Source organism: Cupriavidus sp. JZ107 (assembly GCF_053903255.1).
The window spans coordinates 970,838-1,028,508 of the sequence record NZ_CP096480.1 but is presented as its reverse complement, the minus strand read 5'-3'; the positions used below and the strand labels follow the sequence as shown (position 1 = coordinate 1,028,508).

The 57,671-nt window shown below is 69.4% G+C and carries 36 protein-coding genes (1 of these 36 cut by a window edge); 14 read left to right on the top strand and 22 right to left on the bottom strand.

The genetic code is table 11. The features are described from left to right. Together M1D55_RS04350 and M1D55_RS04345 are read left to right on the top strand one after the other, a co-directional pair. Positions 1-259, top strand: the 3' portion of a protein-coding gene (locus M1D55_RS04350) for a hypothetical protein (protein ID WP_456281229.1). Its footprint begins 206 nt before the window's first position; only the last 259 of its 465 coding nucleotides appear in the window; its start codon lies beyond the left edge, outside the window; its stop codon occupies positions 257-259. Between the two features lie 361 nt (positions 260-620). Further along, positions 621-1,691, top strand: coding sequence for an alpha/beta fold hydrolase (locus M1D55_RS04345; protein WP_456281228.1), 1,071 nt, complete (start codon positions 621-623; stop codon positions 1,689-1,691). 37 nt (positions 1,692-1,728) lie between these two features. Here M1D55_RS04345 and M1D55_RS04340 read toward each other — a convergent pair whose 3' ends face one another. The 3 genes from M1D55_RS04340 to M1D55_RS04330 form a co-directional block, all read right to left on the bottom strand. Beyond that, the gene (locus tag M1D55_RS04340) at positions 1,729-2,568 is read right to left on the bottom strand and encodes an SAM-dependent methyltransferase (RefSeq protein ID WP_456281227.1); all 840 of its coding nucleotides are present in this window, start codon (positions 2,566-2,568) and stop codon (positions 1,729-1,731) included. Positions 2,569-2,590: 22 nt separating this feature from the next. Further along, positions 2,591-3,952, bottom strand: coding sequence for an APC family permease (locus M1D55_RS04335; RefSeq protein ID WP_232205261.1), 1,362 nt, complete (start codon positions 3,950-3,952; stop codon positions 2,591-2,593). A 238-nt stretch (positions 3,953-4,190) separates the two neighbouring features. Beyond that, a complete protein-coding gene (locus M1D55_RS04330) occupies positions 4,191-5,306 on the bottom strand; it encodes an NADH:flavin oxidoreductase/NADH oxidase (protein WP_456281226.1) in 1,116 nt (371 codons plus the stop codon). Between the two features lie 455 nt (positions 5,307-5,761). On the opposite strand from M1D55_RS04330, the gene M1D55_RS04325 reads away from it, so the two are divergent. The 6 genes from M1D55_RS04325 (at position 5,762) to M1D55_RS04300 (ending at position 12,611) form a co-directional block, all read left to right on the top strand. Further along, the gene (locus tag M1D55_RS04325; RefSeq protein ID WP_456281303.1) at positions 5,762-7,339 is read left to right on the top strand and encodes an ABC transporter substrate-binding protein; all 1,578 of its coding nucleotides are present in this window, start codon (positions 5,762-5,764) and stop codon (positions 7,337-7,339) included. A gap of 31 nt (positions 7,340-7,370) precedes the next feature. Further along, the gene (locus M1D55_RS04320) at positions 7,371-8,321 is read left to right on the top strand and encodes an ABC transporter permease (protein WP_456281225.1); all 951 of its coding nucleotides are present in this window, start codon (positions 7,371-7,373) and stop codon (positions 8,319-8,321) included. A gap of 15 nt (positions 8,322-8,336) precedes the next feature. After that, positions 8,337-9,224: an ABC transporter permease gene (locus M1D55_RS04315; RefSeq protein WP_456281224.1), complete on the top strand. Its 888-nt coding sequence runs from the start codon at positions 8,337-8,339 to the stop codon at positions 9,222-9,224. Positions 9,225-9,228: 4 nt separating this feature from the next. After that, positions 9,229-10,293 carry an ABC transporter ATP-binding protein gene (locus M1D55_RS04310; protein WP_456281223.1) on the top strand — a complete coding sequence of 355 codons (1,065 nt, stop codon included), beginning with the start codon at positions 9,229-9,231 and terminating at the stop codon, positions 10,291-10,293. Positions 10,294-10,390: 97 nt separating this feature from the next. Next, positions 10,391-11,371 carry an ABC transporter ATP-binding protein gene (locus M1D55_RS04305; protein WP_456281302.1) on the top strand — a complete coding sequence of 327 codons (981 nt, stop codon included), beginning with the start codon at positions 10,391-10,393 and terminating at the stop codon, positions 11,369-11,371. Between the two features lie 49 nt (positions 11,372-11,420). Next, a complete protein-coding gene (locus M1D55_RS04300; RefSeq protein ID WP_456281222.1) occupies positions 11,421-12,611 on the top strand; it encodes an amidase in 1,191 nt (396 codons plus the stop codon). A gap of 269 nt (positions 12,612-12,880) precedes the next feature. On the opposite strand, the gene M1D55_RS04295 is transcribed toward M1D55_RS04300, so the two are convergent. The 5 genes from M1D55_RS04295 to M1D55_RS04275 all read right to left on the bottom strand — a co-directional run bounded on the left by M1D55_RS04295 (position 12,881) and on the right by M1D55_RS04275 (position 35,263). Beyond that, positions 12,881-24,106: an LWXIA domain-containing protein gene (locus tag M1D55_RS04295; protein ID WP_456281221.1), complete on the bottom strand. Its 11,226-nt coding sequence runs from the start codon at positions 24,104-24,106 to the stop codon at positions 12,881-12,883. Between the two features lie 327 nt (positions 24,107-24,433). Then, positions 24,434-25,237: a putative hydro-lyase gene (locus tag M1D55_RS04290; RefSeq protein WP_232205267.1), complete on the bottom strand. Its 804-nt coding sequence runs from the start codon at positions 25,235-25,237 to the stop codon at positions 24,434-24,436. A 305-nt stretch (positions 25,238-25,542) separates the two neighbouring features. After that, a complete protein-coding gene (locus tag M1D55_RS04285; RefSeq protein ID WP_064575409.1) occupies positions 25,543-26,580 on the bottom strand; it encodes a LysR family transcriptional regulator in 1,038 nt (345 codons plus the stop codon). A gap of 171 nt (positions 26,581-26,751) precedes the next feature. Further along, positions 26,752-27,267 (bottom strand): SRPBCC family protein, encoded by a 516-nt coding sequence (locus tag M1D55_RS04280; RefSeq protein WP_456281220.1) that lies wholly within the window; start codon positions 27,265-27,267, stop codon positions 26,752-26,754. A gap of 337 nt (positions 27,268-27,604) precedes the next feature. Next, the gene (locus M1D55_RS04275; protein ID WP_456281219.1) at positions 27,605-35,263 is read right to left on the bottom strand and encodes an LWXIA domain-containing protein; all 7,659 of its coding nucleotides are present in this window, start codon (positions 35,261-35,263) and stop codon (positions 27,605-27,607) included. 680 nt (positions 35,264-35,943) lie between these two features. Here M1D55_RS04275 and M1D55_RS04270 point away from each other — a divergent pair. After that, positions 35,944-37,236 carry an MFS transporter gene (locus M1D55_RS04270; RefSeq protein ID WP_023264457.1) on the top strand — a complete coding sequence of 431 codons (1,293 nt, stop codon included), beginning with the start codon at positions 35,944-35,946 and terminating at the stop codon, positions 37,234-37,236. A gap of 511 nt (positions 37,237-37,747) precedes the next feature. Beyond that, a complete protein-coding gene (locus tag M1D55_RS04265; RefSeq protein WP_232206382.1) occupies positions 37,748-38,800 on the top strand; it encodes a helix-turn-helix transcriptional regulator in 1,053 nt (350 codons plus the stop codon). Positions 38,801-38,982: 182 nt separating this feature from the next. Here the strand turns inward: M1D55_RS04265 and M1D55_RS04260 are convergent, their stop codons facing one another. The 13 genes from M1D55_RS04260 to sctV form a co-directional block, all read right to left on the bottom strand. Next, positions 38,983-40,017, bottom strand: a complete 1,035-nt coding sequence (locus M1D55_RS04260; RefSeq protein ID WP_064575414.1) for an EscU/YscU/HrcU family type III secretion system export apparatus switch protein — start codon at positions 40,015-40,017, stop codon at positions 38,983-38,985. A gap of 9 nt (positions 40,018-40,026) precedes the next feature. Continuing rightward, positions 40,027-40,824, bottom strand: coding sequence for a type III secretion system export apparatus subunit SctT (gene sctT, locus M1D55_RS04255; RefSeq protein ID WP_043439419.1), 798 nt, complete (start codon positions 40,822-40,824; stop codon positions 40,027-40,029). Further along, on the bottom strand, positions 40,821-41,333 hold the full coding sequence (locus M1D55_RS04250; protein WP_456281218.1) for a type III secretion protein HrpD: 513 nt from the start codon (positions 41,331-41,333) through the stop codon (positions 40,821-40,823). The genes sctT and M1D55_RS04250 overlap by 4 nt, the downstream gene beginning before the upstream one ends. After that, complete coding sequence (locus M1D55_RS04245) at positions 41,330-42,757, bottom strand: FliI/YscN family ATPase (RefSeq protein WP_082928462.1); 1,428 nt, start codon at positions 42,755-42,757, stop codon at positions 41,330-41,332. The genes M1D55_RS04250 and M1D55_RS04245 overlap by 4 nt, the downstream gene beginning before the upstream one ends. 464 nt (positions 42,758-43,221) lie before the next feature. Further along, complete coding sequence (gene sctL, locus M1D55_RS04240; RefSeq protein WP_023264256.1) at positions 43,222-43,830, bottom strand: type III secretion system stator protein SctL; 609 nt, start codon at positions 43,828-43,830, stop codon at positions 43,222-43,224. Continuing rightward, complete coding sequence (locus tag M1D55_RS04235) at positions 43,812-44,633, bottom strand: type III secretion system protein SctK (RefSeq protein ID WP_456281217.1); 822 nt, start codon at positions 44,631-44,633, stop codon at positions 43,812-43,814. The genes sctL and M1D55_RS04235 overlap by 19 nt, the downstream gene beginning before the upstream one ends. After that, positions 44,633-45,451 carry a type III secretion system inner membrane ring lipoprotein SctJ gene (gene sctJ / locus M1D55_RS04230; protein ID WP_456281216.1) on the bottom strand — a complete coding sequence of 273 codons (819 nt, stop codon included), beginning with the start codon at positions 45,449-45,451 and terminating at the stop codon, positions 44,633-44,635. Before sctJ ends, M1D55_RS04235 begins: the two co-directional genes overlap by 1 nt. After that, a complete protein-coding gene (locus tag M1D55_RS04225; protein ID WP_006580118.1) occupies positions 45,448-45,876 on the bottom strand; it encodes a hypothetical protein in 429 nt (142 codons plus the stop codon). The genes sctJ and M1D55_RS04225 overlap by 4 nt, the downstream gene beginning before the upstream one ends. Before the next feature lie 101 nt (positions 45,877-45,977). Beyond that, positions 45,978-46,181, bottom strand: coding sequence for a hypothetical protein (locus M1D55_RS04220; protein ID WP_006580119.1), 204 nt, complete (start codon positions 46,179-46,181; stop codon positions 45,978-45,980). 210 nt (positions 46,182-46,391) lie between these two features. Further along, positions 46,392-47,594 carry an FHA domain-containing protein gene (locus tag M1D55_RS04215; RefSeq protein WP_456281215.1) on the bottom strand — a complete coding sequence of 401 codons (1,203 nt, stop codon included), beginning with the start codon at positions 47,592-47,594 and terminating at the stop codon, positions 46,392-46,394. Next, positions 47,594-49,282, bottom strand: a complete 1,689-nt coding sequence (gene sctC / locus M1D55_RS04210) for a type III secretion system outer membrane ring subunit SctC (RefSeq protein WP_231906386.1) — start codon at positions 49,280-49,282, stop codon at positions 47,594-47,596. The genes M1D55_RS04215 and sctC overlap by 1 nt, the downstream gene beginning before the upstream one ends. Before the next feature lie 353 nt (positions 49,283-49,635). Continuing rightward, positions 49,636-49,902 (bottom strand): flagellar biosynthetic protein FliQ, encoded by a 267-nt coding sequence (locus M1D55_RS04205; protein ID WP_006580269.1) that lies wholly within the window; start codon positions 49,900-49,902, stop codon positions 49,636-49,638. A gap of 3 nt (positions 49,903-49,905) precedes the next feature. After that, entirely contained in the window at positions 49,906-52,041 is a 2,136-nt protein-coding gene (gene sctV / locus M1D55_RS04200) for a type III secretion system export apparatus subunit SctV (RefSeq protein WP_456281214.1), read from the bottom strand. Between the two features lie 478 nt (positions 52,042-52,519). Between sctV and sctQ the strand changes: the two genes are divergently transcribed. Together sctQ and sctR are read left to right on the top strand one after the other, a co-directional pair. Beyond that, positions 52,520-53,707: a type III secretion system cytoplasmic ring protein SctQ gene (sctQ, locus tag M1D55_RS04195; RefSeq protein ID WP_456281213.1), complete on the top strand. Its 1,188-nt coding sequence runs from the start codon at positions 52,520-52,522 to the stop codon at positions 53,705-53,707. Beyond that, positions 53,704-54,363 (top strand): type III secretion system export apparatus subunit SctR, encoded by a 660-nt coding sequence (gene sctR / locus M1D55_RS04190; RefSeq protein WP_006576043.1) that lies wholly within the window; start codon positions 53,704-53,706, stop codon positions 54,361-54,363. The genes sctQ and sctR overlap by 4 nt, the downstream gene beginning before the upstream one ends. A gap of 75 nt (positions 54,364-54,438) precedes the next feature. Here sctR and M1D55_RS04185 read toward each other — a convergent pair whose 3' ends face one another. Next, positions 54,439-54,597, bottom strand: a complete 159-nt coding sequence (locus M1D55_RS04185) for a DUF6726 family protein (RefSeq protein ID WP_006576044.1) — start codon at positions 54,595-54,597, stop codon at positions 54,439-54,441. Positions 54,598-54,817: 220 nt separating this feature from the next. Between M1D55_RS04185 and M1D55_RS04180 the strand changes: the two genes are divergently transcribed. Both M1D55_RS04180 and M1D55_RS04175 read left to right on the top strand, forming a co-directional pair. Continuing rightward, positions 54,818-56,395 carry a L,D-transpeptidase family protein gene (locus M1D55_RS04180; RefSeq protein ID WP_456281301.1) on the top strand — a complete coding sequence of 526 codons (1,578 nt, stop codon included), beginning with the start codon at positions 54,818-54,820 and terminating at the stop codon, positions 56,393-56,395. A gap of 51 nt (positions 56,396-56,446) precedes the next feature. Further along, positions 56,447-57,010, top strand: a complete 564-nt coding sequence (locus M1D55_RS04175; protein ID WP_006576046.1) for a YcbK family protein — start codon at positions 56,447-56,449, stop codon at positions 57,008-57,010. Positions 57,011-57,671: the final 661 nt, after the last annotated feature.

Genomic DNA, 57,671 nt, shown 5'->3' with positions numbered 1-57,671 from the left:
GCCGCTGTCGCTGATGGGCTTCGCGCTGGCGGCGCTGTCGGGGGTGCTGCTGTTTGCGCCGGCGGCGCGGGAGTATCTGTCGAACCCGTGGTTCGGCGCCAAGCTGGCGTTGATCGCTACGGCGGCGCTGAATGCGCTGGCGTTGCATCTGGCGTCGCGCCGGCGGCGGAATCGCAGCCATGGCCGGCTGGCGGGATTGCTGTCGTTGGGGCTTTGGGCGGCGGTGATGCTGGCGGGGAGGATGCTGGCGTTTGGGTGAGGGATGGCAATCGTTGCCGCTGTGCGACCGCCGCCGCCCTCTCCCCCAGCCCCTCTCCCGCAAGCGGGAGAGGGGAGCGCATCATCGCGGCGGTGATGTCCATGGGAAACGGGAGCGGGTCGTCGCGGCGGCGGTGCCGGAACAGGCAGCGGTCATCGCGGTCGTGCTGCCTGCGGGATAGCGAAGCGGGTCGCGCTGCCGACGCGCGGGCTCCCTCTCCCGCTTGCGGGAGAGGGTTGGGGAGAGGGCGACCGCCGCACGCAATCTCCGCAAGCGCCTCGCATCCCCTGAACTTTATTGTTACCCACGGTCACATCGAGTCCGTTTCCTCACTGCAATTCGTCCCACCTGGGAGCCCCGCATGAAAACGACTCCGACCCGCCTGTTGCCCCTGTCCACGCTTGCCGTGTCGCTCGCCCTGACCGCCGCCGCGACGACGGCCGCTGCGGCCGAACCCGCGGCAAGCGCCCCGGCACCATCAGTGACCCCCTACGGCCCGCAACTCGAAGGCTTCCCCTACCCCCACCCGATCCAGCGCTTCACCTTCCAGTCGCAGCAGCAGGACCTGTCGATGGCCTTCATGGATGTTGCACCGAAGGGCAAGCCGAACGGCCGCACCGCGGTGCTGCTGCACGGCAAGAATTTCTGCGGCGCGACGTGGGAAGCCACCATCGACACGCTGGCCAATGCCGGCTACCGGGTGATCGCGCCGGACCAGATCGGCTTTTGCGCGTCCACCAAACCCCGCGGCTACCAGTTCAGCTTCGCGCAGCTCGCGGCCAATACGCAGGCGCTGCTGCAATCGCGCGGCGTGACCCGTGCCACCGTGATCGGCCATTCGATGGGCGGCATGCTGGCCGCGCGCTTCGCGCTGCAGTATCCGAAGTCGGTGGAGCAGCTGGTGCTGGTCAATCCGATCGGGCTCGAAGACTGGCAGGCCGAGGGCGTTCCCTATGCCAGCGTCGATCAGCTGTATCAGGGCGAGCTCAAGACCAGCTTCGACTCGCTCAAGGCCTATCAGCTGCGCTTCTACTACAACGGCAAGTGGCGCCCCGAATACGATCGCTGGGTCGCGATGCAGGCCGGCATGTACGCCGGTCCGGGCAAGCAGCAGGTGGCCTGGAACCAGGCGCAGACCTCGGAGATGCTGTTCACGCAGCCCGTGGTCCACGAGTTTTCGCGGATCGCCGTGCCGACGCTGCTGATGATCGGCGAGAAGGACCGCACCGCGCCGGGCGCGAACCGGGCCGCGCCCGAGATCGCCAGCAAGCTGGGCAACTATCCCGTGCTGGGACAAAGCGCCGCGCGCACGATTCCGAACGCGACGCTGGTGGCGTTCCCCGAGCTGGGCCATTCGCCGCAGGTCGAATCGCCGGCGCAGTTCCACAAGGCGCTGCTGCAAGGGCTGGACGGCAAACCGGCAAATCGCTGAATCACAACGGGGCGCGGGATGGGCGCCCACATCGAGATCAACGCGTCATCGTCGCGCTCCAGCGCCCTCCCCCCTCGACCGTGCCCTGCATGGTCTTGCCGCTGATCTCGCCGGTATAGCGCTGCTGACCGGCGACGAACGAGATCTTCGTACCGTCGATGCGGCCTTCGCTGATCGGCGTCGTCGCGCCTTCCTCGCGCAGCGTCCCTTCGATCATCTGGTACTTCTGCGTCAGCACCAGCTGCTTGTCGCCCATGCGCCAGCTGCCTTGCACCTTGGCCGGAATCACCCACTTGTAGGCGGTGCAGTGGCCCGCGCAGCCCTGCGTGACCTGCGCGGTCTCGTCCGGCTCCCAATCGTCCATCGTGAAGGTATTGGAGACCACGCGCGTGCCCGGCCTCATGTTGAGCAAGGTCGGACGCAGCCGCAGGTTCAGGTCCGGCAGCAGGAACAGCGTGACCACGGTCGCGTTCGAGAAATCCGACTTGAAGATGTCGCCCTGGTCGAAGCGGGCGCGATTGCCGACGCCCTCGGCCTGCGCGGTCCGGCGCGACAGCGCCACCAGATCCGGATTGAACTCGATGCCGCGCGCCGTGGCGCCACGCTTGGCCGCGGTGATCACCAGCCGGCCATCGCCCGACCCGAGGTCGACCAGATGGTCCCTGGGCGTCAGCTCGGCCATGTCGAGCATGCGGTCGACCAGTGCCTGCGAGGTCGGCACCCACACCACGTCCTTGCCCGACTGGCCGACGGATGGCTTGTAGACCGAGGTCACCTCGGACGCCGTCTCCGTCTGCGCCAAACCGGGGCCGCTCAATGCCAGGGCCCCCGCGGCAAACAGCGCGGCAGCGACGAAGGACTTGTGCAAGATCGTCATCGACGTTCTCCTGTTCGAATGGTCACATGGGGTCCGGTGAAGCATCCTGCTGTTCCGCCGGCTCGGCCTCCTTGCGCTTGAACAGCAGGATCGGCGCGCCGGCGGCGAGCATCGCGAGCCCGATCAGCGCCGCGGCGCCGGTATAGGTCACGCTGGCATAGAGCATGTACAGGCAGGTCAGGCAGAAGATGATCGGCGTGACCGGATACAGCGGCACGCGGTATGGCAACGCGCGCTCGGGCTGGCGCCAGCGCAGCACGAACAGCGAGAAGCCGACCAGCAGCAGGAAGCCCCAGAACACCGGCGCGGTGTAGTCGACCATCGCCTTGAAGCCGTCGCGCGTGATGGCCCCCACCGCGATCAGCGCCAGCGCGATGATCCCCTGCGCGATCTGGCCATTGGCGGGGGTCTTGCCGCGGCCGTCCCAGATGCCGACCCACTGCATCACGGTCATGTCGCGCGCCATCGCATAGAAGACGCGCGAGCCGGTGAAGATCGTGGCGTTCAGCGTCGAGATCGCGGCGACCACGATGGCCGCGGTGACCACGCGCTCGCCGATCGGCCCGGCTACCACGCGCATCATGTCGGCGGCGACCGCATCGGATTGGCGCAATCCGTCGAGCCCGAGAACCGACAGCAAGGCCAGATTGGCCAGCGTATACAGCACCACCAGAAGGACGGTGCCGCCGGCCAGCACTTTGGCGATATTGCGTGGCGCGTCCTTCAGTTCGCCGGTCAGATAGGCGGCCTCGTTCCAGCCGCCATAGGTAAGCAGCACGAAGATCATCGCCATGCCGATCGCCGCGGTTTCAGGCGGCATCGACGGCGCGGCGCGTTCGGCGGTCTCCGGCGATCCGAACATGCCGAACAGGATGATCGCGCCGATCGCGCCGATCTCGAGAAAGGTCACCACCACCTGCAGGTTCTTGCCCTCGATGGTGCCGATCACGTTGACCGCGGTCAGCACGATCACCGCCAGCGCGGCATAGATGGCCGGACCCAACGGACCGGCCGGCACCAGCTGGGCCACGTAGTCGCCGAGCATGAAGGCGACCGCCGCGATGGCGCCGGTCTGGATCACCGTGCAGCGCGCCCATCCGAACATCATTGCGGTGGAGCGGCCATAGGCGCGCGACAGGAAGTGGTATTCGCCGCCGGCGTTGGGATGGGCCGCCGACAGCTCCGCGTAGCACAGCGCGCCGATGAAGGTGATGATGCCGCCGACGATCCAGACCAGCACGAACATCGCCTCCGACTCGACGCTGCCCGCGACGATCGACGGCGTGCGGAAGATCCCGACCCCGAGCACCAGCCCCACCATGATGGTGATCGCATCGAAGACCGACAGGATGCCTTGCGGTCTGGGTTGGTTCGGATCGGTCATCCCGGTCATCCCTTGCCTCGGACGGATGGAGCGAAATGAGCTTGCCAACTGAGCTCGCCAGATGAGCCTGCATTCCGCGCTCGCATCGCTGCCGTGGAAGGCAGCGGACTTGTCTGCCTGTCCACGATACGAAACATCCGGATGGGTGACTAGGGGTGCGGCGACCTCCTCCGAAGGTCCGTCACGCGACGTGACGGGAGGGACGCTCCAATGGCGCCGAAAATGACATCGGTGTCATTCAACGTTGGCCGAACGCCGCACCCGCGAACAGGTCCTTGAACTCGCGCGGCTGCGAACGCCAGTACTGCTTCGGCGCCCGGACCTGCGCGCCGAGCCTGGCGGCGGCGTGCCATGGCCAGCGCGGGTCGTACAGCATCGCCCGCGCCAGCGAGACGGCGTCGGCCTCGCCGTTGGCGATGATGCTCTCGGCCTGCTCCGGCTCCGTGATCAGCCCGACCGCGATGGTCGGCAGTCCGACCTCGGCCTTGACGCGCTGCGCGTACGGGACCTGGTAGCCCGGTCCCAGCTTGATCGCCTGCTGCGGCGACACGCCGCCCGTGGTCACATGGATTGCCGCGCAACCGCGCCGCGCGAGCTCCTTCGAGATCGCCACCGTGCCGTCAATGTCCCAGCCATTGGGCACCCAATCGGTCGCCGAGATGCGCGCCCATACCGGGCGGTCGGCCGGAAAGACGGCGCGCACCGCGTCGAACACCTCCAGCGGAAAGCGCATCCGGTTCTCCAGGCTGCCGCCGTACTCGTCGTCGCGATGGTTGGCGATCGGCGACAGGAACTGGTGCAGCAGATAGCCGTGCGCGGCATGGATCTCGATCGCATCGATGCCCAGGCGCGCGGCGCGCTTCGCGGTCTCGACGAAATCGCGCTTGACGCGTTCGAGGCCGGCGCGGTCGAGCGCCATCGGCGCGACTTCGCTGGGCGCATGGGGTACGGCCGACGGCGCCTCGGTCTGCCAGCCCTCCGGCTCGTCGGGCCGGATCTGCGCCCCGCCATCCCACGGCGCGCGGCTCGACGCCTTGCGGCCCGCATGGGCGATCTGCATCGCGACCTTGATCGGCGAATGGGCGCGCACCGCCTTCAGCACGCGGGCCAGCGCGGCTTCGTTGTCGTCCGAGTACAGGCCGAGGTCGTAGGGCGTGATGCGTCCCTGCGGCGAGACCGCGGTCGCTTCGAGAATCAGCATGCCGGCGCCGGACAGCGCGAGGTGGCCCAGATGGATCAGGTGCCAGTCGGTGGCATTGCCCTGCTCCGCCGAGTACTGGCACATCGGCGCGATCAGGATGCGGTTGTCGAGCTGCAGATCGCCGATCTGCAGCGGGGTAAACAGTGCGGACATCGAGAACCTCTTCTGTGTTCTGGTGGATACCGGCTCGCCGTGGCGGGCCATGCGGGCCAGACGAGCCAGGCAGGCATTGTGCGGCAACTGGGCGATCGCTGCAGGCGGCGGGGAACGGCGCGCATGGATGCATGTTGGTGCGAGACCCATCGATCGTGGTGCGGCGCCTCCCGCCGATGGTGCCCGCGCCTGGTCTCGGCGCGGTTCCGGCGAGGCGATACGCGAAATCGCCGCGGTGACCCCGAAAATCCGATGGCATATCACTTGCTTTGGCACTGCCGACGTCTCTTCCCCACTCAGGAGCCATGCCAGTGAACTGCTTCGCCTGCGCTTTCGCATCGATGTCGACCGCCGCTTCCCCCGCCTCCGCCGCATCGGTAACCGGCGCCCGTCAACGGCTTGGCAGCATCGGCGCGGCGCTCGCGCTGTCCCTGCTGGTCTTGCCAGGGTCGGCGATGGCCGAAAAGGTACTGCGCATCGGCATGACCGCGGCCGACATTCCCCGAACGCTCGGCCAGCCGGACCAGGGCTTCGAGGGCAACCGCTTCAGCGGCATTCCGATGTATGACGGCCTGACGCAATGGGATCTGAGCAAGAGCGACGGCCCGAGCCTGCTGATCCCCGGGCTTGCGACCGAATGGAAGGTGGACGCCAAGGACAAGACCAGATGGGTCTTCAAGCTGCGCCCCAACGTCAAGTTCCATGACGGCACGCCGTTCAACGCCGACGCGGTGGTGTGGAATGTCGGCAAGGTGCTGGACAAGACCGCGAAGCAGTTCGACCCCAGCCAGGTCGGCGTGACCGCATCGCGGATGCCGACGCTGCGATCCGCGCGCAAGATCGACGACCTGACCGTGGAGCTGACCACGTCCGAGCCGGACTCCTTCCTGCCGTACAACCTGACCAACCTGTTCATGGCTTCCCCCGCGCAGTGGGAGAAGAAGTTTGCCGCGGTGCCGGCCTCGGTCAGCGACCCGATCGAGCGCTCCAAGCAGGCGTGGGTTGCCTTCGCCGCCGACGCGGCAGGCACCGGCCCCTTCAAGATGAGCCGCTTCGTGCCGCGCGAGCGCCTCGAGGTCGTGAAGAACGCGCTGTACTGGGATGCGAAGCGCGTACCGAAGATCGACAAGGTCGTGATGATGCCGATGCCGGAGGCCAATGCGCGCACCGCGGCGCTGCTGTCCGGGCAGGTCGACTGGATCGAGGCGCCCGCACCGGACGCCATCGCGCAGATCAAGAGCCGCGGCTTCCAGGTCTACGCCAACACGCAGCCGCACATGTGGCCGTGGCAGCTGTCGTTCGCGCCGGGCTCGCCGTGGCTCGACAAGCGCGTGCGGCAGGCGGCCAATCTGTGCGTGAACCGCTCGGGCCTGAAGACGCTGCTGGGCGGGTATATGGCCGAGGCCAAGGGCATCGTCGAAGCGGGCAACCCGTGGTGGGGCAATCCGAAGTTCGACATCAGGTACGACCCCGCGGGCGCCCGGAAGCTGATGCAGGAGGCGGGCTACTCGGCGGCCAAGCCCGTCAAGGTCAAGGTGCAGGTCTCCGCGTCCGGCTCCGGCCAGATGCAGCCGCTGCCGATGAACGAATACGTACAGCAGAACCTGAAGGAGTGCTTCATCGACGTCGACTTCGACGTGGTCGAATGGAACACGCTGTTTACCAACTGGCGCATCGGCGCCAAGGACCCCAGCGCGCACGGCGCCAACGCGATCAACGTCAGCTTCGCGGCGATGGACCCGTTCTTCGCGATGGTGCGCTTCGTCAGCAGCAAGACCCAGCCGCCGGTCTCGAATAACTGGGGCTACTTCAGCAATCCCGAGTTCGACAAGCTGATCGAGACCGCCCGCACGTCGTTCGACGACAAGGGCCGCGACGCCGCGCTGGCGAAGCTGCACGCCCGCATCGTCGAGGAGGCGCCGTTCGTGCTGATCGCGCATGACGTCGGCCCGCGCGCGATCTCGAAGAAGGTCAAGGGCGTGGTGCAGCCGCAAAGCTGGTTCATCGACATCGCCACCATGTCGATGGACTGAGCGGAACCCGATCGACTTTCCGGCCACGACCATGTCCTACCTGCTTCGCCGCGCGCTGTATGCGCTGCCCATCCTGCTGGGCGTCGCGCTGCTGTGCTTCTCGCTGGTGCATATCGCGCCGGGCGATCCGCTGGTGTCGGTGCTGCCGCCCGACGCCTCGGAAGAGATGCGCCAGCAGCTCGCCGCGCTGTACGGCTTCGACAAGCCCTTCATCGAGCAATTCGTGCACTGGCTGACCCGCGCGCTGCACGGCGACCTGGGCACCTCGATCGCCACCAGCCGCCCGGTGATGCAGGAGGTGGCCGCCGCCGTCGTCAATTCGGTGCGGCTGGCGGCGGTGGCGACGCTGATCGGCTTCACCTTCGGCTGCCTGTTCGGCTTCGTCGCCGGCTACCTGCGCGATTCCGCGGTTGACCGCGCGGCCTCGTTCCTGTCCGTGTTCGGCGTCAGCGTGCCGCACTACTGGCTCGGCATGGTGCTGGCCATCGTGTTCTCGGTGGTGCTCGGCTGGTTGCCGGCGACCGGCGCCGGGCCAGGCGGCTCGGGCGACTGGGGCTGGGATTGGGAACATCTCCAGTACATGCTGCTGCCGGCGATCACGATGTCGGTGATTCCGATGGGCATCGTTGCACGGACCATCCGCGCGCTGGTGGCGGAGATCCTGTCGAACGAGTTCATTGTCGGCCTGAAGGCGCGCGGCCTGTCCGACCTGGCGGTGTTCCGCCACGTCGTCAAGAACGTCGCCCCGACCGCGTTGTCCGTGATGGGCCTGCAGCTGGGCTATCTGCTCGGCGGCTCGATCCTGATCGAGACGGTGTTCGCGTGGCCCGGCACCGGCTTCCTGCTGAACTCGGCGATCTTCCAGCGCGATTTCCCGCTGCTGCAGGGGACCATCCTCGTGCTGGCGGTGTTCTTCGTGCTGCTGAACCTGATGGTCGACGCGCTGCAGACGCTGTTCGATCCGCGCATCCAGCGCAACTAGTACCCGGAGACAGCCATGGAAATGACGCTGGACAATACCGCCGCGCCGGCCGTGGTGGAGCGCTCCCCCGGCTACTGGACCACGGTCGGCCGCCGCCTGCTGCGCAACAGGCTCGCGATGGCCGCGGCGCTGATCCTGCTCGCGCTGATCCTCGTCGCGCTGTTCGCGCCGCTGCTGATGCCGGCCGACCCCTATGCGTCGTCGATCCTGAAGCGCCTGAAGCCGATCGGCACCGAAGGCTATCCGCTCGGCACCGACGAGCTGGGCCGCGACATGCTGTCGCGGCTGATCCTGGGCGCGCGGCTGTCGCTGTTCATGGGCATCACGCCGGTGCTGATCGCCTTCGTGCTCGGAAGCGCGCTGGGCATCGTGGCCGGCTATGCCGGCGGCTGGGTCAATACCGCGATCATGCGGGTGGTCGACATCTTCTACGCCTTCCCGTCGGTGCTGCTGGCCATCGCGCTGTCCGGCACGCTGGGCGCCGGCGTCGGCAATGCGCTGCTGTCGCTGACCATCGTGTTCGTGCCGCAGATCGCGCGCGTGGCCGAGAGCGTCACCACGCAGGTACGCAATCGCGAGTTCGTCGACGCGGCGCGGGCCTCGGGGGCGTCCGCGCTGACGATCGTGCGCGCGCACGTGCTGAACAACGTGCTGGGACCGATCTTCGTCTATGCGACCGGCCTGATCTCGGTGTCGATGATCCTCGCGTCCGGCCTGTCGTTCCTGGGCCTGGGCGTCAAGCCGCCCGAGCCCGAATGGGGCTTGATGCTGAACACGCTGCGCACCGCGATCTATACCCAGCCGTGGGTGGCCGCGTTGCCGGGGGCGATGATCTTCGTGACCTCGATCTCGTTCAACCTGCTCGCCGACGGCATCCGCTCGGCGATGGAAATCAAGGACTGAGCCGATGCCCCTGTCCACACCGAACGCCGATCTTGGCGGCCCGGCCCAGCCGCTGGTGATTGCCCGCGATCTGGTCAAGCATTTTCCGTTGAAGGGCGGCATCCCCGGACGCCGCGCCGGCGCCGTGCGCGCGCTCGATGGCGTCAGCTTCGACGTGCTCAAGGGCGAGACGCTCGGCGTGGTCGGCGAATCGGGTTGCGGCAAGTCGACCACGGCGCGGCTGCTGATGCAGCTGACCGAGCAGGACAGCGGCGAGCTGATCTTCGACGCGGAAGGCGTCGGCTCCGCGCAGTTGCCGATGAAGCGCTATCGCAGCCAGGTACAGATGGTCTTCCAGGACAGCTATTCGTCGCTGAACCCGCGGCTGACCATCGAGGAATCGATCGCCTTCACCGCGCGCGTGCACGGCGTTCCGGCGCGCGAGGCCATCGAGCGGGCCCGCCATCTGCTCGGCCGCGTCGGGCTCGAACCGTTGCGCTTCGGCGGCCGCTATCCGCACGAGCTGTCCGGCGGCCAGCGCCAGCGCGTCAATATCGCCCGTGCGCTGGTGCTCAGGCCACGTCTGGTGATCCTCGACGAAGCGGTATCGGCGCTGGACAAATCGGTCGAAGCCCAGGTGCTGAACCTGCTGCTGGACCTGAAGGCCGAATTCGACCTGACCTACGTCTTCATCAGCCACGATCTGAACGTGATTCGCTACCTGTGCGATCGCGTGATGGTGATGTACCTGGGCAAGGTCGCCGAGATCGGCGATACCGAGGCGATCTACGCCAACCCGGCCCATCCCTACACGCGCGCGCTGCTCGCCTCGATGCCGTCGATGGACCCGGACCGGCGCACGCTGACGCCGCCGCTGGCCGGCGATCCGCCCAATCCGATCGATCCGCCACCGGGCTGCAGTTTCCATCCGCGCTGCGGCCTGGCCGAGGCCGTCTGTGCGCGGCGCGCGCCCGTGCTGTCCGCGGCGATCGCCGGCCATCCGGTGTCCTGCCTGATGGCGGAACCGGACAGCGGCCATTCACGGGCAACGGCGCGGCGAGCCGAGACCGCCGTTGCCGATGCCTGTTGAGGAGACCAGCATGAATGCCACCGTCATCGCGTCGGCACCAGGCGCCTCGGCAACGAGCGCCTGGGCACCGACCGCCACGCCTTTGTCCGACCCGCCCATGGTGGCCGTGCGCGACCTGCATGTCGCCTTCGACGCCGGCGGCAAGACCATCCGCGCGGTCAACGGCGTCTCGCTGCAGGTGGCTCCCGGCGAAGCCGTCGCGCTGATTGGCGAGTCGGGCTCGGGCAAGAGCGTCACGCTGCGCGCGCTGATGCGGCTGCATCCGCCCCGCCGCACCACGATGACCGGCGACATCGTCATCGACGGTACCGACGTGATGCGGCTGGATGCCAAGGGCTTGTCGAGGATTCGCGGCGGCACCGTCGCCATGGTGTTCCAGGAGCCGTTGCTCGCGCTCGACCCGGTCTACACCATTGGCGAGCAGATCGTCGAATGCATCCGCGCCCATAGCCGCGTCTCGCCCGGAGAAGCCCGCAAGCAGGCCCTGCAGGCGCTGGAGGCGGTTCGCATCCCGAGCCCCGAGCGCCGCCTGGCCGCCTATCCGCACGAGCTGTCGGGAGGGATGCGCCAGCGCGCGATGATCGCGTTGGCGTTGTCGGCCAGGCCGAAGGTGCTGCTGGCCGACGAGCCCACCACCGCGCTCGACGCCACCGTGCAGATCCAGGTGCTGATCCTGCTGCGCGAACTGCAACGCGCGCTGGGCCTGTCGATCGTGTTCGTGACCCACGATATCGGCGCCGCGGTGGAGATCGCCGATCGTGTCGCGGTGATGTACGGCGGCCGGATCGTCGAGGAAGGCCCGATTCGCACGCTGCTGCGCGATGCGCGTCATCCGTACACGATCGCGCTGCTGCAAAGCCGCCAGCACGGCATGGCCCGTGGCGAGCGGCTGGCCGCCATTCCGGGATCGCCGCCCGATCTGGCGGCATTGCCAGCCGGTTGCAGCTTCGCGCCGCGATGTGCCCAGGCCCGGCCCGAATGCCTGCGGCACGTGCCGCAGCCCGTCTCGGTCGGCGACGGCCATCGCGTCAGCTGCGTGCTGGCCGCTGCCGCCGAACCCGCATTGGCGGTGGCCTGACGCCATCGGACCGACCTCGACCAACCCAACCCGGAAACCCCGCAACCCCATGAGCCTGGCATCGCATCCGTCCCATTCGTTCCTGCCCTACCCCGAAGCCGACGTACCGCATGCGCCGGACGGGCGGTTGCAGGGGCTGCGCTTTGCCGCCAAGGACTTGTTCGACGTGGCGGGCTACCCCACCGGCGGCGGCAACCCCCACGTGCTGGCGATGTCGGGCGTCAAGTCGTCCACGGCACCGGCGGTGCAATGCCTGCTCGACGCCGGCGCGAAATTCGTCGGCAAGACCCATACCGACGAGCTGGCCTTCTCGATGAACGGCAACAACGCGCACTACGGCGCGCCGGTCAATGGCGCGGCTCCCGACCGCATCACCGGCGGCTCGTCCTCCGGCTCCGCGTCGGCGGTGTCGCACGGCCTGTGCGACCTTGCGCTGGGCACGGACACCGGCGGCTCGGTACGCGCGCCGGCCAGCCATTGCGGCCTGTTCGGGATTCGGCCCACGCATGGCCGCATCTCGCTGGCGGGATGCCTGCCGCTGTGCGACAGCCTCGATACCTGCGGCTTCTTCGCGCGCGATATCGGCACGTTTGCGCGGGTCGCCGATGTGCTGCTGGGCCCGGATGCCAACGCCTTGCCCGCTTCGGTCCGCCTGCTGCTGGCCGACGATCTGTTCGCGCTGGCCGAGCCGGCTGCGCGCGATGCGCTGCTCCCGGTGGCGGCTCGCATCCGGGACGCATTCGGCAACGGCGATGCGGTCGCGGCCGCGGACCGCCCGATCGGCGATCTGTACTGGGCCTTCCGCTACGTGCAAGGGTGGGAAGCCTGGCGCAGCGATGGCGACATGATCGAGCGCTACGGCCTGCGGCTGGGTCCCGACGTGGCCGCGCGGTTCGCGTTCTCGAAGGAAGTCACCGCGGGCCAGCACGACGAGGCCATGCAGGTGCGCCGCGCGTTCACCGCCCACCTTGCCGCATTGCTGGGCGACGACGGCGTGCTGCTGTTGCCGACGATGCCCGATATCGCGCCGCTGCGGGACGCCGCGCTCGACACGCTCGAGGACTACCGCAACCGCGCCGTGCAGATGCTGTGCCTGGCCGGCCTGAGCGGCTTTCCGCAGATCACCCTGCCGCTGTGCCGCCGCGATGGCGCCCCGCTGGGCCTGTCGCTGCTCGGGCCGGCCGGCAGCGACCGCACCCTGGTCGCGTTGGCCGAGCGGGTGGTCGCCGCCTTAGGGTAAAGCTGAAATACCTCCGTCGTTCCCGCGAAAGCGGGAATCCAGTGTCTTTGCAAGCCGCTGGGTCCCCGCCTGCGCGGGGACGACGCGTGATAGCGGCTGTGTGTCGTTCCCGCGAAAGCGGGAACCCAGTGTCTTTGCAAGCCGCTGGGTCCCCGCCTGCGCGGGGACGACGAGTGATAGCGGCTGTGTGTCATTCCCGCGAAAGCGGGAACCCAGTGTCTTTGCAAGCCGCTGGATCCCCGCCTGCGCGGGGACGACTGGGTAATCGCTTATCGCGTCACGTCCAGCACCCACCCCGGCTCGATGTGGTCGGGGTTCTCCGCAAGGTTGTACTGCGGATTCAGGTTGATCAGCTCGCGCAGCGCGTAGGCGGCGACCTGCTGGTCCGCGGTCATTGCCTCGGCCTCGGCGTCCTCTTTCTGGCCATCGGACAGCAGCGTATCGAGGTTCGTCGCCGCGATGCCCCACAGCGTCGACGTCTCGACGCCCGCATGGAAGGGCTGCACGGTCACGCGTCCGTTGCGCGGACGCGGCCGCGACGGCTCGGGCTGTTGCGGCGGCGGTTCCGTAGCAGGCGGCCTGGGCTCCTCGGACGGTTTTTCCGACCGCGGCGGCTGGGTCGGAGCCGGCCGTGTCGGCGACGGGTCCTGCGTCGAGGGAACCGACGGCGTCGAGGACGGCGATGGCGGCGATGGCGGCTTCACCGGCTGGTCTTCCTCGTCGCTGCCAAGGGTCTCGAGCAGGATCTTCATGCCGAAATTGACGATCACGCCGCCGCCCAGCAGCACCAGCCCATACGGCATCGCGCGGCCGAAGAACTCCCATTTGCGGGGCAGCAGCGACTGGTCCGGCTTCAGCTGAATATTGCCGCCCTTGTCCGCCGCCAGCTTGTTGTACTCCCGGTTGGCGACGCCGCGCTCGACGCGCGACTGCAGGAAGGCACCGACACCGAAGGTGGCAAGGCTCGCCGCACCGAGGCCGCCGGCCACGCCGCCGTACGTCATCACGTCCGTCACCGCCAGTGGAATCGCGCCGGCCGCATACATGCTCATCACGAACTTGCGCGTATGGGCGGCCGGCAGCGCAGGCAGCTTGACCTTGGCGTGGTAGCCGATGCGGTTGGCGATATTGAAGCTCGCCAGCACGCCGTTGGCCGCCAGGAACGCCGTGTTGCTGTACGTCGCGACATTGCCCAGGTCCACGCCGTGATGCATGAACCAGTTCACCGTGGTGGCGTTGTTGATCGCCAGCGTGCCGATCTGCAGGCCGTCATTGATGCGGCCGGCGACGGTGTCCGGCGTCAGCAGCGCCGTGCCGGCCTGCTTCAGCGCCTGCACGGCGGCTGCAACTTCCTCCGCCGACGGCTTGTTGGTGTCCGCGCCGACATGCCGCTCGAGGACCTGGATATGCGCGTCGAATGCCTTGCGGTTGTTCTCGCTGATCCCCCAGATCGCGGCGCGGTCGCTGGCCAGCGCCTTGCGCAGCCAGGCGACATCGGCAGGCGTCTGCCGCTCGGTGCGGCGGATCACCCGGTTGGCGAAGGCGGTGCGGCCGGCGGCGATGCCGCCGCGATAGATGAAGCAGGAGCCGGCCACCACCACCGATGCGGCGGTGCCAGGCATCGGGATGAACGGCATCGCCGCGGCGCCGGTGGCGAAGGCCCCGCCGACCGAAGCCGCGACGGTGGCGTGCAGCTTCCACGGGCGCGGCGTCGGCGTGGGTGACGACGATGCCGGCTGCGGGTTGGCCGGAGCCGGCTTGCCGGCCTGGTTGCCGGCCTGGTTGGCCGCCTGGTTGGCGGCCTCGGCGGCGGCAGGCTGCTCGGCATCGGGATCGGGCCGGGCAGGCTGTGCCGGCTTGGCGGCGCTCGCAGGATCGGCGGACTGGGCAGCCGCCTCGGCGGCCGCGGTCTGCTCCGGCTCGGGGACCGGCCTGGCCGGTTTGCCGCTCGGCGCCGCCTTGGCGGCGTTGCTCGTGTCCGGGGCGCCGGCCGTTTCGCTCGACTGCCCGGACTCGTTCGGCTCCGGCGATGCCGCCCCCTCCGGCTCGGACTCGCCGCCATGGCGGAACGTGGCCGAGCGCACCGTGCCCTGCGGATCGGTCGCGACGCGCGCGACATTGGCCTGCGCGGCCTCGCGCATCTTCGCCAGCACCGTCACCACCGCCTGCCCATGCGCGGCCAGGCCGCCACCGGGCTCGACCGACATCACGTCGGCGATCTTGACGCTGCCGTCGGCGAAGAATGCAAACTCCACGTCCTGCAGCAGCAGGCCGCGCCCGTCCGCGCCGTTCTCGATACCGTGTTCGATGGCGTCGAGATCGCGCAGCGTCCGCGCGTTCATCCGCGCCGCATACTGCGGCAGCAGATTGCCATTGCCGTCGAGCAGGTCTGCACTGCCCGCCAGATAGCGTTCGTAGACGATGGCCGGATGGCCGAGCACCGTGTCCCCGTCGCCGCCATGGATGCGCAGCGCCGGCATGCCCAGCGCCTCGACCTGCGCCATCGCTTCGCGTTCGGCGCCCATCGGGAAGGCGGCGATCATGCTGTCGTTGCCGAGCCCCACCGCATGGCTGTTGCCCAGCGCAAACACGGTCTTGACTGCACCCGAGCCCAGCCGCGGGCCCAGATAGGAGGCCAGGTCGACGGACGTCTGCCGGCCGTCTTCGTGGACCAGGCGCACCGCGTCGACGCCGTCGACCGCGAACCCGCGGTTGGCATGTCGATATGGTTGCGGCTGCAGCGTTTGCCAAGCCACGTCTTGCTGATCGAGCTTCAGGACCGGCCGGGGCGGGCTGCCCCCATTGACATCCGCGCGCTCCAGCGCATCGAGCTTGAAGCCCGCCGCCGGCAGCATCACGTCGACGCCCATCACGTCCGCCACCTGCTGCGCGAAGGCACGCCGCGCATGCTGGCTGCCACCGTCGAGCGCCAGCACGACGGGGCCGTCCTTCTTGCCCGCGTCGGCAAGTTCCAGCGCGAGCCGGTGCGCGCCGACCGCTTCGCCGTTCTCGTCGAGCAGGCCACGCTCGCGATCGAAACGCCCCAGCACGACGTTGTAGTCGCCTGGCACCATCACCTTCAACCGCGAGGCGCCGAACGCCGCATCGGCATGGCGCGGCGCCGCGGCGCGCCACGCGCCGGGGTCGGCGACGTGGATGGCATTGCCGTCGTGGGCGGCGTTCACCGGCCTCGGCGCATCGCCGCGCGGCATCGTGAATGCGCTGTCCGGCAGCGCCTGTCCGCCTTCGCTGACGCCGACGATCGGCAGCGCCGGCATGGCGCCGTAGAAGCGTCCGCCCTGGCTGTGCACGGGCGCATCGGACTGCGCCATCGCCTCGGGGCTCGCATCGACCCGCATCGCGCCGCCGAAGACGGTATCGCCGCCGTCATGCCAGCCGCGGATCTCCCACCTGCCGTCCGGCGCGTAGACACGGGCGTCCAGCGCGGTGGCCAGTTGCTGCGCCAGCGGCAGCGGACCGTCCATGCCGAAGCAGTCGTAGATCAGCACCGGCATGCCTTCGCGATAGTCCGGGTGCGAGCGGATCCGGTCGGCCAGCGCGGCCGCGTCGTAGCCGGGACGGCCGCTGCCGTCCATGTCCATGCGCACGCCCTGGTAGGCGCCCTCGGCGCGCACGGTGAAATAGCCGGGCACCTGCGGCACAGAGATCGGCATCGCGCGGTTGTCGAACGTGACGTAGCCCGCCTCGGCGGCCAGATCCAGATGCGCCCTGGCCCGCGGGAAATGCCCCAGTTGCTGCAGCACGTCGACCCGCTCGCCCGCTTCGTTGCGTACCAGCGGCATGCCCTCGGCAAAGCCCTCCGGCAGCGCCACGCGGATATCGCCTTCGTAGCCGCGGTTCAGCGCGATCTCGCCCGGCACCGTGCTGCCGTCTCGCCGCGACAGCGGCACGGTGCCGATCGCATCGTCGGCGGCCGGCACGCGGCCGGCGCGGTACTGGGCCGCAGGCACGACCTGCAGCCGCACCTTGACGCCGACCGCCGCCTGCCGGTCGAGCTGCGCGGCGGCCTGCAGCGGCGAATCGAAGGCGCCGATCACCTTGGGCCTGGCATTGGCCGTATCGGCGTCGCGCACCGCCACATACTTGACGTCGGCCAGCCGGCCGCCGGTTGCATGCACGCTGTCGATCACCGCGGCGATGGCCGCGTCGCCCGGTACGCCGTCGCGCAGCGACCAGCTGCGATCGACGATCGCAGGCACATGGCGGGCCTGGATGTTGCCGCGCCCGCCCTCGTCCGCACCATGGAAGGGACGCCGCAATCCATGCGCGAACAGGTCCTCCAGCACCGAGCGCGGCTGCCGGCGCGGCATCGCGGTGCCCATCAGCGCGGGCACCGGCGCGCCGGGACCGGTGGTGGCCTCGGCGCCGGCCCATTGCCGCAGCAGCCGGTACACCGCCAGGTGGACCTCCGGGGAGAAGCCATCGACCGTGGCCACCCGCTGCCGCGACACGCCGTCGACCGCACCGGCGTGGACCGACGCCTCGATGGCCGACAGGATCTGGTTCTCGGTCGGCATCAGATGCGCCTTGCCCAGCTGACGCAGCAACGCGGCGCCAATCGCATAGGCGCCCCAGTTCGACACGCTGGCGGTCACCAGGATGTCGGTCCGGACCACCGAGGCGATCGGCGTGCCGTCCGGCGCCAGCGGGACGAACGCCGCCACATTGCCCATGCCGGCCTCATTGCCGCCATCGCCGACCGAGGAGGTGCCGATGCCCATCTCCTGCGCCGCCTTCAGGAACGCATCGATACCCGGCGTGAAATCGTCGAGGTTGACCCCGCGCATGTTGTGCTTGGTGCCGGCAGCCGTGCGGCCGGGCAGTTCGATCGACGACACGTGATCGGGCCGCAGTTCCTCCAGCATCGCGCGGACCACCGGCGAGCTGCTGTCCGCATGCTCGTCGAACACGTGGACCGAATCGAGCGGCTGGCCCATGTCTGCCAGCGCCGCTTCGAGGATCGGCTGGTTGGCCGAATCGACGATATAGCTGACGCGCTTGCCGGCGGCGCGCAGCATCGCGCCCAGCGCCACGGTTCCGGGCGGGCCGTCGGTTTCGGGCAAGCCCTCGGCCACCGAGAAGCCGGTCAGCAGCAGCACGTGTTCGGCATCGGCCATCGCCGCGGCGGCGTGCACCGCCCCCTTTGGAATCGCCAGCCGGTCGATATTGCGGCCGGTATAGCCGGTCACCATCGCGTCGATCGCGGCCGGCATCCGGTTGGCATCGAGAATGCCGCGAATCTGGCCCGGATCGGTGCTCGCGCTGAACTCCGGCACGCCGAACGCACGCGCGCGAGGATCCTCGGTCATGCCTTGAGCGAGCCGCACGACCTCGCTGGCGCGGCCCGTGGTCACCGCCAGCAGCGGCAGCATGTCCTGGGCGCTGACCTCCTCGAACGGAATCGGCTCGGGCAGCAAATCGTCCTGCTTCAGCACGCCGCGCTCGATCAGCCGGTCGACCAGCGCCTTGGCCTGGTACTGCATCGGGTCGATCAGCTTGACGTGGCCGAGGCCGCTGGCATCGAGCTGCTGGCGGATCAGCTTGGCCAGCGCCGGATAGTGCGTGCAGCACAGCCACAGCGACTCGGTCTCGGGCGGAATCCGCTCGGCGTTGATGTACTTGGCGACCAGCTTCTGGATCGCCACCAGTTCCGGCCCTTCCTTGGCCTGGTGCTGCAGCGCGTTGACCGCGGCGGCCCACTCGTTGGCGCCGATCTCCAGCACGTTCTGCCCGGTGCGCAGCGCGTCCACCGCATCGCGATAGGCATGGCTGTTGACGGTGCCCGGCGTGGCGACCAGCGCAAAATTGCGGCCACCGTCCTCGGCCATCGCGCGGGCGGTGGTGTGGATCAGGTTGATGAAATCGCGCTCGCTCAGCCCGGCCCAGCCTTCCGGATAGGTGATGCACGCCGTGTTGCAGCCGAGCGCGTTGGCATCGGCCTGTTGCTGGTGCATCGCGTGCAAACCGTCGTTGACGCGGCGGATCAGGTCGTCGCGCTCGCGCCCGCCGTAGGTGCCCGCGGCGTGGTCGCCGTACGCGACCAGCTGCACGCGCTTGCCGGTCATCGAGAAGATATGCCGGGCGATGTTCATCGCGGCCAGGATGCCGCCGTTGCTGGAGTCGAATACGGTGACCTCGATGATGTCGTCGATCACCTTGATGCCGAACTGCTCCGGGTCCACGCCCTTCGGCACGAAGCGGCGCTGCATGCCGTCCAGCATCTGCGCCAGGTCCAGTCCGTCCGGCAACTGCTTGGCCTGCGCCTGCAGCAGCTCGTACAGCCCCAGGAAGCTGCGCTTGTCGAGGCCGCGCATGCTGGTCGCGCCGCGTTCCAGCGTGACGCTGTCATACGCGTGCAGCGCGGCCATGCGGTCGATCATCGCGGCGACGCGATCGGTCGTCGGCATCGCGTGGTCGCTGCCGGACGCGCGCTGCAGCGCGAAGCCGACCGCCTGCGCCGCCAGGTTGGTGTTCATGCCGACCACCGGATGGCTCGCGCCGACCGCCGACCACTGGTCGATATCGGCGGGCTCGACATGCAGCGACGTCATCGCGCGCTCGAGCGCCGAACGCATGCCCGCGGTATGGCTGTCGGCGCCGATCGCCACGGTGACCAGGTCCTTGGCATTGGCCTCGACCAGCAGCTGGTCGACCCGCGGCGCACCGTCGAGGCGCTCGCCGTTGGCCAGCCGGTATTCGCCGACGCGGTTGCGGCCGGCCACCTCGACCGCGACCACGGCCTGGGTCCGATACTTTGCCAGCAGCGCCTGCGCCTGCTGGGCGGCCCCGGTCGAATCGGTGGCGGTGAAGGTCTCGATGCGGGCATCGGCCAGACCCAGTTCGCCCTGCAGCAGATCGGCCAGCAGCGCCTCGTGCGCAGGGTCGGTGACGAAGATCACCTCCTTGCCCAGCGCGCTCAGATAGGCGCCGAGCGACGCCGCGCCCAGCGGTCCATGCGTGTCCGCGCCGCCGTGCAGCGTGGCGGGCGACGTTGCGATCAGCACCGTATCGACATCTTGCAGCGCCCGCGCCGCCAGCTCGGCGCCATAGGGCACCGACAGCGACATCGGGCGCCCGTCCATGCCGGCCACGCGGTCCAGCGGCGAAATCGCGTTCTGCAGCACGATCGACGGCTCGGCGCGCGCGGCCTCGAGCACGGCGGCACGGCCGCCGCCGCCATGTGCGAACACCGCGCTGCGGACATTGGGCCGGACATCGCCGCGTGCGTCCGCGCGTGCCTCGGCGCGGCGGCGGCTGCGGCTGCCGGTGCGGCTGGCCGCCGGCGGCGCCTCGCCGTGCCGGCTGCGTTCGCCGGCCTCGCGCGTGTACCTGGTGACGGCCTGCTGCATCGCCCGGTCCATCATCCGATTGACCACGCCGTCCTGCAGCCGGACGCCCTGCGCCACCGCTGCGTCGAAGGTCAGACGGCTGGCCAGCTTGACCGATTGCCAGGCCCCCAATTTCTGCGGGGTGAAGGAGCGCCCGCCACCATCGCCGGCACGGGTGGTGACGGCGGATTGGCTGGGGGGGTCCGCCGACGGCACCGTCGCCGGCCGGGCCGGCGTACCGTGCGCGTCCCCCTCCTGCCCGCGCCCCACGGTAGGCCGACCCGCCGTCGCCGATGGATGGCCCGCCTCCTCACCGCCGGCGCGCGGTGCCCCGGCCGTATCCGCCGGCTGGCGTCCGCCCGCGGTGCCCTCGTCGGCTGGCCGCACTCGTACCCTCACCTCGGCGCCATCGCGGCCGTTGGCGATGCCCTCGCCGGCCTGCACTGCCGTCTGCAGCGCCAATGCCTGCGCGGCGGCCTCCGCGCGCGGGGTTCGCCCAAGCATACGCACGGTGGCGTCGTGCACCGCTCGCGCGCTGCGCATCTGGATGCCCGCCGGCATCATCTGCGTCATCCCCATCAGCAGCATCGCGCCGTTCTGCAGCTTTTCAGTCAGCGACATCTGGTCGCCGTGCTGGACAAAGGTGGCCGCCTGCTGCGTCGTCAGGATGCCCCCTGTGCCGAACGCGCCGAGGTTGAGCACGTTGCCGCCGACCGCCATGCGGCTGGCGGTGCCGGCAAGGGTGCGCGAAGCCGACTGCGCCATCGTGGCGGCCCGTTGTGTCTTCGCGGCAAGCGCGGCGACGTTGGCTGCGAGCGGGTTCGAGTTCGCGGCGAGATTGGCCGCCCTGTCCGACAGCGCCGCCGCGCGAGCGGTCAGCGCTGTGGATCGGTTGGCCAGCGCGCCGGACGCCCGTATGGCGAGCGAGGCGCCCTTGCCGAGGCCGAGGCCGCCGATCCCGGCCACCGAGCCGAACGCGTTGGCCCACAGCGAGAACGCGCGCGAGTTGTCCAACGGATTGAGCGAGCGGCCGTGGTCCGCCATGTTTTGCGCATCGATCGCCGTCACCGCCAGGCCGTATCCCATCGAACCGAGCATGCCGCTCCAGGCCGCCGCTACCAGCGGCGTCGCCGCGCCCCCGGTGGCGAGCATCACGCCGACGCCGCCGATGGCGCCCAACGCCGTCACTCCGATATCGAGCCAGGCGCGCGCCTGTTCGCGCCCGGTGACGATGTGCGCGTCGATGTCGTCGAACTCGGCATGGCCGTCCGCGCCAAGGTTCAGGTCCCTCGCCAGGTAGACGGTGCCCTTGTCGTGCAGCTCGTTGTTTTCCTGGAAGTCGCGTTCGGCGGACTGATCGCCCTTGCCGTAGACCGCGCCCTGGTCGTCGACCCACAGCGTCCTGCCATCCTTGACGAACTCGAACACCGCGCTCTGGTAAGGCGACATGCCGGGCCCGGTCACATACATCGGAATGACCTTGATGGTGGCGCCTTCCGGTGCGTCCTCGGCCAGCTGTTCCTTGATCAGCTTCGGATCCGCGTTGGGCGCGGCCAGCGCGATCGCATTGTCGAGCGCCTTGTCGTCGCCTGCCTTGACGGTCAACTCGTCCTTGCGCAGCGCCAGCGAATCGAAGGTGCCCTGCAGGATCTCATCCTTGTCCAGCTCGAAGCGCTCCTGGTCTTCCCTCGCCTTGTCGCTGCCGCTGTACTTCTCGTAACCCCGGTCCATCGCGCGGGTCAGGTCGTAGTCCGCCATGGAAGGCGCGCGGTCGTGGTCCTTCAGCTCCTTGGCGAAGGCCAGCGACAACGATCGGTGTCCCTGCGCCGCGGCATCCTGTGCGCCGCCATAGATACGCCCCTGCGTACCGCCGACCTGGTTCTGCATCACCATCGTGAAGACCTCGTTGTCCTCGTTGGCGAGCCAGCTGGCGGTGGAGGCCGCGGCGGGGCCGCTGCCGGGTTCCGCGTTGGGATTGCGCGCGTAGTAGCCTCCGTCGGCAGCGTCGACCACGGCGGCCAGGCCATGGTAGAAGTCGTCCCAGTCGTTGTAGCTGCCGCCGGTCGGCGCGACATTGCGGCCGGTCCAGTCGTTGCTGTATTCGCCCTTGACCGTGTCGAGCAGCGTGTTGGCATCCTCCTCGGTCAGGTAAGGCGCGACCTGCTGCATGTACTGGCCGACCCGGTCGGCGTACATCGTCTCCTGGCCGATGATCGGCTTGTAGTCGTCGTCGTGCGTCTTGCCTTCGAGGTCCTTGCGCATCGACGCCTCGATCTGCGCGCGGAAGGCCTCGCCGCCGAAGCGGCTGCCCTCCACGGCGAGATAGCGCTCGCGCTCCTGCTCGGTCTGCGCGGCATTGGCCGCGCCCTGGCGCAGCTTCAGCGCGCCGACAAAGTCGCCGGCATCGAGCTTCTGCTTCAGGTTTTCCTGCAGAAACCCTTCGCGCAGCGGCACCGAACCGCGCATCAGCCCAAGCATGCGCTGCATCCCTGCTGCCGCGGCGGCACTGTCTTCCTTGCTGATGCCGTCTCCACCCTGGGCGCGCCGCTGCGTCTCGGTAAACGCGTACATCACCAGCCCGGACTGTTTGATGCCGGCCTCGAAGGCCTTGCGTGTCGGATCGTTCGGCGGCGCATTGTCGGCGGGGACAAGGTAGTCCGCCCCCAGCGACTTGTACATGACATAGGCGGCGGGGTTGAACTCCATCAGATTCCGCTCTTGCTGCGACAGATCGCGCGGCGTCGCCGAGTTGGGGTCCGTCTTCGCCTTCGGATCGAGCGTCAGGCCCTGCACCTGCGCCATCGCCAGCGTGGTCGGATCGGTCTTCGCCAGCTCGCGTTCGAAATCGGTCTCCGGCGTCAGGTTCTCCATCTCGCCGGCGATGCGGCCCTGCATGTCGGCGGTACTGATGACCGTGCGCATGCCCTGGTCATTGCCATAGCGCTGCTCCAATTGCGTGATGGCCTGCTGCCGGTAGCTGTCGGGCACCTTGACGCCATCGCCAGCCTTCAGCGCGTCAAGCTGCGCCTGCGCGTCGTCGACGCGATTCTGCGCGTGGGTCAGGTCGTAGCCGCGATCCGTCATTGACTGCGAGCGGTCGTGCGGCTGGTTGCGGACGTTGCCCAGCTGGGTATCGGCATCCTTCTTGTAAAGCTGCGCGGCCAGCGTATCGATCTCGACGCGCATCGTGCCCAGATAGGTTTCCTCGGCCTTGTCGCGGGTCTGCTGCGCCTCGTAGACGGCCGCGCGCGCGTCGCTGACCGCCTTGCCACTCTCGGGATCGCCACGGCGGATGCCCATCGGGATCTCGGACAGCGCCTTCTCCTCGCGCTGCAACGTGGCTTCGGCCTGGTCCAGCCGGTCCTCGGCGAGCCCCAGTTCGAAGCGCGCCCCTTGCGTGTCGCGGGCCTGCTGAGTCGGCTCGGCCTTCAGGAAGCCGTCCTTGATCTGGTCGAGGTTCTGGTCGAGCACCGGATCGTTGTAGCGCTCGCGGATCTCCTTCACCTTGGCGTCGACCGCCGCGGTGATCGCCTTGTCGTCGCCGCCCGTCGCCGCGGCATGGTTGGCGGCCACCCGCAGCTCGTTCTGCGCGCCGGCCATCACCATGCCGTATTTCTGCTCGATCGGTTGCCAGTCGGCATCGGTCATCGTGCCGGCATTGCGCCTGGTCTCGCTGTCGTCGTAGGCGCCCTTGGCGTCCTTGTGCCAGCGATCCGTGTGCCCCTTCGCCTCGTCCTGCTCCTTGTCGCGCGCCTGCTGCGCGGGATCGGTGGCCGGCTTGTCGCCGCCTGGACCCTTGACCTGGACCACGCCGCCAGGATTCGTTTGCGGGGTGTAGAGCGCCGGCGTGACCACGGGCTGACTGTTCGCCGCGCGGTCGGGCTGCTGTTTCTGGTCGGCCTGCTGCGCCTGATTGGCCTGGTTCGCCTGCTGGGCCTGATTGGCCTGTTGCGCCTGCTGGGCCTGATTGTTCTGTTCGTTGCGCCGGGCGGTTTCCGCTTCCTGCGCCTCGCGCTGCCGCTCGGCCTCCCGTGCCTGCGCGCGCCTGGCCTCCTCGGCCGCCGCGCGCGCGGCCGCTTCGGCGGCCGCACGGGCCGCGGCGAGAATGGCTTCGCGGGCTTGCATCAGGTCCTTGAAATCCAGCATGACGCTCTTCTCCTGAGGAACGGGGGCGATGCGAACGGCGTTAAGGGCACCAAGGGCGCCAAGGGCATTGCTGCGGCCACGCGAACGGCGCGGCTCGCATGGGCCCGCCACCACGCGCCGGGCTACGCGTGGACGGACTGCGGCCAGCGTGACAGGCCATTGTCTGCCCGGTGTGGCGCGATACCAACTAGGGAGAATCGTAGGCTGGCGGTGCAGCGGGCCACCGGGAGGGCATGGAACTACGCGAATACGTAGTCGAAGGCCGCCTGACGTCGCGGCCAGGGGCAACGACGACCGTCGCCGTCATCGCCCCGTCATCGAAATCGTCTACAGCCGGTTGTTGTCGAGGTCGGTGACCAGCATGCAGCCCGGCGCATGGGTGATGCAGATTTCCGGCCGCGCTTCGCGGATCACGGCCTGGGGCGTCACGCCGCAGGCCCAGAACACCGGGATCTCGTCCTCGTCCACCGGCACGGCGTCGCCGTAGTCGGGCGCCTCGATGTCGTCGATGCCGATCAGCCGCGGATCGCCGATATGCACGGGCGCGCCGTGGACGTCGGGATAGCGGGCCGTGATCTCGGTGGCCAGGATCGCATCGGCCGCCTTCAGCGGACGCATCGACACGACCAGCTTGCCGGACAGGCGTCCGGCGGGCCGCGTCTCGATCGAGGTACGAAACATCGCCACGTTGCGGCCCAGATTGATGTGCTTTAGCGGAACGTTGGCGGCGAGCAGCGCATGCTCGAACGAGAACGAGCAGCCGATCGCGAACGCCACGAAATCGTCGCGCCACAACGAGGCGATGTCGGTGGTCTCCTGATAGTCGGTGCCGTTGCGGTAAACGCGATACAGCGGCACGTCGGTGCGGATGTCGACGTCGACGCCGAGATTGCGGAAGACCGGATCGCCCGGTTCCGTGACGTCGATCAGTGGGCAGGCCTTGCGGTTCAGCGCGCAGAACTGCAGGAAGTCATAGGCCCAGTCGCGCGACAGGATCACGATATTGGCCTGGACATAGCCCCTGGCGAGCCCGCTGGTATGGCCGCGATAACGGCCCGAGCGGATCAGCGCGCGCAGCGCGGCGGGGTCTTCGGGCAACAGCCCGTTGGCTTGCTGGAGAGGCAGGTTCATGGTGGTCGGCGTGGAGTCGTGCATGCGAGCGCAACGCACCAACTTGCCGCAAGATCGTGGACCTTCCATGTCGTTCCCGCGAAGGCGGGAACCCAGCGTCTTTGAAAGCCGCTGGGTCCCCGCTTTCGCGGGGACGACAACGTTTGCCGGCAATCTGGCACGAAACGCGCGCTGTCGCGAGGTGTGCAACGATTCTGGACGCCGCGCCGATGCGCTGTCCAACAAATCTTTTGGATGCAGCGCGATAAGGCTTTTCGATGACGAAGGCAAGCGATGCTTGCCTTCGGGACCCGAGACGGCCGCCGTCAGGCGTCGCGGTCCGTATCGTGGTGCGTATCGTGGTCCATGTTGTGGTCCGTGTTGTGGTCCGTGTTGTGGTCCGTATGGCCGCCGGTCTCGCCGCCGCCGTTCTGCGCGGCGACATTGGCCATCGGCATCGCCTTGTCCTCGCCCGCTTCCGCGCAGAACGCGGCCACCACGCCGACCGTCAGCGCGATCACCGACTCCGACAGCTCGAGCCCCGCGCCGGTGCGCCACGATGCGACGATGTCCAGCGACGGCGGATGGCTGTCGATGTCGACGATGGTCAGCGTGCCATCCTCCAGTTCGCGGCGCACCAGCACTGGCGGCACCGCGCCGATGCCGAAACCCTCGCCGATCAGCCGCGTCATCGCCGCGACCGAATTGACGCAGCTGATGCGTGGGGACTCCACGCCGTTCAGGTGGAACAGGCTCAGGATGTCCTGATGCGGGCGCGAGTTCTTGACGAAGGTAATCACGCGTTCGCCGGCGAGGTCGTCCAGCGAGCGATACGGCCGGTCATAGGCCGAGCCCTTGGCGACGATCCAACGGATCGGATACTTGGCCAGCTCGATATTGCGCACGGTCTCCACGCGCAGCAGGTCGGTCTGGAAGATGATGTCGAGATAGCCCTTCTGCAGCTGGTCGCACAGGTTCAGCGCGGCATCGGCGGTCAGCTCGATTTCCAGCGCCGGGTAGGCCTCCATCACGCGGCGGACCACCGACGACAGCCAGGTATGGATGACCGAATCCATCGCACCGATGCGCAATCGCCCTTCGCTGACGCGCGTGGAATCGATCGACTGGCGCAGCCGATGCATCGTGTTGACCATGCGCTCGGCATATTCGAGCACCTGCTGGCCCTGCGGGGTCAGCGATACGCCGCGCGAGTCGCGCAGGAACAGCTTGACGCCGAGGTCTTCCTCCAGCACGGCGATGCGGCTGGAAATCGAGGCCTGGGTGGTGAACAGTTTTTCCGCGGTCAGCCGGAAGCTTCGCAAACGGGCGACCCAGACGAACGTCTCGAGAAAGCGCAGGTTCATGTCGACAGGGATTGGAGTCAGGGACGAGGCCAAGGCACGCTGCCATGTCGTCCCCGCGCAGGCGGGGACTCAGCGGCTTCAAGCCTTCCGGTGCCTTCGCGAAAAGACACTGGGTCCCCGCCTGCGCGGGGACGACGGCAAAACCCGCTCCGCAGCGAGCGCGGCTCCCGCTCAACTTCCCTGCGTCGACGGACGCGCCGCGTCGGCGGACTCGCGCACCGGGTAGGCTGGCGCCTTGTCGACCGGCTGTTCGGCCAGCACCTTGATGCGGCCCAGCGCCGCCTGCATTTCGTTGCCCAGCGCCTGCGGATACTCCGCACGCGGGCCGGCGGGCACGGACAGCGGGTCGAGCCACATCTGCCACGTTACCACGGCGGTGCCCGCATCGGGACCGGGACTTACCTGCAGTCGCCCGCGCGTATGGTTCGACAGCTTGCGGTAGACGTAAGAGTACGGCCCGCGATCGACCAGCACGTCGACCACCGGCGGCCCGCCGTTCTTGCGCTCGGCACGACGGACGGTACCCGGCGAGCCGTCGCCCAGCACCACGCTGCACGAACGCAACGCGCTGTCCCATTTGGCGATCGCACAGTAGTCGCCGGCCTGCGCCCACACCTGCTGCGGCGTGCGATGGATCAGGATCGAACGCTCGACCGGGACCAGTTGGGCATGGACGGCGGGCGCCATGGTGAGCGTGACCAAGGCCGCCAGCAGCGCGCCGCGAGGACGTCGCCATGCAGGGACGAGGGATGAGTGGTGGTCGGGCATGAGAAAAGGATCGGTCGCAACACGTCATTCCCGCGAACGCGGGAATCCAGCGTCTTTAAACGCCACTGGGTCCCCGCCTTCGCGGGGACGACAACGCCGTCGTTCGAAAGCCGCTGGGTCCGCCTTCGCGGGGACGACAACGTGGTCGGCGACAACGCCGTCGTGAAGATGGCGTAGCGTACCGCGGGCGGCGCGCCTTGCCATCACCGAGCCTTCGTAGGACGGGAACTTCCGCCAGCCTGTCACCTGCGAGCGGTCAGCCCTGGCTGGTTTGCGGCGGTGCGATATCGACCAGCCAGCCGGGCACGATGCGGTCGGGATCGCCGATCGAGGCATTGAGCTGCAGCAGGTGGTCGAGCGCCCGGCTGGTCTGCGCGACGTCGCCGCCGGGCACGGCACCCGCCCGGCCGTCGCCATCCAGCAGCGTGTCGCGATGGCTGCGCGCGATGTTCCATAGCGTGTCGCCCGGCGCAACCTGGTGGTAGCCCGCCAGCACCGCGGCCGCGCGACGCGACAGGTTGCGATGCGGGGCCTCCATCGCCGGCGCCGTGGCCTGCCGCTCGGCCAGGACCCGCGGCGCGGCGCCGCGCGCGGTGTCGGCCGGTGCCGCGCGATCGCGCCCGGACGACCCGAACAGATCCGGCCACTGGAATTCCTTGTTCAGCGTGATCGCATCGATCTCGCTGACGCGGGACTTCGACAGGTCGGGTCCCTTCAGGTACCACAGCTGCGCCGGCCCGACCTTGCTGCCGTACTGTCCGATCTGCAGGCGGTTGGCGGTATTCGATCCGTAGAAGCGCAGCGGGCCGATATTGGTCGCATCCATCAGCACCGGCGTGACCGGCCACGACCACGTGGCCTGCCCGTCCACATCGGTCAGCCTGCCGTTGGCGAAGTTGGTGCGCAGGATGTTGTGCTTGACGTGGCCGACGCGCAGGCTCGCCATGCCCATCTTCGACAGCCATGGCAGGCCGAAGCGATAGGCGACGCCGCCCTCCAGAATATTGACGCCGTCGCGCGTGCCGACGGTGGTCTTGCCGTCGCGCGAGAACGCGAACGGCGTGGTGCTGCCGCCGACCCACAGCGACTTGATGCCGCCGATATTGAGCCAGAGCGTCATCGAGTTCAGCCCGTCGCGCGAGCGGAACGTGATCTGCCAGCCGTCGATCCGCGTGGTATCCGGCAGGTTGTACTTGCGCAGCTCGCGCGGATCGCGCGAGACGTCGACCTGGCCCGTCGCGGCCGCGTAGGCCCCATGGGCCAGCGCCGCCACGCGCGCGCCGCGCTGCAGCCCACGGCGGATCTGCGCGACGGTCAGCGTGCTGTCGCCGCTGGCGTTGGCGAGCCCGCCCTGCAGCGCGGTCGGGACCGTACGCTCCATCCGCTGCCGCACCGGCCCGAGCGACACCGTGCCCAGCCGCGCGTCGGCGCGCTGCTGGCGCTGCGCCCAGGCGAGCAGGCTGTCCGCGGCGCGCGGATTGGCCACGGCCAGCCGATCGATGGCGCCGGTGCCTGGGCGGAAAGCCGCTCGCCTCGCCTCCAGTGCTGCGCGCCGTGCGTCTCGATGGCGCGCCGCGGCCTGGTTCATTGCCGCGCGCAGGTCCTGGCGATCGGCATGCTGGCCTGCGCTTGTGCGTTGCCCGCGTTGGGTACGTTGCGTGCGTTGCGCGTGCCGCCACGCCTGCGTGGCCTGCTGTTCGGCGATGCGGGCGTCGGCCCGCTGCCATTCGGCCTGGCGCCACTGGCGCATCGCCGCCACGCTCTCGCCGACGCGGGTCAGGCGCGGATCGGCGGCGGCCTGCCGGGCCAGATCGCGCAGCTGCACGGCCTGCGCCTGCCACGGCGAATCGGCGCCGCCCTGCTGCGCCAGCCGTTCCATCTGGCGTGCCGCACGTTCCAGCACGCGACGCCATGCCGCGGGATGGGTATCGCGCAGCGCCGCCAGCGCGCCGTCCGCGGGCGGTTGGGGTCCACGACCGCGCGGCGCCGTCGCTGCCCTCGGCGCCAGACCGCCTTCGCCGAACACCGCGCGCCCCGCGCGTTCGGCATTGGTCTGCGCGAGCCGCTGCGCCTGCGCCGCGAGCGCGTGCTGGCGCGTCAGCGCGCGATGAGTCGCTGTGCCGGGCGTCGCCGTCTGCAATCGCGCCGACAGCGCGTCGGTGACGCGCGCCGCGTCGTTGGCGCTGCGCAGCGCCTGCCGCCACGCGCGCACGCTGGCAGCGGCGGCGCGCCGCGTATCGCGCTTGCGCACCCGCGCCGCGGCGAGCAGCAGTTCGGCATAGGCGCGCCGGACCTCGCGCGCCGAATCGCTGCCGCGCGCCTCGGCACGGCTGGGCACAAACCCTTGCCAGCGGCGCACCGTTCCGGCCTCGCCGCCCTGGTAGCGCTCACGCACGCCGCCCGCGGCGGCGAGGCGCCGGGCGACGTCGGGCGAATGCGCGGCCACGGCATCGACGAAGGCCTGCCATGCCGCCAGCTTGGACTTGGTATTGCCGGCGGCGGCCGCCTTTGCCGCCAGCGCGCTGGCGCGCTCCTGATAGAAGATCGCGCGGCCGGCATCGAGGCGGTTCAGCGCGCCGTTGCGCGACGTCCTGTTGCCATCGGTGTGCGGCCGTGCCGGGCCGGATCGCATCACGGACGACCATGTCATGCCGTCCGGGGTACGGCCGGGCGCCGCTGTCCGCCCCTGCGGCGCGAGGCGCAACGACCCCCGCGGCGTCAGCATGCCGAGGCGCCGCGCCTGCAGCCACAGCAGGCCGGTAGCCGCATCGGCCACCCCCATGCGGAACCGCTGCCGCAGCGAAGCCGCCACGGCGCGTTGCCAGCGCGGCGGCAGCGCCGGCATGGCCGGCGTCGCCGCGTTCGGATCGGTGGAGCGGCGCGGCGCAACCGCATGGATATCGCCTTCGATCGATGCACGGACCGGCCTGGTGCTGCCCTTGGGCACGAAGTCGAGCACGGCGTCCCGATTGGCGCGCATCGCGTCGAGCGTCTTCGAGACCAATGCCGCGCCATCGGTCAACGCGGCACGATGACCGCCGAGGCGCGTTACCAGGGCCTGTGCCTGGGCCAAGGGCGCGGCGTCGCGCGTCGGAGCGGCTTGCCGCGACGGCAGCGCGGCCCGCCATTGCACGAGCTCGCCACGCAAATGCCGCATCGCCTCGGCGCGCGGCGCCAGCACGTCGGCCGAGCCCTTGAAATCCCGCTGATTGGCTTCGATGCGCCGCAGCTCCTGCCGCAATCCGATGGCCAGCAGTGGATGCCAGCGGCTGGCGAGCCGCTGCGCGGCCGCGTCGAGGCGGCGCAGATCGCGGACGATCGCCTGCTGGCGCGCGGTGTCGGTCTCCCACCGCAGCCGCGCCAGTTGCGACTGCGCGCGTGCCTCGATCTGCCGCATCTGCTGGCGCATCGGCCCGGACAGCCAGCGATGCAGCGCCTGGCCGTCCTCGAACGCCGTCTCCCGCGCCACGCGCACCAGCTTGGCCTCGGCATCGCGCTGCTTGCCGATCGCCTGCGCCGCACCGCGGCGCCCGGCATCGAGCCAGTTCAGCATGCCCAGCGTATCGACGCGGCTGAGCCGGTCCTGTACCGCGCGCCAACGGGTACGGGCCACGGGATAGCTGTGCGGCGGGGTTTCCGTGCGAGGCTGGGCCGCCGACCGGCCCGGTGTCGCCGGCGGCCTTGCCGCGCCGGCGGGATCGGCGCCCTGCCGCCTCAGCGAACCGGGAAAGCCGGCCAGGCTGGACAGCGCCGGCAGCCGCTGTGCCAGCGTGTCCTGCCATTGACCCAGGCGCATGCGTGCCGCCGCCAGCGGCGTCTGCATGACATTGCGCAGCGGCATCGTCAGCGTCGACAGCGCCTGCGCGCCGCGGTCCAGGCCAGCCATCGTGCCGCGCCAAGCCGTCGCGGCGTGGCGCACCCCCGTCAGCGCGCCGGTCGCGCTCTGGCGGATCCAGCGGCCGCTGACTGGATTGATCATGAACTGCACGCCGCCGAGCAGCAGTTGCGTGCGCGTGGTCGCGCGCTCGCCCGGCGTCATGTTTTCCCAGCTCGACACCGCCGAATAAGCGGTATAGCCATAGGTGCCGGCGCCGACCGCGAGCGCCTGGCGGCCGCTGCGGGTGGCCTGCTGCTGCAGCGCCTGCGTGCGCAATGCCAGCTGGCTGGCCTCGTCGGTCAGACCGCGGCTTTCGGCCACCAGCGCGCGCTGGCCGCTGCGTGCCGCGCTGACCCCGGCCACGCCCGCGCGCACGCCCAGCGCGGCGGCGAGGATATTGAGCCCGTCGATCAGCATCTGCGGGTTCTTGTCCGGGTTCCAGCTCTGGCCATGCGAGATCTGGTCGGCGATGCTGGCGGCGGAGGTGCCGACGCCGTACGCGGTCGCGGCCCCGGCGGCCGCCATGGCGACGGGCGCCAGCGCGCCGCCGGAGCCGACCACCAGCACCACGCCGGCGACGATGCCGACGCCGGCCGCCACCGTATCGAGATGGGTCTTGCGGCGGAAGCTCTCCCAGCCGCTCTCGATGCGCGCGTCGCCGATCTCCAGCTCGATATTGCCCTTGCTGTCCACCGTGAACTCGCCGTCGCGCGGCATCGCCAGCACGGCGTCCGCCGCCGGCAGCGTATTGTTTTCGCGGTAGTCCTTCAGGTCGTCGTACGCGCGCCCGGCCTCGTCGACGAAGCGCGGACCCTGGCCGGTCTCGACCTTGAACAGCATTGTGCGGGTGATGCCACGCTCGCGGCTGGCGTAGACCACCGGCAGCAGCGTCACGCGCGCATGCTCGCCGCCCTGCTCGATCAGCTGGTCGGCCACCACGTCGAGCATGTCGGCGTAGTCGTCGTCGATGCCGGCGAAGATGTCCTGCTTGCGCAGCGTTTCCATCTGCGCGTCGGCGTCGCCCGCGAGCTGCACCTCGGGCGGAATTTCTAGCGCCAGCCCCGCCATGTTGCGCGCGTGCGTGCGGCCCGCCATCTCGTAGGGTCGCCCGCCGTAGTCGACGTAGTGCTGGTTGATGACGCCCTGCGCCATCGCGCGCGGCTCAGAGACGAACAACTCGTACAGCGCGGCAGGGTCCTCGCGCTGCTCGGGCGTCAGCGTCGCGGTCAGCGCGCGCGTCTCCTGCGCGGCGCCGGCCTGCGCGGCCTCCTGCACCAGTTGCTGGCGCGCGGCGTCTTCGTTGTCCAGCGCCTGCTGCAGCGGCGCCCAGGTCGGCGCGTCCTGCTCGCGCAGGAACGGATGCTCGCGCTTCCAAGCCTGATGCTCGTTGCGCAAGCGCTCGACGTCGTTGCTGGCCGCGCCGCTATCGCGCTCGCTGCGATAGCGTTCGAGCTCGGCGGCGCTGGCCGACGCCGTCGCACGCGCGCTCTCCAGCGCCTCGCCGGTGGAGACAACGGTCTCGTCCTTTGCCACGTCGACACCAAGGTCGCGCGCACGGTCTTCGGCGGTCAGGCGCGCGCCGAGCGCGGCCAGCAGCGCGCGATGATCGGTGTCGACCTGCGTGGTGAGCCGGGTCAGTTCGGGATCCGCGTCGGCGCCGGGGTTCTGGCCCGGGCTGGCGCCATTGGCATTGGCCGACGCATTGCCTTCGCGGCGAGCCTGCGCGATGGCCTGCGCATCGTTGTTCAGCGTCTCATAGTCTTGCCATGCGGTGTCCTCCGCGGCGATGGCCGACTGCAGCTGCGCATGCGCTTCCCAGACGCGTGCGGTGACCGGGTCCATTTCGACGCGCGATGGGCTCTGCCCCGGAAGCGACAGCGTCGCCGACGAAGCGGGATAGCTGCCGTACAGCGTTGGCGACTGCGCCGTGAACTGCGCCGGGTACTGGACATACCATCGCCCGTTCTCCTTGACGGCAACCGGCGGCGAACCGGGCGCCGCCAGCAGCGGCGCAGTGGCCGACGTGGAACTCGTGGAGGCAGGGGATGTGGGCGGCGGGGTTGCCGTGTCCCCGCTGGCATTGCCGGCCGCCGCATCGATACCGGGCGGCAACACCGTCCATGGCGCCGGGCGCGCGGCCTCGCCGAAATTTGGCGTCAGCAGCGGCGAGGTCGACAGCGAAGGGCCCGTGCTCGGCAACGATCCCGGCGGCTGCGTGGATGGCGCGAGCGGCCCGGCCGGTGCGGACGGTGCCAGCGGGCCGGCCGGTGCGGCCCCGGAGAAGTCGTGCGTGCGATGGGCTTCGAGCGCCAGCGCGTACTCGCCCTCCGCGGCGCGGCGCGTCTCGGTGGACGCGAGCGCATCGCTGCGGCCATGCGCGACCGCCTGCGCCAGCCGCGTTTCGTCGCGGCGTTCGCGCGCGGTGTCGATCTCCTGCTGCGTGGCGCCCGGCCGCCGCACGGTCGCCTCATAGGTCTGCGCCGCGTTGGCGGCGGCCTCATCGGCCGTGGGCAACGCGCGCTGAGCGGCACCGCCGTCCTTGCGCCATTCGTCGGTCCGGCCCTGCCGCAATACGTCCGTCGCGTCGCCGTTGGCGTTCGCCACGGTCCGCTGCACGTTGGCGCGCGCCTGGCCCGCCGATTCGCGCAGCGTGGCGATGGCGCCGTCGCCGGGGGCACCGGCGCCGCCCTTTTCGCCAGCCCGCAGCCCCTCGACCAGCGCCGCGTCCGCCTGCTGCGAACTGCGCAATGCCTGCAGCGCGTCGTGCTGGCCGCGGGCGGCCGCCATGCGGTCCTGGGCATCGGCGTAGGCGATGCGCGCCTTCTCGCGGGCATCGGCGCCGGTGGCGCCTTCGTAGGCGGTGCGGGCCTGCTCGAGGCCGGTCTGCGCGTCGCGGTATTCGGTGTCGATCTCGGCGGCACGGTCGCGCAGCGCCTTGCGCGCGGCATGATCGTCCTTGGCCGCCTGCGCTTCGGTCAGCGCGGACTGCGCCGCCGTATTGCGCTGCTCCAGCGTCTGCCGGGCCTGCTGGACCTGGGGCGGTTCGGCCAGGCACTGGTTGGCGCGGGTCTCATCGACACGGTGCTGCTCCTGTTTGGCCGCGAGGTCGTTGGCGGCCACCTGCGCGTCCCAGGATGCCTGCGCCGCGACAGATTGCCGGTCCGCCACCCACCACGCGTCCAGCGCCGCCCCATAGGCATCGTCGGCACGCTGCAACGCCGCGGCATCGCCCTCCGTGCGGGCACGCTGGCGCGCCGCGCCGGCCTGCTCCAGCTCGCGCCCGGTTCTGTCCAGCTCGCGCTGCGCGGCATCGCGCTCGTAGCGGCGCCATTCGGTTCCGAGCGCCGCGGCGGCGCTGTCGGATTGCCGCCGGGCGGCACCGGCCGTTTCCCGCGCCTCGTTCAGGGCCTGCTGGTCGGCGGCATTCAGTCTGGCCGGATCGCTGCCCGGCGGGGCCAGCGCCGTCACCGCGCGGTCGGCGGCGGCCAGTGCCTCATCGGCCCGCTTGGCACTGACGTCGGCCACCGCAACCGTGTGCAGTTGCTGGGCGTCGTCGTACGCAGCCTGCGCCGTGTCGACCTTCGCCTGGGTCTGTGGCCCCGGCGCCCGCAGCGCCTCGGCCTTGGCCTCGTCGAGCGCGATGCGCTTGTCGTGCGCGTCCAGTTCGAGCGCGGCCTGGTTCAGCTCGGCCTTGCGCGTCGCCGCGGTGGCCTCCGCCGCCTCGGCCTTGGCGATATCGTCGCGCGACTGCGAACGCTCGGCGGCCTCGCGCGCGGCTTCCGCCTGCGCGCGTGCGGCCGCCTCCGCCTCCTGTGCCTGGCGCAGCCGCTCGAGCATCGCGGCGATCTGCTCGCGCATCTGCTGCAGCCGCGCCTGCAGCTCGGCCAGTTCGCGCTGGCGCTGCGCAGCCGAGCTCGATTCGGCATCGGCCGCGCGTGGAGGCGGCGCCGACGGTGCCGGCGGCGGGGGCGGCGGGGGCGGCGGGACCGTGATCGGGCGCACCGTCGAGGGACCTGACAGATCGGCGGGATAGCTCATCGTGACCTCGAAACAAAGGCCGGGCGAGGCACCATGCCGATGCGGACGCGCCCTGACCCGGGGCGCCGACATCAGACCGCGCGTCGATGAAGGCCCCGTGACGACACGAACCCTCGTGGTGCGAAGCGCCGCCGCTGCTGCGCTGCACAGCGATATCCCTACGAGTCTCCGTAGCCGATGCCCTGCCCCGCTTGCCGCTGGCGCGCCGTATGCTTACGCGTTGCTCTCGCATGGGGACAGGGACTTCCCGTCGTTCCCGCGAAAGCGGGAATCCAGCGTCTTTTGCAAGCCACTGGGTCCCCGCTTTCGCGGGGACGGCAGCTGTCGGCCGCTCGTCGCCATGCCATTTGGCGACATCGCGTCATCGGGGAAAACCCGATATCCACCTGGGTGCGCGGGAATGCCAGATTGGCCGGGGCCCGCGTATTGACAGAGATTTAGAGGTGATCTCAATTTTTTCTTATGAGGACCCAAGCTAAAAAATAGTTGGACGAGCCGCCCGGCGAATTTGAAGAATGCAGATGCCGGGGGACGTCCATCCATGCATGACAGGTTCCCGCAGACCGCCGCGAGTCATTCGGCTTCGCCGCGGGCAATCCGCCTGCAAGTGGGGACGCGCGCTCTGGCCCGGATCCAGCCTGTACCGACGCACCGCGACGAGACACCACGACGAGGAACGCATGGAAACGCAGATTGGCAGCATGCAGGGGGAGCAGCAGAGCCGACCGTCGACCGGCCTCTTTGCCTGGTATCGCGACATCACGCCGGGCGAGCGCCGCACGTTCTGGAGCTGCAAGGTCGGCTACGCGCTCGACGCGATGGATACGCAGTTCCTCAGCTTCGTGATTCCGACGCTGATCGCGACCTGGGGCATCACGCGCGGCGATGCGGGCTTCATCGGCACCGCCACGCTGCTGACCTCGGCCGCGGGCGGCTGGATCGCCGGCATCCTGTCCGATCGCATTGGCCGCGTGCGCACGCTGCAGCTGACCATCGTCTGGTTTGCCTTCTTCACCTTCCTGTGCGGGCTCGCGCAGAACTACGAACAGCTGCTGATCGCCCGCGCGCTGATGGGCTTCGGCTTCGGCGGCGAATGGACCGCGGGCGCGGTGCTGATGGGCGAGGCGATCCGCTCGCAGGACCGCGGCAAGGCGGTCGGCATGGTGCAGGCGGGATGGGCGCTCGGCTGGGGCATGTCGGCGCTGCTGTATGCGCTGGTGTTCAGCATCCTGCCGCCCGAGACCGCGTGGCGCGCGCTGTTCCTGATCGGCCTGCTGCCGGCGGTGTTCGTGATCTTCCTGCGGCGCCTGGTCAAGGAGCCCGAGGTCTATGCCGAGCACAAGGCCAAGGAAGCGGCCTCCGAGCAGAAGACCTCGTTTGCCGCGATCTTCTCGCCGAAGCTGCTGTCGATCACGCTGCGCGCCGCGCTGCTGACGACGGGCGCACAAGGCGGCTACTACGCGATCACGACCTGGCTGCCGACCTTCCTGAAGACCGAGCGCGGCTTGACGGTGCTCGGCACCGGCGGCTATCTGGCGATGGTGATCGTCGGCTCGTACCTGGGCTATATCACCAGCGCCTATCTGACCGACCGCATCGGCCGCAAGCGCAATTTCATGCTGTTCGCGCTGTGCTCGATGGCGATCGCGCTGATCTACACGCAGATCCCGGTCAACGACACCGTGATGCTGATGCTCGGTTTCCCGCTGGGCTTCTTCGCCTCGGGCATCTTCGCCGGCATGGGCGCCTTCCTGACCGAGCTGTTCCCGACCAGCGTGCGCGGTTCCGGCCAGGGCTTCTGCTACAACGTGGGCCGCGCCATCGGTGCGCTGTTCCCCTTCCTGATCGGCCATGTCAGCCAGACCATGCCGCTGGGACAGACGATCGGCGTGTTCGCCGCCGGCGCCTACGGCGTGCTGATCATCGCCGCGCTGACGCTGCCCGAAACGCGCGGCAAGACGCTGGAAGCATGAGGGATCGGAGAACCCATGCGCGCGGCGATAACCCTTCAGGGTCTAAGGAAAGTGGCGTATATACAACATCGTCGCGGCATCGCATCAACCGGCCGCAGGCCTTGCCGTATCGCCGTTCGCGGGCATCGCGATGGATGGCAATGCGGCCCCGCATCGCACGGTTGGAATGCGCGTTCGATGTCATGACATCTTGGCTTGCAATAATTTGGCCGGCGTCCGATGGCAACAGCAGCAGCAGCAGCAGCCACCGCTGGCGCCATCACGGTTTCGCACCACCACAGCATCGATATCGATAGCAATAGCGGCCGCGCAACGCACGGCACGCACAACACCGGGCACGCCGCACCGCGGCGCCATCCGGGTTTTCCGACGGGAATGGGTCAGCAGTATGTTGGGCTTTGCCTGAAGGCCTGGCCAGCGGGCGCGCTATGTCGCCAGCGGACCAAGCCATGGCAAGCCTTCACGCTGTCGCGTCAATGCGGCAGCCATACGCATTTGTCGGAGGCGATCGATGGAAAAAGTAGTGGAAGCCGGCCTGGGCCGCGACACCAGCCTGTCGCGGACCCTGAGAGCCGACCTGCCGCGCGCCACAAGCGACGGCACGTCGGCGCGCGGTCCACGCGGCCTGCCCCCCGTGACGGGCCCCCACGGCATCAAGGTATTCGGCGAACGGCATATCGTTCCCGTCCAGCGGCGCACGCGCCAGGGCGGCATGCCGGGGCTGGTCGAGGCCATGCTGCGCGAAAGCTCGCATGAATCGCGCACCGCGCTGATGCAGTCGGCGATCCGGGGGATCGGCTTCGACTGGCTCGGCTATGGCACCGCCACCACCGTCAGCGGGCAGGTGCAGATGCGCACCTTCCTCGATACCTACTCGCATCCGGGCTGGCGCGACTACTACCTGCGCGAGCGCTACTACGAGGTCGATCCGCGCCAGCCGCGGCCCGGCACCTTCGGCCTGCCGCTGGTGTGGGACGTCAGCGACCTGGAGCGCAGCACCTCCGGCGGCACGCAGGCGCTGCGGCTGCGCCGTTTCCTCGACGATCTGCGCGACGCCGGCATCCGCAGCGGCGTGTTCCTGAACCTGCCGATGCCGGGCACCAGCGACTTCGTCGCGATCAGCTTCGCCTCGGGCATCGAGAGCCGCCGCTGGATCGGCGACCCGGTGATCGGCCAGGCCTTGACCGTCGGCTTCGCGCTGCACGAGTTCCTGACCTGCCATGCCGATATCCCGGCGCTGGGCGGCACGCAGCGCGATGGACTCTCGGAGGTCCAGCGCGACATCCTGGCTTGTCTTGCGCAAGGGCTGTCGGACAAGCAGATCGCCAACCGCATGGAGATGTCGATCTTCAACGTCGACTACCACATGCGCCGGCTGCGCAGCCATTTCGGCGTGCGCAATCGTGTGCAGCTGGCGCATGCGGCGACGATGCAGGACCCCACCTTGATCGCCACGGCGGTGGAGAGGATGGATCGGGCGGAGAGGATGGAGCGTGGGGGCAATGGTGCCCGCGAGCGCGCCGGGGCGGGATATCGCGCGGAAGAGGCGTTGTTGGATTGCTAGGGGCGGTTGCCCTCTCCCCCCAGCCCCTCTCCCGCAAGCGGGAGAGGGGAGCGTGTCAGCGGTCGAGCAACGGCGTCGCGGTGTCCATCGCGCCAACCGGCTCCCTCTCCCGCTTGCGGGAGAGGGCTGGGGAGAGGGCAAACCACGCCAGCAAACCACAATCCCCCGGCCGCCCAACCACCCTACCCCCCCTTCGCCCACCGCATCAGATCCGCCACCCGCTCGAACAGCGAGCGGTCGATGAAGCGATCGAGCGGCACCGTCAGATAGAGCCGCTGCGCCAGGTCCGAATCGAAGGCCGACGGAATCAGGTAGTCCGCGGCCGCCTGCCGGATGCGCGCCGCGACCTGGCCGCCGCCTTTGGCGACCACCTTGGGCAGCGTACCGGGCCCGTCGTAGCGCAGCGCCACCGCGTATTGCGTGGAATAGACGACCGCGGTCGACACCCGCACCCGTTCGCCGACGCCGAAGAACGCCGCCTCGAAAAACGCCGCGCGCCGCCGTCCGGCGATCATCGGGTCGCCCTGCGTGTCCTTGTATTCGCGCCGGTATTCCTCGACGCTCATGCGCTGGCGCTTCATGAACTCGTAGCGCTCGTGCACGTAGTCGATCACCGCCATGATCAGATAGATCACCGCGGCCCAGCAGCACATCATCAGCAGGATATGGGCGATCAGCAGCAGGATCTCGGCCGGCCGCGCATAGCCGGTGCGCACGCCATCCTCGATCGCCCGCAGCGCCAGCACATAGATCAGCCCGCCCAGCAGCGCAATCTTGATCACGGTCTTCAGCAGGTTGACCAGATTGCGCACCGCGAACATCCGCTTCAGGCCCTCTGCCGGATTCAGCCGTGCCAGTTGCGGCTTGATCTGCTCGAACGCGACCAGCGGTCCGACCTGCACGAAGGCGCCGATGATGCCGCAGACCAGAGCGATCGCGGCGATCGGCAGCACGCCCATCAGCAGGAAACGCGCGCCGGCCTCGCCCAGCGCCAGCATCTGCTGGTCGGCCAGATGCTGGTCGATCGCGCCCATCGCGCTCAGCCACAGCGCCTGGAACAGCCGCACGAAATAGCGCCCGAGCAGCCATAGCGCGATCAGCACGCCAAGAAAGACGAAGGCCGACGTGACATCGCTGCTGCGCGGCACCTCGCCGCGCTTGCGCGCGTCGTCGAGCTTGCGCCGCGTCGCTTCGAGGTTCTTTTCGCTATCGGCCATGGCGTGGCCTCACTGGACGCCCGCGCGTCCGCGCAGCAGGTCGATCAGCGCGTTGTCCGGCCGCAGGAAGCCCTGCAGCGTGTCCACCATCACCGACAGCATCAGCACCAGCATCAGGAAGGCGACCGTGATCTTGACCGGCTGCGCGAACTGGAACACGTCGAACTGCGGCACGAAGCGGGCGATCAGCGCGAAGCCGAGTTCGACGATCACCAGCAGCAGCAGGATCGGCGCCGCCAGCTTGACGACCCACGAGAACATCGTGCCGGCATAGATATTCGCAAACTGGAACGACGACAGCGAGACATCGGGGCCGAAGGACATCACCGGCCAGAAGGCAAACGATTCGACGATCACGCCGGTCATCGCAAACAGGCCGCCGAACGAGGCAAACAGCGCGATACCCAGGTGGGACAACAGGTTCTCCATCGGCCCGTCCTCCTGCTGCGTCACCGGATCGAAGAAGGTCGCGTTGCCCGAGCCGGTCTGGAAGTCGATCAGCTCGCCGATCATCTGCAGCGCGACGAAGAACAGCCCGAACGCCATGCCCAGCAGCAGGCCGATGAACGCCTCCTTGAAGATCAGCAGCAGCCACAGTCCGCCCGCCACCGCGTCGATGTCGACGCGGGCGCCCGGGGAGACGAACAGCGCGATGGCCAGCACGATGCCGTTGCGCGCCACGCCGGGGATCGACTGATGGGACAGGAACGGCACCACGGTAAAGGCCGTCAGCAGCCGCGGCATCACCATCAGGATCGGCATCACGGTCTCGCGGCCCCACTGGAAAAAGATCGCCGGATCGATCATGCCTTGATGCCTGCTCCCATGCCCCGCTGCCACACGCGCAGCGCGGCCTCCTCGGCGGCCTCTTCCTCGCGGCGCTCGATGTCAGCCCTTGCCGCGGCCTGTTCGCGGCCGATCAGTTCGCGGGTGCCGGTCAGCCGAGCCTGCGCCTGTGCCCACAGCCGGCGGCTTTGCTCGAACTCGGCGCGGCGCTGGCCGGCGACATCAAGCGCCTGCGCCAGCGCGGCATTGGCGCGGGCGATGCGCGCGTCGAACGACGCCTGCCACGCCTGGGCATCGAGCAGGCCCGAGATCGCGACGCCCTCCTTCGCCGCGCTGTCGCGCAGCCGCTGCAGAAACGCCGCCCGCTCCGACAGCGCCGCGCGCACCGCGCCCTGCGCCGCCTCGGCGGCCCGCATGCCTTCGAGAAACGCATCGCGCTTGTGCCGCATCTCGCGATGGGCGTCCTCGTGGCGGCGTTCGCGCACGCGTTCGAGTTGGCGCAGCGGCACCGTGGCCGATTGCCCGTTCATCGTTTGGCCTCCTGCTGAGCGGGGGCGCGCCCTGCCGCGGCCATCGCCGCCGTCGCTGGCGTAACCGCCGGGGCCGGCGGCGTGATGGCCCGTTCCAGCGTGCGCAGCGTGGTCTCGTAGGTATCCAGCTTGCCGGCCGGTTGCGCCAGGAAGGCGCGGATCTGGCCGATCGACGCGACCGCGGCGTCGGCCACCGCATCGGCGCCGGGACGGTACTCGCCGATCTGCAGCAGCAGCTCCAGCTCGCGGTACTTGGCCAGCAGCTCGCGCAGCCGCGCTGCATGGCGCGCCTGCTGGTCGTCGACCACATGCGGCATCACGCGGCTGACGCTGGCCAGCACGTCGATGGCCGGATACTGGCCGGCGCTGGCCAGCTTGCGCGACAGCACGATATGGCCGTCGAGAATCGAGCGGACCTCTTCGGCGATCGGGTCGCTGTCGTCCTCGCCTTCGGTCAGCACCGTGTAGGCCGCCGTGATCGAGCCGCGCGCGGCGGTACCGGCGCGCTCCAGCAATTGCGGCAGCATCGAGAACACCGAGGGCGGATAGCTGCGCCGCGTCGGCGGCTCGCCGCTGGCCAGCCCGATCTCGCGCTGCGCGCGCGCCAGCCGGGTCAGCGAATCGACCAGCAGCAGCACGCGCTTGCCCTGGTCGCGGAAGTGTTCGGCGATCGCGGTCGCGGTATACGCGCACTTGACCCGCTCCATCGGCGCGCGGTCCGACGTCGCCACCACCAGCACCGTGCGGGCGAGCCCTGCATCGCCAAGGCTGTATTCGATGAATTCGCGCACCTCTCGCCCGCGCTCGCCGACCAGTGCGACCACATTGACATCGCTCTGCGCGCCGCGCGCCAGCATGCCGAGCAGCGTGCTCTTGCCCACGCCCGGCGGCGCGAAGATGCCGACGCGCTGGCCCTCGCCCAGTGTCAGCAGGCCGTCGATCGCGCGCACGCCGGTGGGCAACGGCGTGCGGATCAGCGCGCGGGTCAGCGGATCGGGCGGCTCGTTCTCGACCGGCACCTGGCTGACGCCGACCAGCGGCCCGCGGCCGTCGATCGGGCTGCCCAGCGCGTCGAGCACGCGACCCAGCAATGCGGCGCCCGCCGGGCACCGGTAGCCGTGCATCTGCGGCACGACCTCGGTCACCGCCGACACGCCGGTGGTGCGTCCGAGCGGCGTCAGCAGCGCGGTCTGCTGCTCGAAGCCGACCACCTCGGCCAGCAGCGGCGGCTCGCCCGGCGTGACCAGCTGGCAGATCTCGCCGACATGCGCCTGGATGCCGGTCGCATTGATCAGCATGCCGACCGCCTTCGACACGCGCCCGCGCATCGCCACCGGCGTGAAGTGGTCGAACGCGCGTTCGAGATCGAGCGCGGCGTGCTGCAGCGCGGCCTTCAGGTCGGATGTCGGGATCGGGTCGGCCATGGGCGTGGGTTCAGAAATGCGCTGCGAAACGGCTCAACGAACCGTCGTCCCCGCGAACGCCGGGACCCAGCGGCTTTGAAAGACGCTGGGTTCCCGCCTGCGCGGGAACGACATGGTGGTGATGGACATGTTGTCAGCGTACACACCCGCCGTCCCCGCGAACGCGGGGACCCAGTGGCTTTTGAAAGACGCTGGGTTCCTGCCTGCGCGGGAACGACTGGGGACGATGGGCATGTGGTCAGCGTACACACCCGTCGTCCCCGCGAACGCGGGGACCCAGTGCCTTTTGAAAGACGCTGGGTTCCTGCCTGCGCGGGAACGACGTGGGGATGATGGGCATGTGGTCAGCGTACACACCCGTCGTCCCCGCGAACGCGGGGACCCAGTGGCTTTTGAAAGACGCTGGGTTCCTGCCTGCGCGGGAACGACGTGGGGGTGATGGGCATGTGGTCCGCCTCGCACCGTCAACCCGCCTGCACACGGCGCGCAAACGCTTCGAGCTGGGCCTGCAGCCCCACCTCCATCGTGCCGGACGGCGTCAGGATGCGGCAGGCATCGGGCTCCAGGCTGGGCTCGACCACGACGTTGGCGCGGCGCGGCCAGTCCAGCGTCTCGGCCATCGCGTCGAGCAGATTGCGCACCGCCTGCTCGCGGCCGAGCGGGATCTGGATCGTGATGAAGGGCTCGCTGCGGACCAGCACGTCGATCCGCTGCAGCGCGACCTCGAGGATGATGTCCGGATCGAGCTCGCCGGCGATCTGCTGGACCGCCTTCATCACGATATTGGCCATGGTCCGCCGCATCGCGCCGAGCTGGCGCTCCGCCTCGGCGGCGGCGCTGACCTGCGCGGCCGCGTGCTCGGCTTGGGCCTTGGCCCAGCCTTCGCGGTAGCCGTGCTGGCGCCGCTGCTCGGCGTCGCGCTGCGCGTCGGTGGTGATGCGATGCGCCTCGCGGCGGGCGGCCTCGATGACCTCGGCCGCGTCCATCAGCGCCGCGTACTCCGCCTCCTTCAGGACCTTGCGCTCGGACAGCAGCTGCAGGTTCTCGCTGGTGATCAGAAAAGCCAGTGCCATGTCGGAAACCGTTCTGGAATCAGATTGAGCAGAAGCAGCTCGCGCAGCTGCGCGGCCTGCGGGCGGCTCAGCGCCGGCACCGGCAGCGCGGCCAGCCGGCGCGGGAACTTGCGCCGCACCGCGGTGACCAGCGCCGATGGGGCATCGCCCTGTGCCGTGCCGCCCGAGGGCGGCAACGTCTGCACCAGGCCGCACAGCAGCCGGTAGCCGCGTTCGGCCATCACGCGGGCGGCCGACGATGGCCGCGCGCGGATCGGATCGAGATTCATCGGCAGGTCCGGCAGGTCGGGCACGCGCTTCAGGATGAAGGCCACCGCCTGCGGGTCGAAGCGCCGCGCGGCGCGCCGCAGCCGGTACGGCACCGTGCCGATCAGCGGCTGCGCCAGCGCCCCCAGCCTGCCGTCGAGCTGCTGCGCGAGGCGGCTGCGCTCGCTGGCGAAGCCGGGCTTGTGTACGGCCATGCCGCACCAGACCGCCAGCAGCCGCAGCGCGCTGCGATCGAGCAGCACCAGCCGCGCCAGCGGGTCGCCACGCCCGTCGAGCAAGGCCTGCAGCAACCGCGCGCGCGCCGGTTCGTCGCCGCCGCCGAGCGCCAGCGGCCCTGCCAATACCTGCGCCGCGGCCGGGCCGAAGCGGTCAGCCTTGCGCAGCGGCAGCGGCCATTCGCGCGGCAGCCAGCTCGGATGCTGATGCGCGAGCGGGCGCTGCGCGAAATCGGCGACCGCGCGGGCCAGCGCAAGCGACGGCACATGCGAGGACGCATGCGCGCCATGCGGCAGACCCGGCGCGGCCAGCGCGACCATCAGGCACGGCTCCTCGTCGACGGACGGGCGCCAAGGCGGCCGAACGCCTGCCGCAGGCCACCGCGCTTCCACGCCAGCACGCCGAGGCCGGCGAGCGCCAGCGCGGCGATCACCGCCCCCGCGATCGCCGCGAAGCGGCCGACCGGGAAGCCGTGGCTGGCCGGCGCACGGGCGACCGGCCCGATGGGCGTAAACGGCCGCGCCTCGACCAGCGACAGCGAGACCTTGTCGTGGGTCACGCCCTCGATGCTGTGGGCGACCATGTCCTTGACCGTCGGCACCAGCAGCCGCAGGTCGGTATCGGGACGATGCTTGATGAAGACCGCCGCCGACGACGGCCGGATCTTGTCCGACAGCGGATCGGTAGCCGGGATCACCACGTGCACCCGCGCGGTCACCACGCCGTCGATGTTGCGCAGCGTTTCGGACAGCTCCTGCGACAGCGCGAAGATATAGCGCATGCGCTCTTCGGTCGGCGTCGCCACCAGTCCCTGCTTCTGGAATACCTGGCCCAGCGACGAAAAGCGCTCGCCGGGCAGCCCTTCGCTGCGCAGGATTTCCAGCGCGGCGGGCAGCTGCGCCTCGTCGACGCGCACGCTCCAGCCGGTCTCGCCGGCGCGGACCTTGTCGGCATCGATGCCTTCGGCGGTCAGCACCGCCAGCATCTGGTTGGCCTCGGCCTCGTTCAGCGAGGCATACAGGTCGACGCGGCAGGCGGCCAGCAACAGCGCCAGCGTCAGCGGAGCAATACGGACGAGACGGGACAGCCGGAGCCGGCGCGTGGCCAGCATGGCCGAAGCCGCAGAGATCGGCGTCATTGCTGGTTCTTGAGCAGGCTGTTGAACAGATTGGTGCCCGCGCTGCCGATGCTCGACGTGACATGGATCGACGAGAACAGCTCGAGCGATTCGGTCTGCAGCATCATGGCCTGATACACCACGTCACTGGTGCTGCCCTGCTGGATCGCGGTGAACATGCTCTCGCGCATCTCATCGAGCCGCGCGGCCTGGCGTGCCGCCTCCTCGCCCGCCGACACATAGGTGGTGCGGATCGCGGCGCCGAGCGAGGACGTGCTCGGCTCGCTGGCGGTGGTGCCGCCGGCGGCGCCATGCTGCACCATCTCGGCGAAGGTGCGCGCGTCGGCCGGATCGGCGGCCTGGTTGGCCTGCGGCGCCTGCTGGTGCGCGGACACGGTAGCCGTATCGGCAACGGCGCCTTGGGCGGCGATCGCGGTGGGATCCATCGCTGTTCTCCTCGACTGAAATCAGGGACAAGCGGGTCAGGGTGCGCGGCGCGCCGGACCGGCGCCGTGGCCGTCCGGCGACGCGCGCGACCCCGCCGCCGTCAGTTGGTCCTCGACGTCTGCTTGACGTCCTGCATCGCGCCCTGGACCAGGTTGGCCTTCTGCGTGTTGTGCGCCATTTCGCTGCTGACCACGGCGTTCTGACGGGTCAGCGTGTCCTGCAGGGCCATGATGTTCACCGAGAACTCCTGGGCCTTCTGCTGGATTTCCTGCATCTTGGCGTTCAGATCGACTTCACCAGCCATTTCCATCTCCTTCGTCAAGTGGTACTCAAGTGGTACTGCCAAACACTCCGCATCGGCGATGCGGAACCGATCTGCCGCGGCGCTCATCCGGGGCGCCGCGGCGGATTCCATCGACCATCCCGTCATTCCCGCGAAAGCGGGAATCCAGCGGCTTGAACTTCCGCTGAAAGTCGCTGGGTCCCCGCGTTCGCGGGGACGACATGGGCCCGATCAGCGGGCCGAGGGCGGCGGCTCGCCGCCCTTGCCTTCCTTCAGCACCAGCCCGTCCGCTTCGATCTTCTCGATCTCGGCGCCGTTCTTCAGCACCGCCCCTTCGAAATACCGGCTGCCGTTGGCCAGCTGCACATAGCGCGTGCCATCGCCGTTGTCGGTGATGCTGACCACCCGCGCCGGAAACACGCCCTGCCAGTTGTCCCAGCGGCCCTCGCGCAGATGGCGCCGGCGGCTGTCCGCGGTCTCGCGATAGTCGATGCGATCGGACACCAGCACGCCGGGGTGCAGGTCCTCGATCACGCGCTTGACCTTGTCGCGGCCGGCCACCGGGTCGGCCGTGCCGGTCAGCACCACGCGGCCGTTGCCCTGATAGGCGATGCCCACGCCCGGCTCGTCGACGTAGCGCTGGATGTGTTCGATGATGTCGTCGGCGGAGCGGACCTGCTGCTGCACGCCACGGCCGAACGGCGCCAGCGCCTGGGCGATGCGTTGGCGGTCGACGCGCGAATTGACGAAGCCGCGCACGGTAACGGCGCCATTGGGCAGCGACACCACCTCGAGTTCCGGATAGCTCGCGACCGTTTGGCGTACCTCGGCCGGGTCCACCTGCGCGGTACGCGCAAACCCGCCGTCCTGCGACAGCGTGGCGGCCAGCCAGCCGGCGCCGATCAGCAGCGCCACCACCAGCACGCCGATGCCGCCCAGCACCCAGCGGCTGGACTGGCGCACCGGTTCGTCGCTGTCGGCGCGCGCGGCGCGGCGGCCCGATTCGGCCCAGGCGAACAGCGTGTCGGTGGTCTCGGATGCGGCCGGGGCGGCGCGCAGCAGTTCCATGTCGAGCGAGCCCACCGTCAGGATGTCGCCGCCGGCCAGTGCGATCACGCGCTGCGTGGTGTCGCGGCCGTTGACCTTGACCTGCGCCTCGCCGATGCGCTCGGCCGACACCGCCAGCTCGCCGACGTTCAGCACCAGATGGCGCGGCTGCACGTCGTCCCCGGGCACGCTGATGTCGACGTCGCTGGCGGCGCCCAGCACATTGGCGCCGCGCCGCAGCGAGATCACGCGGCCGTAGACGGCGCCGCCCAGCAGCCGCAGCGTCCAGCCGGCCGCGCCGTCCTCCTGGCGCGGCGGGTCGGCAAGCGGATCGGCGTGGGGATCGGCGTACGGATCGGCGTACGGATCGGCGTGCAGCGCGGCCATCAGCTCATCCCCGGCATCACCAGACGCGGTGTCAGCAGGTAGAAGCGTTCCATGTTGGCCTGGCGCTTCTCCTGGTACTTGAACAGGTTGCCGATGATCGGCACGTCCTGCAGGAACGGCACGCCCGACGATGCGCGCAGCTTCTCTTCCACCGTGTAGCCCGCGATCAGCAGGCTCTTGCCCTCGTCGACCATCGCCTGCGTGGTGATCGAGCGGCGCCGCACGATCGGGATGTTGTCGACGGTCTCGCCGGACAGGTCGCCATCGGCGATATCGATGCTCAGCATCACCGCGCGTCCTTCCCGCTCGTCGATCACCAGCGGCGTCACGCGCACCGCGGTGCCGGCGACCACGTTGAACAGGCCGGCGTCCTGGAAGCCGTCGACACGCACATAGAACTCGCGCATGTTCTCCAGCGCGGCCTCGGTGTTGTCGAGCGTCAGCACCTTCGGCCGCGCGACGAAGTTGGCCTGGCCGCGCTCGGCCAGCGCCTTGACGCGGGTCAGCAGGTAGCGCGTGACGTCGTTGCCGATCGCGCCGGTGAACTGCAGGCCCGAGCCGGCGGTATTGCCAGTGGTGCCGCCCTCCGAGCGCGCATTGCCGAAGGTCAGCGGCGAGCCGCCGCCACCGCCGAGCTGCAGGTCGACGTGGCGCGTGTGCAGGCGCCAGTCGACGCCCAGGCTGTCCAGGTTCTCCTGGCTGATGTCCATGATCGTGACTTCGATCTCGATCAGCCGTGGCTTGATGTCGAGCGACGAGATCAGCCGCTGGTACTGCGCCATCCGTTCCGGCACGTCGCGCACGATCACGGCATTCAGCCGCGTATCGGCCTGGAACTGCGGCAGGCCGCCGAAGCCCCAGTTGCCGAAGCCGGGCTGGCCGATGCCGGTGGAGCCGTCGTTCATCGACTCCAGCACCTGGCGCGGATTGGCCTGCGGCAGCGTCATGTTGTTGGCGCCGCCGCTGCGCAGCTCGGCCATGCGGCTGGCGCCGCGGCTCGGCCCCATGCTGACCGGCGTGGTCGCCGTGCCGGCGCGCTGGCGCCCGTACAGGCTGCGCAGCACCGTGACGACGCCCGGCACCGTGATGTCCTTGCCAGAGCGGTTGATGCGGAAGTCCGAGGCCCACGAGTACTTCAGCGGGAAGATCTGCACCTCGGCGCGGTCGTCGTTGACAGCGCGATCGTCGAAGGCGCGCACCGCCGAACGCACGGTCTCGACGTAGCGCTTCGGCCCCGACACCATCACGGTGCCGTCGTCGTCGTTGATCGTGATCGGATAGCGCGAGTCGATGACCTGCATGTGTTCGAGCGCATCGTTCAGCCGGTCCCCTGCCCCGCGCGCGAATGGAATGACCTCGCTGCGCGCCTCGCCGGCCGGCTCGATATAGAGCAGCGAGCCGTCGTAGTAGTAGGTCAGGCCATAGCTGGCGCAGACGCTGCGCAGGATCGACAGCGGCGAATCGGAGAAGCGGCCGCTGATGGTGCCGTCCACGCGCGAGTCGACCACCGCGGTGGTGCCCTGCGTCGACGCCAGCTCGCGCAGGAAGTCCGCCACGCGCTTCTCGCTGGCCGAGATCTGGAACGGCTTGCCGGGCCAGTTCAGGTCGGCGGCATGCAGCGGCGCGATGGCGCCGAGAAACAGGGCCAGCAGCAGCGCGACTGCCGCAAGAACCCTTGTCGTCCCCACGCGCCCCGTCGTCCCCGCACGCCCCGTCGTCCCCTCGCGCCCCGTCCTCCCCGTGCGTCCCGTCGTCCCCGCGTAGGCGGGGACCCAGCGGCTTTGACTTTGCGATGTCGCATGGCGAAAGCCACTGGGTCCCCGCATGCGCGGGGACGACGAAGCGGTGGCGGCTTGTGGCACGCGCGGCGCGTTATCTGTCGACGGACGGCCCTGCATTGCGCCCGCCATGGCCAGACATCGAGGTCCGAACCGTTCGCTTGTCAACATATCCTCCCCGGTTTTCCACTGCGTAATTGTTCGTAACTGTCGTGCGCGTCTTGTCGCCGATCCTGTCGCCGAATCTGTCATCGAATCTGTCGTTACAAGAACGTCAGCATCGTCTGGATCGCCCGCTGCGAGAACCGCATCACCTCGCCGCCAAGCCAGCCGCCCAGCAGCACCAGCGACACCAGCACCGCGATCAGCCGCGCCGAGGTGCCGATGCTCTGGTCCTGGATCTGGGTGACCGCCTGCAGCACCGCCACCACCAGCGCCACCACGGTGCCGATCAGCACCACGGGAAGCGTCACCCACAGCACCACCAGCAGCGCCTCGCGCGTGATATCGAGAATGGTGTCGGCGCCCATCTCTCACTCGACCTCGGGATTGCGGATCCAGCCGACCGGCACCAGCCGCACGTCCTCGTCGACTTCCTGGTAGGACAGCACCGGCAGGCGCGGCGCCACCGGCTCGATCAGCCGCTTGATGTAGCGGCGCACGTCGACGCTGACCACCACCACCACGCGCGCGGCGTTGGCCTTTTCCAGCAGCTGGCGCAGCTGCTCGCGGATCTCGCGGGTGACGTCGTGGCTCAGCAGCAGCAGGTTGCCGCGCGCGGCCTTTTCGATCGCGCCCTGCACGCGTTGCTCCAACGCGGGCTCGAACAGCACCGCGTCGATCGCGCGTTCGCCGCCGACATGGCGGCTGGTGATCAGCCGGCCAAGATCGACGCGGACCAGTTCAGTCAGCGCAATCGCATCGGTTTCCTTGGGTGCCCAGGTCACCAGGCTCTCGAAGATCGTGCGCAGGTTGCGGATGGGCACGTCTTCCTGCAGCAGGCGGCGCAGCACCTCGGTGACGCGCTGCAGCGGCACCACGCGGGCCAGCTCCATCACCAGGTCCGGCGCCTCGGCCTGCACCACGTGCATCATCTCCTGCACGTCCTGGATGCCGAGCAGCGGCGCGGCATGCTGCTTGATCACCGCGCCGACATGGACGGCCAGCACTTCCTCGCACGACAGCGTGCGCGGCGCCCCCGGGGCCCGCGCGTCGCCGATGGCTTCGCGGCCGGCGCGGCCGGTCGGCTTGTCCTGCGGAATCCATACCGCCTCGGCGAACGGCCCGAACGGTGCACCGACCACGGCGCGGCCCTGGTCCACCAGTGCGCGCGAGCCCGGTTCGACCAGCTCCATGCCGGGCCGCAGCGCGCCGCGCGAGGCCACCACGTCCTGCACGCGGATCGCGTAGGTATCCGCCTCGCCCAGCGGGCGGTATTCGATGCGCAGCCGCGGGAAGACCATGCCCAGGTCCGACTCGACCTGCCCCTTGGCGATCGTCATGCGCTGCTCGAACTGGCGCATGTCCAGGCGGTCGCGCAGCGTCGGGTCCAGGTCGAGCGCCAGCGCGGGCGCCACGGCCGAACGCGTGTCGTCCGACTTGCGCTCGTCCGGCATCTCGATCCAGGTGACCGTGCCGGCGGTACGCTGGCCCCGCCGCATCAGCCAGTAGCCGCAGCCGGCCACCACCAGCGCCATCGAGGCGAACGTCCATTTGGGGAAGCCGGGCACCACCAGGAACACGGCGATCGCCACGCCCGACACCAGCAGCGCCTTCGGCTGGGCCAGCAGCTGGCGGCCGATCACGGTGCCGAGGTTGGCGGCGCGGCTGTCGCTGTCGTCCGACGACACACGGGTGATCACCACGCCGGCGGCGATCGACACCAGCAGAGACGGAATCTGCGAGACCATGCCGTCGCCGATGGTCAGGATCGCGTAGCGCTGCAGCGCGTCGCCGATGCTCATGTCCTTCATCAGCGTGCCGATCGTGATGCCGGCCAGGATATTGACCAGCGCGATGACGACGCCCGCGATCGCATCGCCCTTGACGAACTTCATCGCACCGTCCATCGCGCCGTGCAGCTGGCATTCCTGCTCCAGCTCGCGGCGCCGCTCCTGCGCCTGGGCGGCGCTGATGGTGCCGGCACGGACATCGGCGTCGATGCTCATCTGCTTGCCGGGCATCGCGTCCAGCGCGAACCGCGCGCCGACCTCGGCCACGCGCTCCGAGCCCTTGGCGATCACGATGAACTGCACGATCGCGATGATCAGGAACACCACGCCGCCGACCACGACGTTGTTGCCGACGATCAGCTTGCCGAACGTCTCGATGATGTGGCCCGCGTTGGCGTGCAACAGGATCAGCTTGGTCGACGCGATATTGAGCGACAGCCGCAGCAGCGTGGTGAACAGCAGCAGCGAGGGGAAGGTCGACAGCGACAGCGCCGACGGAATATAGGTGGCGACGATCAGCAGCGTCAGGCTGATGCCGAGATTGATCGTCAGCATCAGGTCCAGCAGGAAGGTCGGCAGCGGCAGCACGAACAACGCGATCACCGCGAACAGCAGCAGCGTCAGCGCGATGTCGGACTGGCGCGAGGCCGCCGCAGCCATCTGCTGCAGGCCCGGCGTGGGGCCGATCCCCTTGGTGAATCCCGACAGTTTTGCCATGACGCGATATGTGGGCTGCTTTTGGGCTGCTTTTGGGCTGCTTACGGGTTGCTTATGGGCTTGTGGCCCGCGGCGATGCTTCGATTGGCCGTTCACACCGGGTGGGCCACCCTGACACCGAAGCCACGGCCAAGCCGAGCCATGCCGCCGCGGCGCCCCCTGGCGAACGGTGAGCGCAGTGTATGGCGGCTGCGCCACGCGACCAATACCGAGGATTCGTAGCAGCGGGGCTGCCGAAGGCGTCCCGGGGGCGGTCCCTACCAAGGCTCGTAGTGGACGGCGCTGCACCTGCTTCCGTATCGTTCTCCCGTCGCGCATCTGTGCGCAGTTGCGACATTTGCGTGCATTTGCGTACCTCGTATTTCGGTCCCCGGCTCAGGCCGCTGCGGGCTTTGTCGCCGCCGCGGGCCTTGCCATGCCTCTGCCATCCATGACGTCATCCGTTGCGCTCAGCGAACCCCCAGCGTCGGCAGGCCCCTTGTCAGCGGGCCGCGGGGGACCGGCGCGTGCGCGCGTTCGGCTGCATCGCCCGGGATCCGGCGAGGCTGCGATCCGTGAGCTGGACGCCGCGCCCGAGCTGCCGCACGTCGAAGCCGATATCGCGGCGCTGTCCAATCGCCTGCTGTGCCGGACCGGGCCGTTGCGGCTGCGCGCGGCGGGCGTCGACTGGCTGCTGCGTTTCGAGCCGCAGCAGAGCCCCTCATCAAGCTCGGCCCACCGCAACGCCTACGCCTTCACGCTCGGCGAAACGCGCGGGCAGCTGCTGATCGATGTCCCGAGCGAACGCCGCCTGCTAGGCGTGGACGGCGCAGCGGAGACCTTGCCGGCCCTGCTGCGGCAAGCGTTGATGGCCGATGCGCTGGCCCAGGTCGCAGAGGCGGTGGCCGCCGCATCGCGGCAGCCGTTCGCCTGGCAAGGGGATGGCGCCGGCCAGCGCACGGGCGCGCCCCGCTTCGGGCTGACGCTGCGACGGATCGCCGATGGCGACGATGGCGGCGATGGCGGTGGTACCGCGACCGACAGCGAGACGCTGCACGCGACCCTGCAGCTGGACGAGCCCGAGCGCCTCGCCACGCTGCCGCTGCGGCAGCGCGCGCCCGATGCCGGGCTGCCGCCGTGGCTGGCGCAATTGCGGGTGCCGCTGGCCGTGCGCATCGGCACCACCGCCATCGCGGTCGGGGAGATGCGCGACATCCGTCCCGGCGACATCGTCGGCATCGAACAGTGGCAGACGCATGGCGGCGCGCTGGCCGTCCATTGCACCACCGGTGCAGCGGGACTGGGCTGGCCCGCGCTGGCCGAGGGGCGCCGCATCACGATTCAACGCCCGACCGGCGCCCCCGCCGCGCCGTCGGCTCATGGAGACAGCATGGAAGACCGCAACAACGGGCAGCGTGAATTGCCGCATCCGGACGCCGCGCCGGCCGCGCTCGATCGGCTGGAAGAGCTGGAGGTGTCGCTGCGCTTCGAGGTCGGCGATGTCTCGCTCGCGCTGGCCGACCTGCGCGAGGTGCGGCCCGGCTATGTATTCGAGCTGCCCCAGCCGCTGAAACAGAGCGAGGTGCGCATCGTCGCCGGCGGCCGCATCCTGGGCACCGGCACGCTGATCGCGGTGGGCAACCGGCTCGGCGTGCGCGTGTCGAGCTTCGCCGCGGGCGACGCATGAGCGGGAATCTGTACAACCCGGTACTGATCCTCACCGTCATCCTGGCGTTCGGCATTGCGCCGTTCGTCGCGCTGATGGTGACCAGCTATACCAAGCTGGTGATCGTGTTCGGGTTGCTGCGCGCCGCGCTGGGGCTGCAGCAGGTGCCGCCCAATATGGTGCTGAACGGCATCGCGATCATCCTGACCGCCTACATCATGGCGCCGATCGGCGCCGACGCCTTCGACGCGATCGAGCGGCGCGCACAGAGCAATGCGCCGTTCAACGTGGGGGATGTGGTGACCGTCTACGACTCGGTCAGCGGGCCGCTGAAGGAATTTCTGATCAAGCACACCGAGGAACGTAACCGCACCTTCTTCGTGCAGTCGGCCAAGCGGATCTGGCCCGAGGGCCGTGCCGACGATCTGCAGCCGGACGACATGATGGTGCTGATCCCGAGCTTCACGCTGTCGGAGCTGACGCGCGCGTTCCAGATCGGCTTCATCATCTATCTGGTCTTCGTCGTGGTCGACCTGATCGTCGCCGCGATCCTGCTGGCGCTGGGCATGTCGATGATCGCGCCCACGACGATCTCGGTGCCGTTCAAGCTGCTGCTGTTCGTGATGCTCGAGGGCTGGACGCAGCTGATCCAGGGGCTGGTGCTGTCGTACCGGTAGGTTGCTCCGGCCGGTGCGGCCGGTCCGGCCGCGGCTTCGGCTGCGGCATCGGCCTCGCTCTCCATCCTCTCCGCCTCAGTCGATCACCTCGGCGCAGGCATCGGTCGGCAGCGCGGCCACATCGCCGATCACCGGCACGATCTTCAGGCCCGCGGACGCGACCCGGCACGGGGCGGCAAGCACGCCGCAGCCGCCAAGCGCAAGCACCGAGGCAAGGACCAGCGGCAACATCATCAGCAATCGTTTCATCGGGCAAGGCCTCGTCAGCGGGAACGCGCATTGTGCACGATTCCTTGCCTGCCGGCATCCTGGGCTAGCATACGGACTGATACGCCCTTCCGGATCGCCGATGACTTTTGCCGCAACGCCCCATCCGAACGACCTGCAATCGTCCCTCCCCGTTCCCCGTGCACACCGCCGAAGCTGGCTCGGCCGCGCACTGACTGCCTTGCCGATGGTGCTGCTGACCGCCCTGCTGAGCGGCTTCGCGACCAGCGCCCTTGCCCAGCCCCTGTGGTTCGCCAACGGCAAGCCGACCGCCGCCGCGCAGCAGGCCGTCGCCGCGTTGGCCAACGCACCGGCCGACGGCCTGGACGCCGAGGACTACGACGCCAACATGCTGCGCGACGCCGTCGCCAAGGCCGCCAATGGACCGGCGCTGCCGCCCGAGGCCGCCGATCGCCTCGACGGTGCGCTAACTGCGGCGATGCAGCGCTATCTGTCCGATCTGCACCGTGGCCGCATTGACCCGCGCAAGGTCCAGGCCAACTTCAATATCGCCGAGGAAAAGCCGTTCGATCCGGACGCCTATCTGCGCGCGGCGGTGGCGGCGAACCGCCTGCCGGCCGCGATCCGCGAAGCCGCGCCGTCGTTTCCGCTGTATGGCACCTTGCGCGATGCGCTGGCCCGCTACCGCGCGCTGGCCACGCAGCCCTACTGGAAGTCCCCGCTGCCACCGTTGCCCGAGCGCAAGCTGACCGAGGGCAAACCCTATGACGGGCTGCCCGCGATGGCGCAGCGCCTGACCGCGCTCGGCGATCTGCCGGCGGGCACGCCGGTGCCTGCCACCTATACCGGGCCGCTCGTCGCCGCGGTCAAGTCGTTCCAGACCCGTCACGGCCTCGAAGCGGACGGCGTGATCGGCCCGGCCACGCTCGGCCAGCTCAACACGCCGCCGTCGGCCCGCGTGCGGCAGATCGTGCTGACGATGGAGCGGCTGCGCTGGACCCCGCTGGCGGAAGGCTCGCGCATGATCGTCGTCAATATCCCCGAGTTCATGCTGCGCGCCTACGAGTTCCACGAGGGCAAGCTCGATATCCGGCTGGAGATGAAGGTCATCGTCGGCAAGGCCCTCGACACGCGCACGCCGCTGTTCAAGGAGGACATGCGCTATATCGAGTTCAGCCCGTACTGGAACGTGCCGCGCTCGATCGCGACCAAGGAAATCATTCCGCGGCTGCAGCGCGATCCGGCCTACTTCAACCGGCAGGGCTTCGAATTCGTGGCCGGCAACGAGGTCATCAAGCAGCTGAACAGCGCCAATATGCAGGCGGTGATGGATGGGCAGATGCGCATCCGCCAGCGGCCGGGTCCGCTGAATGCGCTCGGCGACATCAAGTTCGTGTTCCCGAACAACCAGGCCATCTATCTCCACCACACGCCGGCGCCGCAGCTGTTCAAGCGCGGCCGGCGCGACCTGAGCCACGGCTGCATCCGCGTCGAAGATCCGGTGGCGCTCGCCAGGTTCGTGCTCAAGGACATGCCAGAGTGGACCGAGGAGCGAATCCGGCAGGCGATGGGCGCCGGCAAGGCCAGCACCGTCTCGCTGATCAATCCCTTGCCGGTAACGTTGGCTTATGGCACGGCCATCGCAAGAGCCGATGGACGGGTATACTTCCTCGCTGACATTTACGGCCAAGATAAAGTGCTCGGCCAGGCGCTGCAGCAGCGCGCCGCCCGCCGAGCCTCACATACGCCAGCCGTCAGGGCCACGCCGCCGGCCAATCGCGCGGCCAGCGCCCCACCCTCCTGAGACAAGCAACTTCGAGCCAACCTCGAGCCAAGCAAGCTAGAACATCACATCATGACGTATTCACGTGATCCGGCACGGCGCCGCTTCCTGCAACGTACCGGCGGCCTGGCGCTGAGCGCCGGCCTGACGGCCCTGGCGCCCAGGCTGGCGCTGGCCAATGTGCCGGGCGCCCGGGCGCTGGCCTTCGACCACACCCATACCGGCGAGCATCTGTCGCTGGTCTACGCGATGGGCGAACAGGTCCTGCCGCAGGCCCACCTGAAGCTCAATCGCTTCCTGCGCGACCACTATTCGGGTGACGTCGGCACGATCGATCCTGAGTTGTTCGGCGTGCTGTACCAGCTGCGCACGGTGCTGCGCAGCGACAACCCGTTCCAGGTCATCTCCGGCTATCGCAGCCCCAATACCAACTCGCGCCTGCGCAAGACGCGTGGCGGCGGCGTGGCCAAGCACAGCCTGCACATGGACGGCAAGGCGATCGACATCCGCCTGCCAGGCGTGCCGCTCGACGATCTGCGCGACGCGGCCGTGTCGCTGCAGGCCGGCGGCGTCGGCTTCTACCGCAGCGAGAACTTCATCCACATCGACACCGGCCGCGTGCGCCGCTGGGGCTGAGCCTTCAGATCGCCGGCCCGTCGCCCGCGCCACGGGCGACAGCCGTCGCCTCCGTCGTCCCCGCGCACGCGGGGACCCAGTGACTTCCCGCTTCGGCCCCAACCGATTGGCAATCAAGCCGCTGGGCCCCCGCCTTCGCGGGGGCGACGGAACGATGCGTCGACGGCGGAATCCGTCGTCCCCGCGCACGCGGGGACCCAGTGACTTCCCGCTTCAGCCCCACATTCGCTTGGCAATCAAGCCGCTGGGCCCCCGCCTTCGCGGGGGCGACGGAACGATGCGTCGACGGCGGAATCCGTCGTCCCCGCGCACGCGGGGACCCAGTGACTTCCCGCTTCTGCCCCAACATTCGCTTGGCAATCAAACCGCTGGGCCCCCGCCTTCGCGGGGGCGACGGAACGATGCGTCGACGGCGAAATCCGTCGTCCCCGCGAACGCGGGGACCCAGTGACTTTCCGCTTCGCCCCGAACATTCGATTGGCAATCAAGCCGCTGGGCCCCCGCCTTCGCGGGGGCGACGGAACGATGCGTCGACGGCGGAATCCGTCGTCCCCGCGCACGCGGGGACCCAGTGACTTTCTGCTTCGCCACCCAACATTCGATTGGCAATCAAACCGCTGGGCCCCCGCCTTCGCGGGGGCGACGGAACGATGCGTCGACG

Excerpts from the sequence above, each read along its gene's own strand:
- sctL (WP_023264256.1), bottom strand. The coding sequence starts at position 43,830 with ATGGCACTGGCTTTTCTGATCACCAGCGAGAACCTGCAGCTGCTGTCC.
- M1D55_RS04315 (WP_456281224.1), top strand. The coding sequence starts at position 8,337 with ATGGAAATGACGCTGGACAATACCGCCGCGCCGGCCGTGGTGGAGCGC.
- M1D55_RS04310 (WP_456281223.1), top strand. The coding sequence starts at position 9,229 with ATGCCCCTGTCCACACCGAACGCCGATCTTGGCGGCCCGGCCCAGCCG.
- M1D55_RS04300 (WP_456281222.1), top strand. The coding sequence starts at position 11,421 with ATGAGCCTGGCATCGCATCCGTCCCATTCGTTCCTGCCCTACCCCGAA.
- sctJ (WP_456281216.1), bottom strand. The coding sequence starts at position 45,451 with ATGACGCCGATCTCTGCGGCTTCGGCCATGCTGGCCACGCGCCGGCTC.
- M1D55_RS04340 (WP_456281227.1), bottom strand. The coding sequence starts at position 2,568 with ATGACGATCTTGCACAAGTCCTTCGTCGCTGCCGCGCTGTTTGCCGCG.
- M1D55_RS04280 (WP_456281220.1), bottom strand. The coding sequence starts at position 27,267 with ATGGCGCCCGCCGTCCATGCCCAACTGGTCCCGGTCGAGCGTTCGATC.
- M1D55_RS04225 (WP_006580118.1), bottom strand. The coding sequence starts at position 45,876 with ATGGATCCCACCGCGATCGCCGCCCAAGGCGCCGTTGCCGATACGGCT.
- M1D55_RS04325 (WP_456281303.1), top strand. The coding sequence starts at position 5,762 with ATGGCCGAAAAGGTACTGCGCATCGGCATGACCGCGGCCGACATTCCC.
- sctT (WP_043439419.1), bottom strand. The coding sequence starts at position 40,824 with ATGATCGATCCGGCGATCTTTTTCCAGTGGGGCCGCGAGACCGTGATG.
- sctV (WP_456281214.1), bottom strand. The coding sequence starts at position 52,041 with ATGGCAAAACTGTCGGGATTCACCAAGGGGATCGGCCCCACGCCGGGC.
- sctR (WP_006576043.1), top strand. The coding sequence starts at position 53,704 with ATGAGCGGGAATCTGTACAACCCGGTACTGATCCTCACCGTCATCCTG.
- M1D55_RS04205 (WP_006580269.1), bottom strand. The coding sequence starts at position 49,902 with ATGGGCGCCGACACCATTCTCGATATCACGCGCGAGGCGCTGCTGGTG.
- M1D55_RS04335 (WP_232205261.1), bottom strand. The coding sequence starts at position 3,952 with ATGACCGATCCGAACCAACCCAGACCGCAAGGCATCCTGTCGGTCTTC.
- M1D55_RS04305 (WP_456281302.1), top strand. The coding sequence starts at position 10,391 with ATGGTGGCCGTGCGCGACCTGCATGTCGCCTTCGACGCCGGCGGCAAG.
- M1D55_RS04275 (WP_456281219.1), bottom strand. The coding sequence starts at position 35,263 with ATGAGCTATCCCGCCGATCTGTCAGGTCCCTCGACGGTGCGCCCGATC.
- M1D55_RS04260 (WP_064575414.1), bottom strand. The coding sequence starts at position 40,017 with ATGGCCGATAGCGAAAAGAACCTCGAAGCGACGCGGCGCAAGCTCGAC.
- M1D55_RS04245 (WP_082928462.1), bottom strand. The coding sequence starts at position 42,757 with ATGGCCGACCCGATCCCGACATCCGACCTGAAGGCCGCGCTGCAGCAC.
- M1D55_RS04175 (WP_006576046.1), top strand. The coding sequence starts at position 56,447 with ATGACGTATTCACGTGATCCGGCACGGCGCCGCTTCCTGCAACGTACC.
- M1D55_RS04270 (WP_023264457.1), top strand. The coding sequence starts at position 35,944 with ATGGAAACGCAGATTGGCAGCATGCAGGGGGAGCAGCAGAGCCGACCG.
- M1D55_RS04290 (WP_232205267.1), bottom strand. The coding sequence starts at position 25,237 with ATGAACCTGCCTCTCCAGCAAGCCAACGGGCTGTTGCCCGAAGACCCC.
- M1D55_RS04320 (WP_456281225.1), top strand. The coding sequence starts at position 7,371 with ATGTCCTACCTGCTTCGCCGCGCGCTGTATGCGCTGCCCATCCTGCTG.
- M1D55_RS04295 (WP_456281221.1), bottom strand. The coding sequence starts at position 24,106 with ATGCTGGATTTCAAGGACCTGATGCAAGCCCGCGAAGCCATTCTCGCC.
- M1D55_RS04185 (WP_006576044.1), bottom strand. The coding sequence starts at position 54,597 with ATGATGTTGCCGCTGGTCCTTGCCTCGGTGCTTGCGCTTGGCGGCTGC.
- M1D55_RS04250 (WP_456281218.1), bottom strand. The coding sequence starts at position 41,333 with ATGAACGGGCAATCGGCCACGGTGCCGCTGCGCCAACTCGAACGCGTG.
- M1D55_RS04180 (WP_456281301.1), top strand. The coding sequence starts at position 54,818 with ATGGTGCTGCTGACCGCCCTGCTGAGCGGCTTCGCGACCAGCGCCCTT.
- M1D55_RS04235 (WP_456281217.1), bottom strand. The coding sequence starts at position 44,633 with ATGGTCGCGCTGGCCGCGCCGGGTCTGCCGCATGGCGCGCATGCGTCC.
- M1D55_RS04265 (WP_232206382.1), top strand. The coding sequence starts at position 37,748 with ATGGAAAAAGTAGTGGAAGCCGGCCTGGGCCGCGACACCAGCCTGTCG.
- M1D55_RS04220 (WP_006580119.1), bottom strand. The coding sequence starts at position 46,181 with ATGGCTGGTGAAGTCGATCTGAACGCCAAGATGCAGGAAATCCAGCAG.
- M1D55_RS04285 (WP_064575409.1), bottom strand. The coding sequence starts at position 26,580 with ATGAACCTGCGCTTTCTCGAGACGTTCGTCTGGGTCGCCCGTTTGCGA.
- M1D55_RS04330 (WP_456281226.1), bottom strand. The coding sequence starts at position 5,306 with ATGTCCGCACTGTTTACCCCGCTGCAGATCGGCGATCTGCAGCTCGAC.
- M1D55_RS04215 (WP_456281215.1), bottom strand. The coding sequence starts at position 47,594 with ATGGCCGCGCTGCACGCCGATCCGTACGCCGATCCGTACGCCGATCCC.
- M1D55_RS04345 (WP_456281228.1), top strand. The coding sequence starts at position 621 with ATGAAAACGACTCCGACCCGCCTGTTGCCCCTGTCCACGCTTGCCGTG.